Annotated in this window: 53 protein-coding genes and 1 other RNA gene (2 of these 54 running past the window's edge); 18 read left to right on the top strand and 36 right to left on the bottom strand. The window is 59.2% G+C overall.

Features of this window, described 5'->3' with window-relative positions:
- From B5E60_RS06175 to B5E60_RS06160, 4 genes are all read right to left on the bottom strand, one after another.
- On the bottom strand, positions 1 to 114 hold the start of the coding sequence (locus tag B5E60_RS06175) for a LysO family transporter (protein ID WP_087310378.1). 165 nt of this gene lie to the left of the window's left edge; the window shows 114 of its 279 coding nt (coding positions 1-114); the start codon lies at positions 112 to 114; the stop codon falls past the left edge of the window.
- Between the two features lie 478 nt (positions 115 to 592).
- Positions 593 to 1216 (bottom strand): uridine kinase, encoded by a 624-nt coding sequence (udk, locus tag B5E60_RS06170; RefSeq protein ID WP_087310376.1) that lies wholly within the window; start codon positions 1214 to 1216, stop codon positions 593 to 595.
- Between the two features lie 93 nt (positions 1217 to 1309).
- Entirely contained in the window at positions 1310 to 3265 is a 1956-nt protein-coding gene (gyrB, locus tag B5E60_RS06165) for a DNA topoisomerase (ATP-hydrolyzing) subunit B (RefSeq protein WP_087310374.1), read from the bottom strand.
- Between the two features lie 81 nt (positions 3266 to 3346).
- Positions 3347 to 4084 (bottom strand): cell division ATP-binding protein FtsE, encoded by a 738-nt coding sequence (locus B5E60_RS06160; RefSeq protein WP_087310372.1) that lies wholly within the window; start codon positions 4082 to 4084, stop codon positions 3347 to 3349.
- A 130-nt stretch (positions 4085 to 4214) separates the two neighbouring features.
- Between B5E60_RS06160 and ssrA the strand changes: the two genes are divergently transcribed.
- The 3 genes from ssrA to B5E60_RS06145 all read left to right on the top strand — a co-directional run bounded on the left by ssrA (position 4215) and on the right by B5E60_RS06145 (position 6715).
- Positions 4215 to 4617: a transfer-messenger RNA gene (ssrA, locus tag B5E60_RS06155) on the top strand.
- A gap of 388 nt (positions 4618 to 5005) precedes the next feature.
- The gene (purT, locus tag B5E60_RS06150) at positions 5006 to 6250 is read left to right on the top strand and encodes a formate-dependent phosphoribosylglycinamide formyltransferase (protein WP_262481282.1); all 1245 of its coding nucleotides are present in this window, start codon (positions 5006 to 5008) and stop codon (positions 6248 to 6250) included.
- 24 nt (positions 6251 to 6274) lie between these two features.
- The gene (locus tag B5E60_RS06145; RefSeq protein ID WP_087310368.1) at positions 6275 to 6715 is read left to right on the top strand and encodes a peptidylprolyl isomerase; all 441 of its coding nucleotides are present in this window, start codon (positions 6275 to 6277) and stop codon (positions 6713 to 6715) included.
- 73 nt (positions 6716 to 6788) lie between these two features.
- Here the strand turns inward: B5E60_RS06145 and B5E60_RS06140 are convergent, their stop codons facing one another.
- The 6 genes from B5E60_RS06140 to feoB form a co-directional block, all read right to left on the bottom strand.
- Positions 6789 to 7670, bottom strand: coding sequence for a hypothetical protein (locus tag B5E60_RS06140; protein WP_087310365.1), 882 nt, complete (start codon positions 7668 to 7670; stop codon positions 6789 to 6791).
- 113 nt (positions 7671 to 7783) lie between these two features.
- Complete coding sequence (locus B5E60_RS06135) at positions 7784 to 8971, bottom strand: pyridoxal phosphate-dependent aminotransferase (RefSeq protein WP_087310363.1); 1188 nt, start codon at positions 8969 to 8971, stop codon at positions 7784 to 7786.
- A gap of 158 nt (positions 8972 to 9129) precedes the next feature.
- Positions 9130 to 9828 carry an LrgB family protein gene (locus B5E60_RS06130; protein WP_087310361.1) on the bottom strand — a complete coding sequence of 233 codons (699 nt, stop codon included), beginning with the start codon at positions 9826 to 9828 and terminating at the stop codon, positions 9130 to 9132.
- Positions 9821 to 10192: a CidA/LrgA family protein gene (locus tag B5E60_RS06125; RefSeq protein ID WP_087310359.1), complete on the bottom strand. Its 372-nt coding sequence runs from the start codon at positions 10190 to 10192 to the stop codon at positions 9821 to 9823. Before B5E60_RS06125 ends, B5E60_RS06130 begins: the two co-directional genes overlap by 8 nt.
- A gap of 146 nt (positions 10193 to 10338) precedes the next feature.
- Complete coding sequence (locus B5E60_RS14470; RefSeq protein WP_122120888.1) at positions 10339 to 10500, bottom strand: FeoB-associated Cys-rich membrane protein; 162 nt, start codon at positions 10498 to 10500, stop codon at positions 10339 to 10341.
- A gap of 6 nt (positions 10501 to 10506) precedes the next feature.
- Positions 10507 to 13089 (bottom strand): ferrous iron transport protein B, encoded by a 2583-nt coding sequence (gene feoB / locus B5E60_RS06120; RefSeq protein ID WP_087310357.1) that lies wholly within the window; start codon positions 13087 to 13089, stop codon positions 10507 to 10509.
- Between the two features lie 333 nt (positions 13090 to 13422).
- Here feoB and B5E60_RS06115 point away from each other — a divergent pair, with 333 nt between their 5' ends.
- Positions 13423 to 13596: a histone H1 gene (locus tag B5E60_RS06115; protein ID WP_087310355.1), complete on the top strand. Its 174-nt coding sequence runs from the start codon at positions 13423 to 13425 to the stop codon at positions 13594 to 13596.
- Between the two features lie 125 nt (positions 13597 to 13721).
- Here B5E60_RS06115 and B5E60_RS06110 read toward each other — a convergent pair whose 3' ends face one another.
- The 3 genes from B5E60_RS06110 to B5E60_RS06100 are packed head-to-tail and all read right to left on the bottom strand — an operon-like array spanning position 13722 to position 17177.
- Entirely contained in the window at positions 13722 to 15434 is a 1713-nt protein-coding gene (locus B5E60_RS06110) for a phosphoethanolamine transferase (protein ID WP_087310353.1), read from the bottom strand.
- 18 nt (positions 15435 to 15452) lie between these two features.
- Positions 15453 to 16655 (bottom strand): BamA/TamA family outer membrane protein, encoded by a 1203-nt coding sequence (locus B5E60_RS06105; protein ID WP_087310351.1) that lies wholly within the window; start codon positions 16653 to 16655, stop codon positions 15453 to 15455.
- A 3-nt stretch (positions 16656 to 16658) separates the two neighbouring features.
- Positions 16659 to 17177 (bottom strand): hypothetical protein, encoded by a 519-nt coding sequence (locus tag B5E60_RS06100; protein WP_087310349.1) that lies wholly within the window; start codon positions 17175 to 17177, stop codon positions 16659 to 16661.
- A gap of 327 nt (positions 17178 to 17504) precedes the next feature.
- Between B5E60_RS06100 and B5E60_RS06095 the strand changes: the two genes are divergently transcribed.
- Positions 17505 to 17984, top strand: coding sequence for a low molecular weight protein-tyrosine-phosphatase (locus tag B5E60_RS06095; protein WP_087310409.1), 480 nt, complete (start codon positions 17505 to 17507; stop codon positions 17982 to 17984).
- Between the two features lie 64 nt (positions 17985 to 18048).
- Here B5E60_RS06095 and B5E60_RS06090 read toward each other — a convergent pair whose 3' ends face one another.
- Both B5E60_RS06090 and fabG read right to left on the bottom strand, forming a co-directional pair.
- Positions 18049 to 18927, bottom strand: coding sequence for a PorV/PorQ family protein (locus B5E60_RS06090; RefSeq protein ID WP_087310347.1), 879 nt, complete (start codon positions 18925 to 18927; stop codon positions 18049 to 18051).
- Positions 18928 to 19263: 336 nt separating this feature from the next.
- Positions 19264 to 20010 (bottom strand): 3-oxoacyl-[acyl-carrier-protein] reductase, encoded by a 747-nt coding sequence (fabG, locus tag B5E60_RS06085; RefSeq protein WP_087310345.1) that lies wholly within the window; start codon positions 20008 to 20010, stop codon positions 19264 to 19266.
- Positions 20011 to 20155: 145 nt separating this feature from the next.
- Here fabG and B5E60_RS06080 point away from each other — a divergent pair, with 145 nt between their 5' ends.
- Genes B5E60_RS06080 through B5E60_RS06070 form a run of 3 tightly spaced genes read left to right on the top strand, consistent with a single transcriptional unit; the run spans position 20156 to position 22785 of the window.
- Entirely contained in the window at positions 20156 to 20800 is a 645-nt protein-coding gene (locus tag B5E60_RS06080) for a TapB family protein (RefSeq protein WP_087310343.1), read from the top strand.
- Positions 20801 to 20816: 16 nt separating this feature from the next.
- Positions 20817 to 22097: a serine hydroxymethyltransferase gene (gene glyA / locus B5E60_RS06075; protein ID WP_087310341.1), complete on the top strand. Its 1281-nt coding sequence runs from the start codon at positions 20817 to 20819 to the stop codon at positions 22095 to 22097.
- Between the two features lies 1 nt (position 22098).
- Complete coding sequence (locus B5E60_RS06070; RefSeq protein WP_087310338.1) at positions 22099 to 22785, top strand: DUF2461 domain-containing protein; 687 nt, start codon at positions 22099 to 22101, stop codon at positions 22783 to 22785.
- A 434-nt stretch (positions 22786 to 23219) separates the two neighbouring features.
- Here B5E60_RS06070 and glmS read toward each other — a convergent pair whose 3' ends face one another.
- The 4 genes from glmS to glmM all read right to left on the bottom strand — a co-directional run bounded on the left by glmS (position 23220) and on the right by glmM (position 28297).
- On the bottom strand, positions 23220 to 25064 hold the full coding sequence (gene glmS, locus B5E60_RS06065) for a glutamine--fructose-6-phosphate transaminase (isomerizing) (protein WP_087310336.1): 1845 nt from the start codon (positions 25062 to 25064) through the stop codon (positions 23220 to 23222).
- Between the two features lie 130 nt (positions 25065 to 25194).
- Positions 25195 to 25467 carry an inositol monophosphatase family protein gene (locus B5E60_RS06060; RefSeq protein WP_087310333.1) on the bottom strand — a complete coding sequence of 91 codons (273 nt, stop codon included), beginning with the start codon at positions 25465 to 25467 and terminating at the stop codon, positions 25195 to 25197.
- Positions 25468 to 25471: 4 nt separating this feature from the next.
- Positions 25472 to 26839 (bottom strand): dipeptidase, encoded by a 1368-nt coding sequence (locus B5E60_RS06055; protein WP_087310331.1) that lies wholly within the window; start codon positions 26837 to 26839, stop codon positions 25472 to 25474.
- Between the two features lie 63 nt (positions 26840 to 26902).
- A complete protein-coding gene (glmM, locus tag B5E60_RS06050) occupies positions 26903 to 28297 on the bottom strand; it encodes a phosphoglucosamine mutase (protein ID WP_087310329.1) in 1395 nt (464 codons plus the stop codon).
- Between the two features lie 114 nt (positions 28298 to 28411).
- On the opposite strand from glmM, the gene B5E60_RS06045 reads away from it, so the two are divergent.
- The 8 genes from B5E60_RS06045 to B5E60_RS06010 all read left to right on the top strand — a co-directional run bounded on the left by B5E60_RS06045 (position 28412) and on the right by B5E60_RS06010 (position 35581).
- Complete coding sequence (locus B5E60_RS06045) at positions 28412 to 29290, top strand: nucleoside phosphorylase (protein ID WP_087310327.1); 879 nt, start codon at positions 28412 to 28414, stop codon at positions 29288 to 29290.
- 82 nt (positions 29291 to 29372) lie between these two features.
- On the top strand, positions 29373 to 30497 hold the full coding sequence (gene dnaN, locus B5E60_RS06040) for a DNA polymerase III subunit beta (RefSeq protein ID WP_087310325.1): 1125 nt from the start codon (positions 29373 to 29375) through the stop codon (positions 30495 to 30497).
- An 11-nt stretch (positions 30498 to 30508) separates the two neighbouring features.
- Entirely contained in the window at positions 30509 to 31282 is a 774-nt protein-coding gene (locus B5E60_RS06035; RefSeq protein WP_087310323.1) for a 3'-5' exonuclease, read from the top strand.
- A gap of 3 nt (positions 31283 to 31285) precedes the next feature.
- The gene (locus B5E60_RS06030) at positions 31286 to 33088 is read left to right on the top strand and encodes a LysM peptidoglycan-binding domain-containing protein (RefSeq protein WP_087310321.1); all 1803 of its coding nucleotides are present in this window, start codon (positions 31286 to 31288) and stop codon (positions 33086 to 33088) included.
- Between the two features lie 2 nt (positions 33089 to 33090).
- Positions 33091 to 33741 carry a redox-sensing transcriptional repressor Rex gene (locus B5E60_RS06025; RefSeq protein ID WP_087310319.1) on the top strand — a complete coding sequence of 217 codons (651 nt, stop codon included), beginning with the start codon at positions 33091 to 33093 and terminating at the stop codon, positions 33739 to 33741.
- 1 nt (position 33742) lies between these two features.
- Positions 33743 to 34351 (top strand): FAD synthase, encoded by a 609-nt coding sequence (locus B5E60_RS06020; RefSeq protein WP_087310317.1) that lies wholly within the window; start codon positions 33743 to 33745, stop codon positions 34349 to 34351.
- A 22-nt stretch (positions 34352 to 34373) separates the two neighbouring features.
- Complete coding sequence (locus B5E60_RS06015) at positions 34374 to 34796, top strand: acyl-CoA thioesterase (protein WP_087310315.1); 423 nt, start codon at positions 34374 to 34376, stop codon at positions 34794 to 34796.
- Positions 34797 to 34933: 137 nt separating this feature from the next.
- Positions 34934 to 35581: a CatB-related O-acetyltransferase gene (locus B5E60_RS06010; protein WP_087310313.1), complete on the top strand. Its 648-nt coding sequence runs from the start codon at positions 34934 to 34936 to the stop codon at positions 35579 to 35581.
- A 105-nt stretch (positions 35582 to 35686) separates the two neighbouring features.
- On the opposite strand, the gene htpG is transcribed toward B5E60_RS06010, so the two are convergent.
- Positions 35687 to 37747 carry a molecular chaperone HtpG gene (htpG, locus tag B5E60_RS06005; RefSeq protein ID WP_087310311.1) on the bottom strand — a complete coding sequence of 687 codons (2061 nt, stop codon included), beginning with the start codon at positions 37745 to 37747 and terminating at the stop codon, positions 35687 to 35689.
- Between the two features lie 186 nt (positions 37748 to 37933).
- Between htpG and B5E60_RS06000 the strand changes: the two genes are divergently transcribed.
- The gene (locus B5E60_RS06000) at positions 37934 to 38452 is read left to right on the top strand and encodes a nitroreductase family protein (RefSeq protein ID WP_087310309.1); all 519 of its coding nucleotides are present in this window, start codon (positions 37934 to 37936) and stop codon (positions 38450 to 38452) included.
- 96 nt (positions 38453 to 38548) lie between these two features.
- Here B5E60_RS06000 and B5E60_RS05995 read toward each other — a convergent pair whose 3' ends face one another.
- Genes B5E60_RS05995 through dnaE form a run of 3 tightly spaced genes read right to left on the bottom strand, consistent with a single transcriptional unit; the run spans position 38549 to position 43711 of the window.
- A complete protein-coding gene (locus B5E60_RS05995; protein WP_087310307.1) occupies positions 38549 to 39553 on the bottom strand; it encodes an aldose 1-epimerase in 1005 nt (334 codons plus the stop codon).
- A 4-nt stretch (positions 39554 to 39557) separates the two neighbouring features.
- Positions 39558 to 39872 (bottom strand): thioredoxin, encoded by a 315-nt coding sequence (gene trxA, locus B5E60_RS05990; protein WP_087310305.1) that lies wholly within the window; start codon positions 39870 to 39872, stop codon positions 39558 to 39560.
- A 20-nt stretch (positions 39873 to 39892) separates the two neighbouring features.
- Positions 39893 to 43711, bottom strand: coding sequence for a DNA polymerase III subunit alpha (dnaE, locus tag B5E60_RS05985; RefSeq protein ID WP_087310303.1), 3819 nt, complete (start codon positions 43709 to 43711; stop codon positions 39893 to 39895).
- 117 nt (positions 43712 to 43828) lie between these two features.
- Here dnaE and B5E60_RS05980 point away from each other — a divergent pair, with 117 nt between their 5' ends.
- Positions 43829 to 44038 (top strand): putative signal transducing protein, encoded by a 210-nt coding sequence (locus B5E60_RS05980; protein WP_087310301.1) that lies wholly within the window; start codon positions 43829 to 43831, stop codon positions 44036 to 44038.
- 180 nt (positions 44039 to 44218) lie between these two features.
- Here B5E60_RS05980 and B5E60_RS05975 read toward each other — a convergent pair whose 3' ends face one another.
- The 13 genes from B5E60_RS05975 to B5E60_RS05915 all read right to left on the bottom strand — a co-directional run.
- Entirely contained in the window at positions 44219 to 44857 is a 639-nt protein-coding gene (locus tag B5E60_RS05975) for an energy transducer TonB (protein WP_239403239.1), read from the bottom strand.
- Positions 44858 to 44992: 135 nt separating this feature from the next.
- Entirely contained in the window at positions 44993 to 45742 is a 750-nt protein-coding gene (locus tag B5E60_RS05970) for a shikimate dehydrogenase family protein (RefSeq protein WP_087310298.1), read from the bottom strand.
- A complete protein-coding gene (locus B5E60_RS05965) occupies positions 45742 to 46683 on the bottom strand; it encodes a DUF368 domain-containing protein (RefSeq protein WP_087310296.1) in 942 nt (313 codons plus the stop codon). The genes B5E60_RS05970 and B5E60_RS05965 overlap by 1 nt, the downstream gene beginning before the upstream one ends.
- 251 nt (positions 46684 to 46934) lie before the next feature.
- Positions 46935 to 47231: a DUF3276 family protein gene (locus B5E60_RS05960; protein ID WP_087310294.1), complete on the bottom strand. Its 297-nt coding sequence runs from the start codon at positions 47229 to 47231 to the stop codon at positions 46935 to 46937.
- A 94-nt stretch (positions 47232 to 47325) separates the two neighbouring features.
- On the bottom strand, positions 47326 to 48930 hold the full coding sequence (locus B5E60_RS05955) for a S41 family peptidase (protein ID WP_087310292.1): 1605 nt from the start codon (positions 48928 to 48930) through the stop codon (positions 47326 to 47328).
- A 61-nt stretch (positions 48931 to 48991) separates the two neighbouring features.
- Positions 48992 to 50338: a histidine--tRNA ligase gene (gene hisS / locus B5E60_RS05950; protein ID WP_087310290.1), complete on the bottom strand. Its 1347-nt coding sequence runs from the start codon at positions 50336 to 50338 to the stop codon at positions 48992 to 48994.
- Position 50339: 1 nt separating this feature from the next.
- Positions 50340 to 50873, bottom strand: a complete 534-nt coding sequence (locus B5E60_RS05945; protein ID WP_143260678.1) for a hypothetical protein — start codon at positions 50871 to 50873, stop codon at positions 50340 to 50342.
- Between the two features lie 4 nt (positions 50874 to 50877).
- Positions 50878 to 52551 carry an energy-dependent translational throttle protein EttA gene (ettA, locus tag B5E60_RS05940; protein ID WP_087310286.1) on the bottom strand — a complete coding sequence of 558 codons (1674 nt, stop codon included), beginning with the start codon at positions 52549 to 52551 and terminating at the stop codon, positions 50878 to 50880.
- 349 nt (positions 52552 to 52900) lie between these two features.
- Positions 52901 to 53479, bottom strand: coding sequence for a rubrerythrin (rbr, locus tag B5E60_RS05935; protein WP_087310284.1), 579 nt, complete (start codon positions 53477 to 53479; stop codon positions 52901 to 52903).
- Positions 53480 to 53587: 108 nt separating this feature from the next.
- A complete protein-coding gene (locus tag B5E60_RS05930) occupies positions 53588 to 54685 on the bottom strand; it encodes a CapA family protein (RefSeq protein ID WP_204246448.1) in 1098 nt (365 codons plus the stop codon).
- 114 nt (positions 54686 to 54799) lie between these two features.
- On the bottom strand, positions 54800 to 55123 hold the full coding sequence (locus B5E60_RS05925; protein ID WP_087310282.1) for a DUF4491 family protein: 324 nt from the start codon (positions 55121 to 55123) through the stop codon (positions 54800 to 54802).
- A gap of 22 nt (positions 55124 to 55145) precedes the next feature.
- Positions 55146 to 56357, bottom strand: a complete 1212-nt coding sequence (locus B5E60_RS05920) for a mechanosensitive ion channel family protein (protein ID WP_087310403.1) — start codon at positions 56355 to 56357, stop codon at positions 55146 to 55148.
- A 210-nt stretch (positions 56358 to 56567) separates the two neighbouring features.
- Positions 56568 to 57059 carry the end of a DcaP family trimeric outer membrane transporter gene (locus B5E60_RS05915; RefSeq protein ID WP_087310280.1) on the bottom strand. It continues 861 nt past the right edge of the window, so only the last 492 of its 1353 coding nucleotides appear in the window; its start codon lies off the right edge, out of view; the stop codon is at positions 56568 to 56570.

The raw sequence follows: 57059 nt of genomic DNA, 5'->3' as shown, positions 1-57059 counted from the left end.
CAGGGTAGCGATGGTCGCCTGTACCCCGATTTCGGTTTTATGAACGAGCGGGCGTCGGCGCAATAGATAGCCGACCCCGATTCCTGCGAAGAGGAGAAACAGAATTCGAAACATGGGTGAAATCGTCGTTTATGCCCGCAGATACGCACAACCATCACGGCGAGGCGTAGACCCGCGAGGCAAAATGATTAAATATGCAGGATGAATCGAATCCGGAGTGCAGAATGCTCCGGAACGGACGGAGCGGTTCTCCGCCGCTTACTGTCTCCGGCGCTCAGATAAAGCCGCTGAACCAATGTACATGCACGGTCTGCAAGGACCGAATGGGACCTCGCTGCGCATTTTTGAGGATATGTCTGCCGCGCATGTTCATATTCATGTATTGGTTTCGGGTGCAAAGATAGAACGGTTAAACCGTATTTCCAAATTTCTCTTTTATCCCCTCTGTTTCGTTTGGGCGCATGTATATGGAAATGCAATGTGCCGACTCTTTCGAATCGGCACATTGCGTGTTATGGCTCTCTCCTCTTTCCTCTCCTCCCTTTGCTCCTCACCCCTTCTTCCTAGCCCCCCCCCTTCGCCGGCCCCGGGGCTATTTGTTGCGCTCGATGAGCGAACGAATGCTCTGGATCAGCATGGTGACAGCCACGGAGTTGAAGCCACCCTCGGGAATGATGACGTCTGCATACTTTTTCGAGGGTTCGACGAACTCGTCGTGCATGGGCTTCACCGTGGAGGTGTATTGCGTGATGACGGACTGCATCGTACGCCCGCGTTCGCAGACGTCGCGCAGAATACGCCGGGCCAGCCGGATGTCGGCATCCGTGTCGACATAGACCTTGATGTCCATCAGATCGCGCAGTTCCTTGTTTTCGAAGATCAAGATACCGTCGACGATGATTACCTTCGAGGGTTTGACGCAGACGGTTTCGGGCATGCGGTCGTGCTCGACGAACGAGTAGACGGGATGTTCGATCGGAACGTTGTTTTTCAAGGCCTTGATGTGCTCGACCAACATCTCGGTATCGAAGGCCTGGGGATGGTCGTAATTGAGTTTCGTTCGCTCCTCGTAGGTGAGTTCGGGATGGGCCTTGTAGTAGTAGTCGTGGCAGAGCGTGGCGACATCGTCCCCGACGAACGCCTCCTGAAGCCGTTTGACGAGGGTTGATTTTCCCGAGCCGGTACCACCGGCGACACCGATAACCGTAACTTTCATACCGCGGGCGTTTTTAATCGGTTGACTGTTATTTCGTTCTATCGAAAAAGGACTGTCCGTACTCGTCGGACAGTCCTTTTCCGTGGAGTTTGCTTACGCGTCAATATTGGCGTAGTGGGCGTTCTTCTCGATGAATTCGCGGCGGGGCGGCACGTCGTCACCCATCAGCATCGAGAAGATGCGGTCGGCCTCGGCGGCATTTTCGATGTTGACCTGGCGCAGGATGCGCGTGTCGGGATTCATCGTGGTCTCCCACAGCTGGTGGGCGTTCATCTCACCGAGACCTTTGTAACGCTGTACGTGTGCTCCCTTGCCGAATTCGGCGGTGATCTCGTCGCGCTCCTTCTCGGTCCAGCAGTAACGCTCCTGCTTGCCCTTCTTGACCAGATAGAGGGGCGGGGTGGCGATGTATACGTGGCCGTTTTCGATCAGCTCCTTCATCTTGCGGAAGAAGAACGTCAGCATCAGCGTGGCGATGTGGCTTCCGTCGACATCGGCATCGGTCATGATGATGATCTTGTTGTAACGCAGCCCTTCGAGGTTGAGCGCCTTGGAGTCCTCCTCGGTTCCGATCTTGACACCCAGAGCGAGGAACATGTTCTTGATCTCCTCGTTCTCCCACATCTTGTGCTCCTGGGCCTTTTCGATGTTCAGGATCTTGCCTCGCAGCGGCATGATGGCCTGGAAGTTACGGTCACGGCCCGACTTGGCGGTACCGCCTGCGGAGTCACCCTCGACGAAGAAGATCTCGGCTTCCGAGCGGTCGCGGCTGGTACAGTCGGCCAGCTTTCCGGGCAGACCCGCTCCCGAGAGGACGGTCTTGCGCTGAACGAGTTCGCGGGCGTGACGGGCGGCGTGACGGGCCGTAGCGGCCAGAATCACCTTCTGCACGATGGCCTTGGCATCCTTGGGATTCTCTTCGAGATAATCGCCCAGAGCGGCAGCCATGGCCTGATCGACGGCGGCAGCCACCTCGTCATTGCCGAGTTTGGTTTTGGTCTGCCCTTCGAACTGAGGCTCGGCCACCTTGACCGAAACCACGGCGGTAAGACCTTCGCGGAAGTCGTCGCCGTTGATGTCGAACTTCAACTTGGAGAGCATGCCCGAATCCTCGGCGTACTTCTTGAGCGTTCGGGTCAGGGCCCGGCGGAATCCGGTCAGATGGGTACCGCCCTCGATGGTGTTGATGTTGTTGACGTACGAGTGGACGTTCTCCGAGAAGGAGTCGTTGTACTGCATGGCCACCTCGACCGGGACACCGTTCTTTTCGGTATCGAGATAGATGATCTGGTCGATGATCGGGGTTCCGCGCGTGGCGTCGAGATACTTCACGAACTCCTTGAGGCCCTCCTCCGAATAGAAGTGATCCTCACGGAGTTTCCCCTCCTCGTCGGGACGGCGGTCATAGAGGTTCAGATGGATTCCCTTGTTCAGGAACGCCAGCTCGCGGAGCCGGTTTGCGAGGATATCGTACTTGTATTCGGTGGTATGGGTGAAGATTTCGGCATCGGGCTTGAAGGTGATGGTCGTACCGCGGTCGGAGCATTCGCCGATGATCTCGACTTCGGAGGTAGGTTTCCCCTTGGAGTAGGTCTGGCGGAAGATCTTTCCTTCGCGGTGGACTTCGGCGATCAGCAGCGTGGAGAGGGCATTGACGCAGGATACGCCGACGCCGTGCAGACCTCCGGAGACCTTGTAGCTACCCTTGTCGAACTTACCGCCGGCATGCAGGACGGTCAGTACGACTTCGAGTGCGGACTTGCCCTCCTTTTCGTGGAATCCGGTGGGGATACCGCGGCCATTGTCCTTGACGGTGATGGAGTTGTCCTCGTTGATGGTGACATCGATATCGGTACAGTATCCGGCGAGGGCCTCGTCGATGGAGTTGTCCACGACCTCGTAGACGAGGTGGTGGAGACCCTTTTCGCCGATATCGCCGATATACATGGCGGGACGTTTCCGCACGGCCTCCAGACCCTCGAGGACCTGGATGTTGGATGCGGAATATTCTTCTTCCTGTTTCTTAATGATTTCTGGTTCGGTACTCATCTCAAACTTTCAAATATCGTACAAATGTACGAAAAGTTTTCGGATAATCCAATATGCCGGGGAGGCTTTCGGGCGGGAAAATCAGGCGAGTTCGGCTTCGAGATCGACCTCGCGGATCTTGCCCTGCGAGAAGAGGATGGCCCGTGCGGGATAGTTCTCGATCAGCGAGGTGTTGTGGGTGGACATCACCACGGCGCATCCGTCCTCGGCGATCCGGCGGAAGAGTTTCATGATGCCGTCGGCCGTCACGGGGTCAAGGTTTCCGGTGGGTTCGTCGGCCAGCAGCACCTGCGGGCGGTTCAGCAGGGCGCGAGCGATGACCAGGCGCTGCTGTTCGCCTCCCGAGAGTTCGAAGGGCATCTTGTAGCTTTTGGCGCCCAGCTCGACCAGCCCGAGAACCTTGTCGATGCGTTCGCGGATCTCGTGTTCGTACTTCCAGCCGGTGGCCTTCATCACGTAGTAGAGATTCATGAAGACGTTGCGGTCCGTAAGGAGCTGATAGTCCTGGAAGACGATTCCGATCTTGCGGCGCAGATAGGGGATGTCGCGGCGGCGGAGCTTCCGCAGGTCGAATCCGGCGATATGGCCTTCACCCGTAAGGAGCTGCATGTCGGCATAGAGGGTCTTCAGGAGCGAGCTTTTGCCGCTGCCGACGCGTCCGATCAGATAGACGAACTCGCCGGGACGGATAGCGAGGTTGACCTCCGAGAGGACCATTTCGCCCTGGCGGAGGAGTTTCTTTTCGGAGACGCTTCCGAAGGGGTCGTCGGCGTGGTAGATGGCCACGTCGCGGAGCTCAACGACATAGGAATTGTCCATGACAGTTTTCGGTTTACCGAGGCCAAAGATACGAAAAAATCTCCGGAACGGGGGAGCCGGAGGGTGAAAAACGGGAAAAATGTATTATCTTTGCCGCGTCTACGGTCGACAGCCGACTGCAAGCAAATTCGGGGGTGCCCGGTTTTGACAGCAGGCAGAGTTTGATTGTAAGCACGCCGAGCGCTGTGTGGCGGCTCGTAAATCCCGACGCTCGAACTACAAATGGCAATAACAGCTACGCACTCGCTGCCTAATTTTCAAGGAAAATTAGCTTAATCGCCGAGGCCAAGGCGTCTTGGCGACGAGTATCCCGGAGAGGTGTTCCGCTCTTTAATGCCTTTCCATACGGGGTATCATTCATTTAGAGATAGTGCACCGGCGGTCCCGACCGGCGTGCGAAGATCAAGGGACTGGGCCCTGTGCTGGGTTGTTGCCTGCCAGGTACGGGGAGAAGGATCAAACGGCGACTAAGCGTGTAGAAAGCTTTCGGGTTCCCTGTTTGGACGCGGGTTCGACTCCCGCCACCTCCACAAGCGAAATTGGCATCTGCTTAAATATTAAGTAGATGCCAATTTGTGTTTCAGCAGCCGTTTCACTTTTTGACAGCCGTCGACCGACACGTGAAAGCAATTCTCAACCGCGCTTCCGCACCTGTTTTTTGCATGGCAAGCTGCTGCACACGCCCCGAGGATCCTGTTGGAGCCGACGCAAAACGACTGGACTGTCAACCTGTTAAAACATAGAAAACCATGAAAGTCAAGCCAAATCGGGAAATTCCGGTTCTCTTCCTCAAGGGGAGTGAAGAACTTGAACGTGCAACGGGTGTCACCAGCAGCAGAGCGCACGCAAACGCTGGCAGCACGTGGTGATAACGATTGAACGGCGCTCGCGCCCGATACTCGAATAGCCTTTTCTCAGCGAATGCCGCCCGCAGCGTGCCGTATCAACGGAAAAAATTCTATCTTTGTAGTCGAAAAATCCAAAACCACCACACAGATGAAAAAGATACTGCTTCTGGGCTCGGGCGAACTGGGCAAGGAGTTCGTGATTGCGGCCCAGCGTCTGGGCCAGACGGTCGTTGCGTGCGACAAGTATGCCGGAGCACCGGCCATGCAGGTGGCCGATGCCTGCGAAGTCTTCGACATGCTGGATGGCGAGGCCCTTTCGGCCGCCGTTGCCAAACACCGCCCGGACATCATCGTCCCGGAGATCGAGGCGATCCGCACCGAACGCCTCTACGACTTTGAGCGCGAGGGGATCCAGGTCGTCCCGAGTGCCCGTGCCGTCAACTTCACGATGAACCGCAAGGCGATCCGCGACCTGGCTGCCAAGGAGCTGGGGCTGAAGACGGCCCGCTACTTCTACGCCATGACGCTCCAGGAGCTTCGCGAGGCGGCCGACCGGATCGGCTACCCGTGCGTGGTCAAGCCGCTGATGTCGTCGTCGGGCAAGGGCCAGTCGGTGGTCCGTTCGGCCGACGAGGTGGAGGCTGCCTGGCACTACGGTTGCGAGGGCTCGCGGGGCGACATCCGCGAACTGATCGTCGAGGAGTTCATCCGCTTCGACAGCGAGATCACGCTGCTGACCGTCACGCAGAAGAACGGCCCGACGCTCTTCTGCCCGCCGATCGGTCACGTGCAGAAGGGCGGCGACTACCGCGAGAGTTTCCAGGCGCCTGAGATTGCCCCCGAACACCTGGCCGAAGCACAGCGTATGGCTGCCGCCGTCACGGGAGCACTGACCGGCGCCGGCCTTTGGGGCGTGGAGTTCTTCCTGAGCCACGAGAATGGCGTCTACTTCTCGGAGCTCTCGCCGCGCCCGCACGATACGGGCATGGTGACGCTGGCCGGGACGCAGAATCTCAACGAGTTCGAACTCCACCTGCGGGCCGTGCTGGGGCTTCCGATCCCGGAGATCACCTTCGAACGGATGGGCGCCAGCGCCGTGATCCTCTCGCCCGTGGCCACGCAGACGCCGCACTATGAGGGCGTAGCGGAGGCACTGGCCGACAATCCGCGTACCGACATCCGTATTTTCGGCAAACCGACGGCGCGCGTCAACCGCCGCATGGGTGTCGTCGTGGGCTACGAACCGCTGGGCAGCGACCTTGACGCGCTGCGCGACCGGGTGAAGGCTGCCGCCGCCAAAGTCAAGGTAACCGAATAAAAACCGGAACAACTGAAGATACCCATGAAGACCTACGCCATTATTGAGACCGAAAAGGGAACGATGAAGGCCGAGCTCTACGCCGACGAGACGCCGGGTACGGTGGCCAACTTCGTCGACCTGGCCGAACACGGCTTCTACGACGGACTGACGTTCCACCGTGTCATTCCGGACTTCGTGATCCAGGGCGGCTGCCCGCGTGGAGACGGAACCGGAGGACCGGGCTATACGATCAAGTGCGAGACCTCGGCACCGCGCCAGCGCCACGACCGGGGCGTGCTGTCGATGGCCCACGCCGGGAAGGACACGGGCGGATCGCAGTTCTTCATCTGCATGAACCGCGAGAATACGAAACACCTCGACGGAGTTCACACCTGCTTCGGACAGGTGGTCGAGGGGCTGGAGGTGATCGACGACATCCGCCGCGGAGACCGCATCCTCTCGATCCGCATCGTCCGGGAGTAAGATCTCGATATCAACGGCAGGCCCTTGACATAAAATATCAAGGGCCTGCTTCATATATGGGTATTTCAGATACCTATTCTTCTCTGGGGACCAGCATAAAGAAGCTGCTGATCTCCTGCTGATCCAAAGCCTGACGAACGTTAAACCGCTTGACCTGAGGCTCATATCCGGACTTCACGACCTTGATTTCAATTTGCACATCGCGCGAATTTTCGTAGGTTAAGCCCAGGATATTAAACGATCGGGTCTCTTCATAAGGCGTCGTCATCAGATAGGTTTCATTGGTATTCTTTACGACAGCCGGGATACTTGAAAGCACACGATAAAACACCCGAGCGCCCTGCGGATCGGAATCGATCGCCCAGCGGATGATTGTTTTTTCGAGAGCCGTTTGCCCTGGAGTATCCCTGCTGACATGTTTCCGCGCTTCACCTTTCGGGATCGACGTATCGGAATAGAGTTTTGCGGCTTCCGCCGATTCTCTCAATGCCGCAGCCTGCATGGCCTGAATCAGCGCCTGATTGCTTCGTTTGAGCGTTTTTTTCGAAGCGCCGCAAGAGGAGAGTGTCAAAGCGGCTGAAAGAATGGCGATTGTTGAGATGAGATGTTTCAAATTCATGTTAGTCAATAAAATGTGCCTGTCCCTGGCGTAAATTCTATGGGTGTGGAAGACACATAAAAAACGTGGGACAATATTTTTGTTTTGGTCGCTAAGGTCTTCCACAACCCGTACCCCCAATAACAGAATAAAGCCCACGTGAAACACGTGAGCGTCAAACTTTATTCCTGAGGGTCTTGTAAAGTGGAAGTTTAAGCGACCGGAATAAAAATAACGCTTTTTATATGTCGTGTGCCATGATGGCACGAAAATTTCAATTACGGATTCTTCATAGGCTATGGGGTTTAAAAGGTTCAATATACGGACAAAAATAGGAAAAAACTTTGAAAAATCCATAGATTAGTCCCTTTTTCTTAGGTCTGAGCGGAAGCAAAAGGGAGAGGAGTCAAGCAAAGCCGCCACTCCTTGCTCGGGAGTGGCGGCTTTGTAACGAATGCAGACCGTTGGGGTTATTTTCCGAAAGCGGCCTTGATCTTGTCCGTTGCCTTCTTGAGCAGCTCCTCGGGGCAACAGAGCGTGATGCGGATGTAACGCAGACCTTCGGAACCGAAGATACCGCCCGGTGTGAGGAAGACATCGGTCTTCTCCATCACCTCGTCCGAGAACGAGAAGCTGTCGCCCTTGTAATCCTCGGGGAGTTCGGCCCAGACGAACAGACCGGCCTGATGCTCGCGGTAGGAGCACCCCAGCGCGTTGAGCAGTTCGTAGGCCTGACGCTCACGCCCGTAGTAAATCTCGTTGAGCTGCTTGTACCAATCCTCACCGAGGGCGAGCGCCGTGGCGGCAGCCGCCTGAATGGGGTAGAACATACCGGAGTCCATGTTGCTGCGGAAGGTCATGACATCCTTGATCCACTCGGCCTTTCCGACCAGCACGCCGACGCGCCATCCGGCCATCGAGTGCCCCTTCGACAGGGAGTTGAGCTCCAGGGCAACCTCCTTGGCACCCTCGACGGCCATGATCGAGAGCGGACCGGCCGAGTTGCGGATGAAGCTGTAGGGGTTGTCGTGGATGATCAGAATATTGTGCTTGGCGCCGAAGTCGATGATCTTGCGGAAGAGTTCCATCGAACCGACCTGTCCGGTCGGCATGTTGGGGTAGTTGACGAGCATCATCTTCACGCCGTCGAGCCCGGCCTTTTCGATAGCCTCGAAATCGGGGTAGAAGTTCGTCTCCTTGTTGAGCGAGTAGGGGACCATAACACCTCCGGCGAGCTTCACGCCGGCCGAGTAGGTCGGATAGCCGGGGTTCGGGACGAGGACCTTGTCGCCGGGATTGAGGAACGTCATGCAGATGTGCATGATACCCTCCTTCGAGCCGATCAGGGGGTAGACCTCCGACTTGAAGTCGAGATCGACATGATACCATTTCTTGTACCAGTCGGCAAAAGCCTTACGCAGAATGGGTTCACCCTGATAGGACATGTACTTGTGTACGTCGGGGCGCTGGGCCTCCCTGGCCAGGCAGTCGATGACGGACTGATGAGGCGGAAGGTCGGGGCTTCCCATGGCCAGTTTTACGATCTGGCGGCCCGTAGCCGCTTCAATCTCAGCTATTTCGCGCAGACGACGCGAGAAATAGTACTCTCCGATACCGTCCATGCGGTGTGAACGGGCGATGTTGACTGCTTTTGCCATATTGTGTTAGATTTGGGATTATGCTGTCGACAAAGATAGGCAATTCGCGGGAATATTAAAAAATTATAGGAACAAAAACGGCGAAAACGCCTTTCGCGGGCGGTGCAGGCACCTCAGCAGGCGTTTCACGCGAATCTGTTTTGCGAACTGAGGCTCTTTCAATAGAGGTAGCGCTCCATCAGCGGCACGAGCAGGGCCGTAGCCAGCCCCATCAGCGCCATGGCCAGTCCGCTCAAGGCGCCTTCGACGACCCCGATTTCGATGGCCCGTGCGGTACCGATTCCGTGTGCGGCGGCACCGAGGGCGAAACCGCGGGCTTCGGGATCCCGGACGCCGCAGTGGCGGAGAATCCACTCGCCGAAGATGCTGCCGAAGATTCCGACGCAGAAGACCACCACGGAGGTAACCGAGACGTTTCCGCCCAGCGGTCCGGCCACCGATACGGCAATGGGGACGGTGACCGATTTGGGCGCGAGCGAGTTCAGGATCTGGCGTTCGACGCCGAATGCCTCGGCGATGTAGACGACGCTCAGCCCGCCGACCACACAGCCGGCGAGTGTGGCCACGGCTACGGGCATCAGACTGCTGCGGAGCCGTTCCAGCTGTTCGTAGAGCAGGTAGCCCAGAGCGACGACCGACAGGCCGAGGGCGAAATTGAGGATGCCGGTTGCCTCCTGATACCGGGGGTAGTCGATGCCCGCGCAGCGCAGGAAGACGATCACGGAGACGAACGTCAGCAGCACGGGATGGAGCAGCGGCATGTGCGAACGCCGGTAGATGAGCGTTCCGAGGCAATAGAGGCCCACGGTGAGGGTGAGCAGGAAGAGGTCCGATCGGAGGAACTGGAAATCAAGCATGGTGGCGTTGTTGTTTGATGTGACGCAGCCGGACTCTGCGGTTCAGGCTTTGGAAGGTTTTTCCGGTGACGAAGAGCACAAGGATCGTCGAGATGATTCCCGAGACGAGGATTGCCCAGAGGTTTTCGAGAATGACGCGGTACGAATCCATGAGGCCCACGCCGTAGGGGACGAAAAAGAGGGCCATGGCTCCGAGCAGGAAGCGGGCCGCCGGGCGGATGGTTTCGGCCTTGACCCAGTGCATGCAGAGCGAGACGAAGAGGAGGATCAGTCCGATGATGTTTCCGGAGATGTATCCGCCGGTCAGGAGGCTCAGGGCATTTCCGATGAGCCAGAAGAGGAGAATGAAGAAGAGTCCGGTCATAAAATCACATTTACGTTCACACACGGTTATCGGCGGGGGCAAACCCGACAAACGGCGAAGCCGACTTCCTCGGGAGGTCGGCTTCGCTGCGGGATTCCGCCGTTTTCGGGCGGCAAATATAGCGCAAGAAGCGTGTATACGCAAATTTATTTTCGTCGGATCTCCCGGAGCGGGCATTTTGTCTGGCTGCAGGAGGCGCAGCCGCCCCTTCGACGGCCGCACAGCAGCCGCCAGAACCAGACGACCGCTGCAGCGACGGCCGCCGCCACAATTCCCCAGACGATATAGTCCTGTACACCGTTCTCCATGGTCTGTCAGCAGAAGAGCCGTGCGATGTGGTAGACGATCCAGGCCATCACCCAGGCGACGGCCGTGTTGTAGAGGATCGACGCAGTGGCCCATTTCCATCCGGCCTCGGTGCCGATGGCCACGACGGTGGCGATGCACGGCACGTAGAGCAGGATGAAAACCAGGAAGGCCAGGGCGGCCGCCGTCGAGAAGTCGCCGCTCTCAAGCAGCCGTTGCGAAAGGGAATCCAGCTGCTCTTCGTCGGACGCATCCGCCGTTTTGCCGGCATTGTCGACCGTCGATCCGGCCGTCGATTCGGCCGTTGATCCGACCGCAGCGTCTTCGACGAGGAGCTGGGTCGGGGCATCCGCACCGCCGATGATGCCGATGGTCTGCGGCGGAAGCTGCGCACCGGGCGTCTGTGCCGACGGAGCGTCGGCCTCGGTCTGCGGTTCGGCATAGAGGACGCTGAGTGTCGAGACGACGATCTCCTTGGCCGGGAGTCCCGAGAGCAGCGCCACGCTGGCCTTCCAGTTGAATCCCAGCGGGCGGAAGACCGGTTCGCATCCCTTTCCGATGCGTCCCAGATAGGAGTTTTCGTAATGGGTTTCGCTGCTGGCCCCCTTTTCCGAACGGGGGTAGTAGCTCAGGGCCCAGACGATGACCGATGCGATGAGGATCATGCCGCCCATCTTCTTGAGATACTGCGCACACTTGTCCCACATGTGCGAGAGGGTGGTCTTCCAGGTCGGGAGACGATAGGGTGGCAGCTCCATGACGAACGGCGTCTCGTCGACGGGGAAGAGGAAGCGCCGCATCAGCCGGGCGGTGATGATTGCCACGACGATGCCCAGCAGATAGAGTCCCAGCATGACGGCGCCGGCGTTGGCCGAGAAGAAGACCCCGGTCATGAGGATGTAGATTGGAATTCGCGCACTGCAGGACATGAATGGCGTTATCAGGATGGTAATCAGCCGACTGCTTTTGCTTTCGATGGTCCGGCAGGCCATGATGGCGGGGACGTTGCAGCCGAATCCCATGATCAGCGGGATGAACGATTTTCCGTGAACGCCGATGCGGTGCATGACGCGGTCCATGATGAAGGCCGCGCGGGCCAGATAACCCGAATCCTCCATGAAGGCGATGAAAAGGTAGAGGATCATGATGTTCGGGAGGAAGACGATGACCGACCCGACGCCGCCGATGATACCGTCGACGATCATGTCACGCAACGCTCCGGCGGGCATCAGTGCATTGACGCCGCGGCCGATCCAACCGACCAGCGCCTCGATCCACGACTGGGGATAGGCTCCGATGCTGAACGTGCACCAGAACATCAGCCCCATCAGGGCAAAGAAGATCGGGAATCCCCAGAGTTTGTGGGTGACGAAGGTGTCGATCAGCGCCGTTGCGGTCACCTCTTCGCGTTTGCCGGGGGTGTAGGTCTCCTTCAGGGCGCCCTGGATGAAGCCGTATTTCTGGTTGGCGAAGGCCGTTTCGACATCTTCGCCCAGCGCTTCGGAAATCCGCTTGGCCTCGCGGTCACGGATTTCGACCCAAACCGGGTAGCGTTCGCAACTGCGCAGCGACTCCTCGGCCTGCTTGTCGCTTTCGAGCATCTTCATGGCCCAGTATCGGGGCGGAAAGGCCTTGGGCAGTTCGTCGCGGTGGAGGCTCATGTCGCTGTTGAGCTTGCGCAGACTCTCGTCGATGACCGGCCCCATGTTGATATGAATGTGGCGCACGCGCTCGTCCCGGTTTTCGTAAACATTGATTACCGTATCGAGCAGATCGTTGATACCCTTGTTGTTGCGGGCCTCTACCGGAACCATCGGTACACCCAGCATGCGACCCAGACTGTCGTAATCGAGCGTCGAACCGCTGGCTTTGAGCTCATCGTACATGTTCAGTGCCACGACCATCCGCGGGTTGATGTCGATCAGTTCGGTGGTGAGGTAGAGGTTGCGCTCGATGTTCGAGGCAACGACCGAGTTGATCACCACGTCGGGGGTCTGCGTGGCGAGGTGGTGACGGACGAACCGCTCTTCGGGGGTGTAGGCCGACAGGGCGTAGGTGCCGGGCAGATCGGTGATCTCGAAGCGGTAACCCTTGTATTCGCAGTGTCCGCTCTTGGCACCGACCGTCACGCCGCTGTAGTTTCCGACGTGTTCGTGACCGCCCGAGATGGCGTTGAAGAGCGAGGTTTTGCCGCTGTTGGGGTTTCCGACCAGTGCCACGGTAATCGTGCGGCTCTGGCGGTCCAGCACCTCTTCGCGCGAAGCGCACTCGTCGTCATCGCTGTCCGTTGCGGGATCGTTCGGATTGCCGTCTGCGGTCGCCTGGCGGATCCGCTCGGCCCGGCGGGCGAGGTATTCGTCGGCTTCACTGTCCGAGAGGACTTCGACCATTTCGGCTTCGCTGCGCCGCAGCGAGATATCGTAACCCATGATCCGGTATTCGATGGGATCCTTGAGCGGGGCATTGAGAATCACCTCGACCCGCTCGCCGCGGACGAATCCCATCTCCATGATGCGGCGCCGGAAACCGCCGTGGCCCATGACCTTGACGATCGTGGCGGATTCACCGCTTTTCAATTCGGAAAGACGCATTTTTCACGTAGAGTTTTTCGGCTGCAAAAATACGATATTATTCCGAGACGGTCAATCCCCGATCATAGGTATCTTTTGTCCTGGGGGGCAGGTTTTGCGGAGCGTCCGTTTCCGGAGATTCGGACAAGATCCGTTTTTCCGGGCGGATTGGGCTAATATTCGGCCGTTTTTGCGCTGTCGGGGAGTCAAAACGGGGGCAGGCCCCTGTCAAAAGGCTGTTTTTCCTTGAAAAAAACGCGTTTTTCGGGCTTCAGAGGCTGGGGTTTAGAATATTTTTATATCTTTGCGATGATAACAACCCAAAAACTCTAAAACAATTAAAATTCTAAAACCATGAAAGAGTTAGTAGAAAAGATCAATGCCGAGTTCGAAGTATTTGCTGCCAATGCAGCCGCTCAGGTTGAGAAGAACAACAAGGCTGCCGGTACGCGTGCCCGCAAGTCGGCTCTTGAGCTTTCGAAGCTGATGAAGGAGTTCCGCAAGGTATCCGTAGAGGCTTCGAAATAATTCGCATTTCGGATTGTGAAAAAGGTCGCGGCTCGAAGTCGCGGCCTTTTTTGTTTGAACATTCCGGCGCTTTTGGCACCTCCGGACACGCTTCGGGAGTTTCCTTTGAGTCAGTTGCCCCGCCGTCACATTTTGATGCCGTAACGACGGAAGACCTCGAAATCGAGCTCCTTGAGGCCCGTTTTGGGATAGGGAACCGCTTCGTTGTGGTCGTTCAGATAGAAGCGTGGCGCTGTCCGGTCGTAATCCGGACTGACAAGCGAAACCTGTGTCGAGAGGTAACGGCCCTCGATCGAAGCCATGTCGGCCATCGTGTGGAAGAGGGCATGGGTATTGGCCGGTGCGGTTTCGTTGGCTCGGGCCGCCTCGACCTTTTCGGGGAACGTGCGGCAATACTCCTCCGAGAACCAGGCCAGCGACGCCACACAGAGTTGATAGGCCGTGGTGGTGGGCGAGGCGTGGAGGAAGCGTTCGCGCGAATCGTCGATCAGATCCTCGCCGTGGTCCGCACAATAGAGCAGGGCCGAGGAGGTATTTTCGAGCGATTCGAGGAATCCGATTGTCTCGGCGAGGAAATAGTCCGTATAGAGGATCGAGTTGTCGTAGGCATTGACCAGCGTCTGACGGTGCTTCAGAGCAATGGCGACGTCATCGTCGGGCAGGAAGCGGGCGAATTCGCGCGGATAGCGCTGATGATAGCTGAAGTGCGAGCCGTAGCAATGGAGGATGAAGAGGATCTTCCGTTCATCGGTCCGTTCGAGCACCCGCCTCATCTCGTCGAGCAGCTGCATGTCGTGGCGCGGCGAGCGGATGTAGATCAGATGGTTGGCATCGTGGGCCAGATTGTCGATCATGGCACCCTGAGGCGACTGGTTGGAGATGAACCAGGTGTCGAATCCGATCTCGTTGAAGAGGGCGGGAAGCCCCTTGCGACGATAGAGCTCCTCGTGTTCGTCGGTGGCCACCGACGAGAGGATCAGTGGGACGCTTTTGTGGGTAGTGTTGCTCTGGGTGAGCATGTCGCGGAAGACCACCACGTCGTTGCGCTTCGACAGGCGCGGATTGGTCTCACGTTCATATCCATACAACTGCCAGTTCATGGCGCGGGCCGCCTCCCCGATGATGTAGACGTAGACCTCGCGGCCGGGAGCCTGGGCCGTACGCCGGGCCTCGAAGGAGAAACCCTCGGAACTTTTTTCGAAGTTGTGCGACTTGCGGAACTCCGAGCCGCTCAAGCCGAGGTTGTAGATGACATTCAGCGGGAAGATTTCGTCGCGCAGGACGTGCTTCGATTCGCTGACGTGGTAGGCGGGCCAGAGCGCCAGCAGACCCAGCGAGAAGAGGGCGGCGCCGGTCAACCCGATGCTCATACGGGAGGTATGGGAGATGTAGCGCTTGTGGGCGATTTCGCGTGCTGCCAGCCAGAGCAGCGGAATGTAGATCACGCAGACCAGCACGACCGACGGATAGATGTTGCTCAGCAACTCGTTGGCCTCGCCGGGATTGGTCGTCAGAACGTTGGTGAACATGTCCGTGGCGATGATCGAGTTGCCGAACAGGTAGAGCAGCACGATCTGGAAGGCGCAGAAGAAGATGAACGGGAATCCGAGCCAGATCATCACTCCCGAGCGGCGGAGCGCCACGCTCCACATCATGTAGAATCCGAGCGGCAGGAGTATCAGTGCTTCATCACTCCAGATGGAGTATTCTTCCGTATTGATCAACACGCAGTTGGGAATGATCAACGCCACGAAGAAGTAGACCGTCAGCAGCGTGGTGAAACGGCTGCGGGTCTTGACGATCCGATGCACCTCTTTCCGATTCTTCTCAACACTCATAGTCCGTTCGTCTTACACTTAAAAAGCTTCGTTGATGCTCAGCAGGAAACTGTTCGTCTCCTTGCCGAATCCGTAGTCGAGTCGCACGTTGACCCGTTTTTTGAGTTCCCAGCGCAGGCCGAGACCGTAGTTGGGTAGCGTCTGGTTCCACTGGAAATCGCGGAACGTATGGAAGACGTTGCCGGCTCCGCCCCAGACGACGCCTCCGATGCGTCGCCAGATCCGCTGCCGGAGTTCCACCTGAAAGGTGATCATGTTGTTGTCCGTGAAGCGGCCGAGGTAGTATCCGCGCATGCGCTGGTTGTCACCCAGTCGGGCGAGCATGGGCCAGGGGGTGCCGTCGGAGTTGAATTCGGCAAAGAGATCAACGGCCAGGATGCAGTCTTTCCACACGCGCTGATAGGCATCGGCCGTGAAGGTTGTCTGCCAGAGTGCCCGGCCGCAATTGCCCAGCGCCTTGGGGAAACAGGTCTCCCGGAAGCTGACATAGACCCCTTTGAAGGGGTTGGGAATGAAATCGCGGCTGTCGTATTCAACTAGGGCTCCGATTCCCGTAGCGACATATTGCGAATTTTCGCCGTCGAGGTATTCGGGTTTCGAGAAACGGATGCCTCGCGTGTAGTCGAAGTTGACCAGTCCGCCGACGAAGGTGTTCGGCAACACCTTGTGCAGATAGCGGGCGTCGATCATGATCCGTTTTTCGGAGTAGGTGCTCACCTCGTTGTGGAGCGCGTTATCGTATCCGATACCCCAGAAATCGCGGGGCGCTGAAGCGAAAGTAACGTTGTAGCTCAGGCGCTGTTTATTCTTGGAAAAGATGTTGTTACCGAACATACCGACGGAGTAGAACCCCGTGATCGAGACATTCGCGAAGACGGAAACGTTCGACGGTGAAGTGATCGAATCGGTACGGTCCAGCCGATAGAGGCCCGCGGCGAGGGCTGCGATTCCGAGACTGGTTGTTTTCGAATAGCTCGGGCCTCCGGCAAAGGTGAAGTCGATTTTTTTCTCGAAGGTCCGGTCGGTGGTCGATTCGCCGAAATAGTCCACGATCCGTTTCAGGAAGGACTTTTTTCGGGGTGTGTCCTGCGGCAGCGGGGTGTAGGTATAGCGAATGGTGTCTCCCTGTGCGAGGCTCCATTCGGATTCCTGTGCGACCCCGGGGCTGAGGGCTCCCGTGAAGACGGTCAGGAGTGCCAGCAAGGCGGATCGGCGCAGCATGCGTTAACGATACTTCTCGATGGTTTGGTAAAAGGCCTCTTTATCGGCTTCGGAGAGGACGCCCTTGCGCATGAATACCAGCTCACCCTCCTTGGAGACGATCAGCAGTACGAACTGGTTGTTGCAGTCGCCCAGGCCCCAGGCCTTGCTCAGGATGCGGCCTTCGTCGGCCAGGACCGTGGCGCCGTTCTTTTCGGTGCGTTTTTTGGCCATGCTGCGGGCCATGCCGTTGGGGATCATGGGGGCATCCATGAGGTTCATGATACCGAATCCGTAGAGGTTGTCACCCGAGGCGCGGTGGTTGCGTTCGAGTTCGTAGGTAAAGTCTTCGTTCTGCTTGTGCCGGTCGGGATCGACGTAGAATATCATGAGGTTTTTCTCTCCGAAGTGGGGCAATTTGGCGGGTTTGCCGTTCAGGTCGAGGATCTCGACATTCTGCACCTTGCGGGGCAGCTGCTGAGCGGAAACCGTCGAGAGGGTCAGCACTGCGGCTGCCAGCATCACCATTCCTTTCATCTTCATAGGTTCTGGATATTTTCGGTTTCGTTGCAATAAATCGGGGGCAAAGTTACGACAAAATCCTTGAACATCGAGGGGTGCAACGCTTCTATTATTGTTCTAATGGTCATTTTTTTCAGTCGGATCGGTTACCGAAGGGGCCCGGACGAAGGGTCTGCAGCCGGCCGGGAGCAGCAGGAGGAAGATCCCGGACCGGCATAACGGACCATCTTCTGGTCAAAAGCACCTTTCCAAACCGGACGCCAACTGCAAAATGCGTTCCGGGAATTTTGTCCGAAAATTCCGGTGGCGGATTTGGAGACCATCGGCCGAAACTTTATCTTTGCGGCGATGAAAACACGTGTACTTTTTGTCTGTTTGGGCAACATTTGCCGCTCTCCGGCCGCCGAGGGCATTCTGCGGGACCGGATCGAACGGGCGGGGCTTGCGGATGCAATCGAAGTGGATTCGGCCGGCACGTACGGCGGTCATCGGGGTGACCTGCCCGATCCTCGGATGCGCAGTGCCGCAGCCCGCCGGGGGTATGCATTGACCCACCGGGCCCGTCAGATTCGGGAGGAGGATTTCGACCGTTTCGACCGGATCATCGTCATGGACGACATGAATTACGAAACGCTTCACCGGATGGCTCCGTCGCGGGCCGCGGCGCAGAAGATCTACCGCATGACCGATTTCTGCCGTCATCATCCCGACTGGAGCTACGTTCCCGACCCCTATTACGAAGGTCACGACGGGTTCGAGCTGGTGCTGAACCTGTTGGAGGACGGTTGCGAGGGTTTGCTGGAGGATATTCGGCGTCGGAAGGATTGAGCATTCATCCTGGCACAGAATCCGCTCCTCCCTGCATCACCGGCCCGGCGGCACCGTCTCAGAATCAGAAGTCGAAGCCGAAACTCAGACTGTAGGTGTTGCGCAACAGAGTCTCCTTCTTGGCGAAAAGGTAGGCGAAGTCGAGACACAGATGCAGGATGCGCACCCCGACGCCGGCCGACCAGTAGCTGGGGTAGTAATAGCGCTGTTCGCCGTAGTGATAGCCGCCCCGGAACTGGACGAGCTGCATGAGGTTGTACTCCACGCCGAGTGACATCTGGTAGCCCCGGACATCCTTCGGGTAGAAATAGTAGCCCAGATCGGCGCCGACCGTGATTTCGTGGGCATCGCTGAGGAACGTATCGAGGGCTGCGCCGGCCGTGAGATCGACGGGCAGCGAGTGGTCGGTATCGGAGAGATACGCACCGAGATTGGCCAGTTTGGCGCCGGCCCGCAGCGTGGAGTAGCTGCCGATTTCCAGCGGCAGTTGATAGGCGACGCTCACGTCGGCGGCCAGGGCATCGGCCGAAGCGTCGGGACGTCGCAGATGCAGATAGCGTCCCACGATACCGACGGCCCACCGTTCGTTGATCCGCCGCGTGTATCCCAGATCGACGGCCATGTCGTTGTTGCCGTTTTCGCGCAGATATTGCCGCCAGCCGGCCTGCACGGTATTGGAGACGTTGATGCGGCAGCTTCCCGAGACGGCATAGTAGTCGAATTGCCCCTGCCCGTAATAGGAAGAGGATACCTGCGAAGAGGTCATCGAGAAGGCGACCAGCGCCGGGTTGTTGTAGATGGCATGCGAACTGGAGAGCGTGGTCATCATCACGCCGCCCATGCCGATAGCCTTGGCATCGGGACTCGGAAGGGTGGCCTCCTGGGCCGAAACGGCGCCATGCAGAGCCGCAACGGCCGCCAAAAGGATCACGAATCGTTTCATACTGCAACTGAGTGGTCTGGCGGAAACCCGGCACGACGCTCGGCCGGCTTCCGCATTGGACAAATATAGTGAAAGGCGAGCGCAACGCCAAAAAACAGCTTGCTGATTTTTTGCATTGCCGAGGCGCATCCTATATTCTCCAAATATAGCGAAAAATTTGTCAGCGCCAACCCTTTGGAGTAAAATTGGCAACCTGTGGGACAAAAACGCAACCATTTGTCCGATCTTCGGATCCGGACACAAAAAACGGAGCGCCTCCAGGGAAACGCTCCGAAAAAAGTCCGTAAGAAAGGGTTAGCCCCCCAAAAAAGGGGTTAGCCCCCCTCCACCGGTGGTTTAGCAGTTCATGGCACCGCAGCAGTGGATCACCTGGCCGCTGACATACGACGAGAGATCCGACGCGAGGAACAGGGCCACCTTGGCGACCTCCTCGGGCGTACCGCCGCGACGCAGCGGAATCTGCTTGTACCACTCCTCCTTGACCGAGTCGGGGAGCTTGTCGGTCATGTCGGTCATGATGAAACCCGGGGCGATGCAGTTGGCACGGATGCCGCGCGAACCCATCTCCTTGGCGATCGACTTGGCCAGACCGATCATACCGGCCTTCGAGGCGGAGTAGTTGCACTGCCCGGCATTGCCGCTCACGCCGACGACGGACGACATGTTGATGATCGAGCCGCTCTTCTGACGGGCCATGATCGGCATCACGGCGTGGATGAAGTTGAATGCCGACTTGAGGTTGACCGTCAGCACGGCATCCCACTGCGCCTCGGACATGCGCATCATCAGCCCGTCCTTCGTGATTCCGGCGTTGTTGACCAGGATATCGATGCGGCCGAAGTCCTCCAGGATCTGCTTGATGACCTGATGGGTCTCTTCGAAGTTGGCGGCGTTCGAGGCATAGCCTTTGGCCTTGACGCCGAGGGCGGCGATTTCGGCCTCGGTAGCCTTTCCGTTCTCGTCGATCACCAGATCGGTGAAGGCGACGTCGGCACCTTCCGAAGCGAATTTCAGAGCGATGGCCTTGCCGATACCGCGTGCGGCACCGGTGATGACGGCCACTTTTCCTTCGAGCAATTTCATAATCGTATTATTTTAAAGGTAATATCAACCAATTTTGCAGCGCAAAGATAGGAAAAATATCCGAAACCCGTTCTTAATGACACGTTCGGGAGATGAATTTCGTCAAAATTGCTTATCTTTACTGTCCGAAAAGCATGCCTGCCCGATGAAGCGCTTCATACTGCCGTTGATGATCCTCACAGCCGCCGTTGCGTCGGCCGCTGAACCGTGGATCTGCACCACGGCCGGCCGGCGCCTGATCTACGAAGAGTCGATCGGCGGTGTACAGACAGGCACGCTCGACAAACTTGTCGCGTCGGACGACAACGGCGAAATTACCCTGACCTACACCAAAGAGAATAATCCGATCGTCGAACGCTGGCGGATCTATCCCGATTCGACGGTTCTGCAGATCGAAGTCCCGGCAGAGATGCAGGCCCTGCTCGATACGCTGCAGGTGCGGGATGTGGATTTTCGAACCCGGAATCTGGTCTTGCCCGCCGAGATGAATCCGGGCGATCTCTTCCCGGGCTTCGGATTCTCGGTCTCGGGAACGCGCGGGGACGAACGCACGACCCTCTCCGTGCGTTCGGACAGCGTGCGCGTTGCCTCCTGCGGACCGATCCGCACGCCGGCCGGAAAGTTCGACGCCGTGCGCCTCGAGTTCCGCACCCTCACGACTCTGGGTGACCAGGAGGTTGCGGGCCGCATGATTCAGTGGATGGCCCCGGGCATCGGCCTCGTGCGGCAGGAGATTCCCGTTTGCGAAGGGGTGGCCAGCGTCGTGGAACTGAAAAAAATCACTCAATAACCCTTGATAAAAGAACATGAAAAGAGATTCCCGGATTTTCGATCTGATTTCCGAAGAGCGGAGCCGTCAGATGCACGGCATCGAGCTGATCGCCTCGGAGAACTTCGTCAGCGATGAGGTGATGGAGGCCATGGGCTCGGTGCTCACGAACAAGTATGCCGAAGGTTACCCCGGAGCACGTTACTACGGAGGTTGCGAGGTGGTTGACAAGGTGGAGTCGCTGGCCATCGAGCGTCTTTGCGAACTCTACGGTGCGGAGTGGGCCAACGTTCAGCCGCACTCGGGCGCCCAGGCCAACATGGCGGTCTTCTTCGCCTGCATGCAGCCGGGCGACACCTTTATGGGACTGGACCTCGCACACGGTGGCCACCTTTCGCACGGTTCGCCGGTCAACATGTCGGGCAAGTACTTCAAGGCCGTCGGCTACCGGCTGGACGAGGCTACGGGCCGCATCGACTACGATGCCATGGAGCAGCTGGCCATGGAGTGCCGTCCGAAACTGATCGTGGGCGGCGCTTCGGCCTATTCGCGCGAGTGGGACTACAAGCGCATGCGTGAGATCGCCGACAAGGTGGGCGCGCTGCTGATGGTCGACATGGCCCACACGGCGGGACTGATCGCCGCCGGGCTGTTGGACAACCCGGTGAAATACGCCCATATCGTCACCTCGACGACCCACAAGACGCTGCGCGGTCCGCGCGGAGGTATCATCCTCATGGGCAAGGATTTCGAGAATCCGTGGGGGCTCACCACGCCGAAGGGCGCCGTGAAGATGATGTCGCAGATTCTCAATGCATCGGTCTTCCCCGGCATCCAGGGCGGGCCGCTGGAGCACGTCATTGCAGCCAAGGCCGTGGCCTTCGGTGAAGCGTTGCAGCCCGAGTACAAGGAGTACCAGCTCCAGGTCAAGAAGAATGCCGCCGCCATGGCCGAAGCCTTCATGAAGCGTGGATACAAGATCGTCTCGGGCGGTACGGACAACCACCTGATGCTGGTCGACCTGCGCACGAAGTTCCCCGATCTGACGGGCAAGCTGGCCGAGAAGTGCCTCGTTGCGGCCGACATCACGACCAACAAGAACATGGTTCCGTTCGATTCGCGCTCGCCGTTCCAGACCTCGGGACTGCGCTTCGGTACGCCGGCCATCACCACGCGCGGCCTGAAGGAGGATCAGATGGACTACATCGTCGGGCTGATCGACCGGGTGCTGAACGATCCGGAGAACGAGGCCAACATCGCCGCCGTCCGCAAGGAGGTCAACGCGCTGATGGCCAACTATCCACTCTTTGCCTGGTAGCATGCTGACGGAGGAGATACTGGATTTCCTGCGGCGGCTGTATGAGAACAACGACCGCGAGTGGTTCGATGCCCACCGGGCGGAGTGGACGCACGTCAAGGGGTTGTGGGCCGACTTCACGGCGGAGCTCATCGAGGGCATCGCGTCGTTCGACGACTCGGTGCGCGGTCTGCGGCCGCAGGACTGCACCTACCGCATCGCCCGCGATACGCGTTTCTCGCCCGACAAGCGTCCCTACAAGACCTGGATCGGCGCCTTTGTCGCTCCGAAGGGCAAGAAGTCTGGCTATGCGGGTTACTACTTCCAGCTCGAACCGGTGACGGACGAGGGGAAGGGTTGCAACCACCTGCTGGGGTCGGGTGCGGTCTGCCTTGAACCGGCTGTGCTGCGGTCGATCCGCGAAGAGGTATTGGACCATGGGGCCGAGATGCAGCAGTCGATCCACGCGGCCCGTGGGTTTCGGCTCGATCCGACGAACCGCCTTAAGCGGGTCCCGACGGGCTTTCCGTCCGATTCGGAACATGCGGATCTGCTCAAACAGAAGGACTTTTGCCTGGTGAAGCAGGTTGACGAAGAGTTTGTGCATGCGGAGGATCTGGCGGCGCGTGTCGTCGCGGAGTTCCGCCGCACGCAGCCCTTTATCGCGCAGTTGAACCGGGCCATCCAGTACGCCTACGAAGAGATGTGACCGGCGGATTCCCCGGAGGGGGGGGGCAGCCGGACGGAGCTGGAGCCTTCTGACAAGGGCCCGGACCCGGCAATAGGAGAACGGAACCGGCGAATAGGGGACCGGAGCCGGCGAATAGGAGAACGGAGCCGGCGCCTTCTGACAAGGGCCCGGCCCCGGCAATAGGAGAACGGAACCGGCGAATAGGGAACCGGAGCCGACGCTCTCTGACAAGAACCCGGAATTCGGCAATCCGGCAATGAAAAAAGGTGGAAGTTTTCGCTTCCACCTTTTTTGTAATCCGTCTATGAGTTGACTGGTTGTTCCAAGTCTTGCAGTTTTCGGATCCGCCGTTTTGCTGAACTGTTGCGGAGAACATTCCCCGATGATCCGGCCTTTCGTGTTACCGTTTCCTCTTGGGAGCTTCGATGTTTGGTTTGTTCCCGCGCCAACGCCTACTCGACGGTCACCGATTTGGCCAGGTTGCGGGGTTGGTCGACATTGCGACCCTTGTAGACGGCGATGTAGTAGGCCAGCAGCTGCAGCGGTACCGAGACGACCACCGGCATGAGACACTCGGTGATGACCGGCACCTCGATGACGTAGTCGGCCGAACGACTCACCTGCCGATCTCCGCGGGCACAGACGGCGATGATCTTGCCGCCGCGAGCTTTGATCTCCTCGATGTTCGAAGCGGTCTTCTCGTAGGTGTGGTCGGGCGTTGCAATGGCCACGGTCGGCATCTCGGCGTCGATCAGCGCGATGGGGCCGTGCTTCATCTCGGCGGCGGGGTAGCCCTCGGCGTGGATGTAGGAGATCTCCTTGAGTTTCAGTGCCCCTTCGAGGGCCGTGGGGTAGTTGTATCCGCGCCCCAGGTAGATGAAGTTGCGGGCATAGGTAAAGATTTTCGAGAGGTCGGCGATCTGCGGCGCCACCTTGAGCACCTCCTCGAGCGTCTCGGGCAGGTGAAGCAGTGCCGAAGCCACCTCGTGGTAATACGCCTCCGAGACGCTTCCCTTCTCGCGGCCGATGGCCAGCGCAAGCATGGCCATGACGGTCACCTGCCCGGTGAAGGCCTTCGTCGAGGCGACGCCTATCTCGGGCCCGACGTGGATGTAGGCCCCCGAGTCGGTGGCGCGGGCGATCGACGAACCGACGACGTTGCAGATGCCAAAGACGAAGGCGCCGGCCTTGCGGGCCAGCTCGACGGCGGCCAGCGTGTCGGCCGTTTCGCCCGATTGCGATACGGCGATGACGATATCGTCCTGCCGGATGATCGGGTTGCGGTAGCGGAACTCCGAGGCGTACTCCACCTCGACCGGAATGCGGCAGATCGACTCGATCAGGTGCTCGCCGATGAGCGAGGCGTGCCACGAGGTGCCGCAGGCTACGAAGATGATCCGCTGCGCCTGGAGAAAGCGGTCGCGGTGGTCGATCACCCCGGAGAGCTTCACCTCGCAGGTTTCGGGGCTGATCCGCCCGCGGATGCAGTCGACGAGCGTGTGCGGCTGTTCGTAGATCTCCTTGAGCATGAAGTGGGGATAGCCGCCCTTCTCGAGCTGTGAGATCGAGAGCTGCAGTTTGCGGATGTCGATCCGGGCGTCGTGGTTGTCCAGCGTGACAACCTTCAACGGGGCGTTGCGGTTGATGACGGCGATCTCGCCGTCGTTCACGTAGACGAAATCCTCGGTATACTCGATGATCGAGGCGGCATCCGACGAGAGGAAATACTCGCCACTCCCGATTCCGATGACCATCGGGCTGCTCTGCCGCGCGGCGATGATCTCGTCGGGATTCCCCTTCTCGATCACGGCGATGGCGTAGGCGCCGACAACCTGCCGCAGGGCCTGTTGCACGGCCTCTAGCAACGTGCAATGGTTCGTCGTGCGGACATACTCGATCAGGTTGACCAGCACCTCGGAGTCGGTGCTGCTGCGGAACGTATAGCCGTTCTCGACGAGCGCCTCCTTCAACACGCGGTAGTTCTCGATGATGCCGTTGTGGATCAGCGCGATCTCACCCGATTCGGAGCAGTGGGGATGGGCGTTGACGTCGTTCGGCACACCGTGGGTGGCCCAGCGGGTGTGGGCAATACCGATCGAACCCGAGAGATCCTTGCCCTGCAGGAAATGCTCCAGATCGGAGACCTTTCCCCGGCATTTGTAGACGTTCAGTTGTCCCTGCTCATCGACCAGCGCCACGCCCGCGCTGTCGTAACCCCGGTATTCGAGGCGATGCAAACCTTTGAGGAGAATCGGGCAGGCCTCGCGCCGTCCGACATAACCGACAATTCCGCACATGTTTCCCAGTTTTTAAAGCCACAAGATAAGAAAATTTTTTAATAACAGATATGCAAAGGGGGGGGGAAATGTTTTTTCCCCCCCCCTGTTTGTGACCGAATCGGCGATCCTCACGTCGACGACTGCAGGTCTATCGGACAAATTTCCGCATGGTCTCGACCATGTGTGAATTGCCGGCCACGATCGATACGCCACAGTTGTCGCGCAGCGATTCGACCACGCCTCCGGCCTCCGCGATGAGCGCTTCGCAGGCCTTGTCGACGCGCGTCACCACGTCGTGGAGGTTCGACTTGGCCTCTTTTCCCCTCCCCCCCCCGAGATCGCCGCCCCGGAAACTCTCCATCTGGATGGTTCCGGCCTGCCGGGCCAGCCCGACGGCAAACTCCAGATACTCCCCGTACATCGTTCTAACGGCTTTCGGCGAAATACTTGTAGAAGAGCGGAATGGTCTCCACGCCGCGCTCGAACTGCTCGAGGCCGTAGCTCTCGTTGGGCGAGTGGATGGCATCCTCGGCCAGTCCGAAGCCGATGAGCAGCGACTTGATGCCGAGAATCGACTCGAACCCGCTGATGACCGGGATCGACCCTCCGGAATAGAAGGGCAGCGGCTTCTTGCCGAAGGTCTCCGTGACGGCACGCTCGGCAGCCTTGTAGGCTGGCATGTCGGTCGGGGCGACGTAGGGCATGCCGCCGTGGAGCGACCGGACGACGACCTTCACGCTCTTGGGGGCAATCCGCCGGAAGTGGCGTTCGAAAAGTTTCGAGATCTTGCGGTAGTCCTGATTCGGAACCAGCCGCATCGAGATCTTGGCCGAAGCCTTCGACGGGATGACGGTCTTGGTTCCCTCGCCCGTGTAGCCGCCCCAGATGCCGTTGACATCGAGCGACGGACGCACACCCGTGCGTTCGAGCGTCGTGTAACCGGCCTCGCCCTCGACATCGCCGATCTCGAGCGACTTCTTGTAGGCCGCCAGGCTGAACGGCGCGCGGTTGAAGGCGCGGCGCTCCGCGGGGGTCAGCTCGCGCACGTCGTCGTAGAAGCCCGGGATCGTCACCCGTCCCTGTTCGTCGATCAGACTGGCTACCAGCCGCGTCAGCACGTTGGCCGGATTGGCCACCGCACCGCCGAACAGTCCCGAGTGCAGATCCTTGTTCGGACCCGTGACCTCGACCTCCATGTAGGCCAGGCCGCGCAGTCCGCAGGTGATCGACGGAGTCTGCATCGAGAGCATCGAGGTGTCCGAGACGAGGATGATGTCGGCCTTGAGCAGCCGCTTGTTCTGCCGGCAGAAGTCGTAGAGGCTGGACGAACCGATCTCCTCCTCGCCCTCGAGCATGAACTTCACGTTGCAGGGCAGCGTGCCGGTGGCGCACATCGCCTCGAAGGCCTTGGCGTGCATCCACAACTGGCCCTTGTCGTCGTCGGCGCCGCGACCCCAGATGCGGCCGTCGCGGATGACCGGCTCGAAGGGGTCGGTGTGCCACTCCTCGCGCGGATCGACCGGCATGACGTCGTAATGGCCATAGACCAGCACGGTCCTGGCCTTCGGGTCGATGATCTTCTCGGCATAGACGACCGGATTGCCCGCCGTGGGCATCACCTCGGCACGGTCGGCTCCGGCCTTGACCAGCGCCGCGGCCAGGAACTCGGCGCAGCGCTGCATGTCGGGCTTGTGCTCCGACTGGGCGCTGATCGACGGGATGCGCAGCAGGTCGAACAACTCATTGATGAAGCGATCTCTGTTGGCTTCGATATACTCCTTTACTTGATCCATCTTCCAGACTTGTTTGCGGCAGACCCGGCCATCCTTCCCGGACGTGACGGAGCTGCCATCTCCTTACTGTAAATTGCAGATCTGCTTGATTTCGGCGATGAAACGCTGAGCCAGCTCGTCGGCCTCCTTCATCGACCGCGCCTCGGTATAGACACGGATGATGGGCTCGGTGTTCGACTTGCGCAGGTGGACCCAGTTGTCCGGGAAGTCGATCTTCACGCCGTCGATATCGTTCACTTTCTCACTGGCATAACGGGCCTTTATCTCACGCAGCACTTTATCCACGTCGATGGCCGGCGTCAGCTCGATCTTGTTCTTCGAGGCGTAGTAGGAGGGGTAGGTGGCGCGCAGCTGGGTCATGGTCATTCCGCGCTTGGCGAGCCACGTGAGGAAGAGGGCCGTACCGACCAGAGCGTCACGCCCGTAGTGGAGCTCGGGATAGATCACTCCGCCGTTGCCCTCGCCGCCGATGACGGCACCGACCTCCTTCATCTTCGTCGTGACGTTGACCTCGCCGACGGCCGAAGCGTAGTACTTGCCGCCGTGACGCTCCGTCACGTCGCGCAGCGCCCGCGACGAGGAGAGATTCGAAACCGTCACGCCGCCCGGATGCTCCGTGAGAATGTAGTCGGCCACGGCCACCAGCGTATACTCCTCGACAAACATCGAACCGTCCTCCGAAACGAAGGCCAGCCGGTCGACGTCGGGGTCGACCACCACGCCCAAATCGGCCTTCTCACGGACGATGACCTTCGAAATTTCGGTCAGGTTCTCGGGCAGCGGTTCAGGGTTGTGGGCAAATTCGCCCGTGGGCTCGCAGTTGAGCTCGACCACCTCGCAGCCCAATTCGCGCAGCAGCTTCGGCATGACGATGCCGCCCACGGAGTTCACGGCGTCGATGACCACCTTGAAGCGGCGTTTGCGCACGGCCTCGACATCGACCAGCGGCAGGGCCAGCACCTGGCGGATGTGCTCGTCGTTGAAGTCCTCGCGTGCGAGGAGGTGTCCGATCCGGTCGATCGGCGGGAACTCGAACGACTCGTCCTCGGCCAGTTCGAGCACCTCCTGCCCCTCGGCCGCCGAGAGGAATTCGCCGTGGGCGTTGAGCAGCTTGAGGGCGTTCCACTGGCGGGGGTTGTGCGAGGCGGTGAGGATGATGCCTCCGTCGGCCTTGCGCGTGATGACGGCCATTTCGGTGCCGGGCGTGGTGCAGAGCCCCACGTTGATGACGTCGGCGCCGCAGGCCAGCAGCGTTCCTTCGACCAGATCCATCACCAGTTCGCCCGACAGACGGGCGTCGCGGCCGATGACGATGGTGAGCCGTTTGCCGGGATTGCGGCGGGAGATCAGACGGGTGTAGGCCGTCGTGAACTTCACGATATCGAGCGGTGTGAGATTCTCGCCCGTAGGGCCTCCGATGGTTCCGCGGATGCCCGAAATGGATTTGATGAGCGTCATGTTTCTATGATTTTTACAGGTATTTTACAAGAAGAAAATTCGCGGTGAAGTTTTGATATTCGAGGTAAATATATTACTTTTATGCCAATTATGAAAATTTAAAACCAACAAAATATGAGGACTATCCCCGCTTCCGAATTGATTATCAACGACGACGGTTCGATTTTTCATCTCCACCTGCGTCCCGAGCAGCTGGCCCCGACGGTCATTCTGGTCGGTGATCCGGGTCGGGTGGCCCTCGTGGCCGAGCATTTCGACACGAAGGAGTGCGAAGTCTCCAACCGCGAATTCCGTACCGTGACGGGTTCCTACCGGGGAAAACGCATGACCGTCCTTTCGACGGGCATCGGCATCGGCAACATCGACATCTGTGTCACGGAGCTCGATGCTCTGGCCAACATCGACTTCGCCACGCGGCAGGAGAAGCCCGAAAAACAGCAGCTGACCCTCGTGCGGCTCGGGACCTCGGGCGCCATCCAACCCGATATCCGCGTCGGGGAGTTCGTCTTCTCACGCACGTCATGCGGCTTCGACGGCCTGCTGAGCTACTACAAGGGACGCGATGCGGTCTGCGATCTGGAGCTGGAGGAGGCTTTCGTCCGCCACACGGGCTGGTACGAAAAGATGCCGCGTCCCTACTTCGTCAACGCCGACAAGACCCTTTTCGAGCATTTCCGCGATACGACGCGTGAGGGGATCACCATCGCCGCCCCGGGCTTCTACGCCCCGCAGGGCCGCTGGGTACGTCTCGAACCCCACGATATCCACCTGAACGAGAAGATCGAATCGTTCGACTTCCGGGGCCGCCGCATCACCAATTTCGAGATGGAGGGGTCGGCGCTGGCCGGACTCTCGGCCCTGATGGGTCACCGCGCCGCCACGATCTGCACGATCATCGCACAGCGCATCGCCCTCGAAGCCGACACCGACTACAAACCCTTCGTCAAACGGATGATCGCCATGGCGCTCGACAAACTGGCGGCGCTGGACTGACCCGGACGAACCGACGCCCGACGCCCCCCCCCGATAAAAATATAACGACAACACGAATCTCTTTAATAACAGAAATACAACTATGAAATTTTCCGTATCAAGTTCGGCGCTGCTCTCTCTTCTGGCAACGACCGGCAAAGTGATCAGCAACAAGAATACGCTTCCCATTCTGGACTACTTCCTCATGGAGCTCAACGGTACGACACTGACGGTGACCACGTCGGATCTCGAGACGACGCTCGTCGGCCAGATCGAGGTCGACAGCGTCGAAAGCGAAGGCACGATCGCCGCTCCGGCCAAACTGATGCTCGACTCGCTGAAGGAGTTCCCCGAACTGCCGCTGACGATCGAGGTCAACGACAAGAACTGGGAGATCAAGATCAACTGGAAGAGCGGATCACTCTCGATTCCGGGCGCCAGCGCCGTGAGCTACCCGTCCGTTCCGCAGCTGAGCGCCGAGCGCAAGGAGCTCCGCATGGATGTCGACATGCTGGTCAACGGCATCAACAAGACGATCTTTGCCACGGCCGACGATGAGCTTCGCCCCGTGATGAACGGTATCTACATCAACCTGGCCCCCGGCACGCTGACCTTCGTCGGAACGGATGCCCACAAACTGGTCAAGTATGAATCGGAGACCGAGAACGAAGTGACAGCCTCGTTCATCCTGCCCAAAAAACCGGCCAACCTGCTCAAGTCGGTGTTGCTGAAGGAGGACGACGCCATTGATATGGCCTTCGATTCGAAGAACGCCATGTTCACGCTCAAGAGCCACACGCTGGTATGCCGCCTGATCGAGGGCAACTACCCGAACTACAACGCCGTGATCCCGGCCAACAACCCCAACAAGGTGCTGGTCGACCGCATCGAGCTGGTCAACGGTATCAAACGCGTTGCGGTATGCTCGAATCCCACGACCAACCTCATCCGCATGGATATCGCCGACAACAGGATCAACCTCACGGCGCAGGATATCGACTTTTCGGTATCGGCCAACGAGACGATTTCGTGCAGCTACGACGGACAGCCCATTTCGATCGGCTTCAAGTCGACGTTCCTGGTCGAGATCCTCTCGAACATGGACACGCCGACGGTGGTGCTCGAATTGGCCGACTCGACGCGTGCCGGCGTCTTCAAACCGGTCTATGACGACAAGCAGACCAGCTCGACGCTGATGCTGCTCATGCCGATGATGATCAACGCATAAGGCCCTCCGAAATGAAGTTGAACCTCAAGCGTCCGATCATTTTCTTCGATCTGGAGACCACCGGGGTCGATACGGCCCGGGATCGGATCGTGGAGATCTCGATGATCAAGGTGATGCCCGACGGCGAGGAGATCACGAAGACCCGGCGGCTGAACCCCGGGATGCACATCCCCGAAGAGGCGACGGCCGTCCACGGCATCACGGACGACGACGTGAAGGATTGTCCGACCTTTGCCCAGGTGGCCAAGTCGCTCGAACAGTTCATCCGCGGCTGTGATTTCGGCGGTTTCAATTCGAACCGGTTCGATCTTCCGGTGCTGGTCGAGGAGTTCCTGCGGGCCGGGGTGGATGTGGATTTCAAACGCCGCAAGTTCATCGACGTGCAGAACATCTTCCACAAGAAGGAGCAGCGTACGCTGGTTGCAGCCTACAAGTTCTACTGCGACCGCAATCTGGACGATGCCCACTCGGCCGAGGCCGACACGAAGGCTACCTACGAGGTGCTCAAGGCGCAGCTGGACCGCTATCCGGATCTGGAGAACGACGTCGACAAACTGGCCGAATTCTCCAGCCGGGGCGAATCGGCCGACTATGCCGGGCGGATTCTCTACAACGAGAAAGGCGAGGAGATCTTCGGATTCGGCAAGTACAAGGGACGCTCCGTGGCGGAGGTTTTCCGCATGGAGCCGAGCTACTATGCCTGGATGATGAACGGCGATTTCCCGCTCTATACGAAAAAGGTGATCACCGAGATCCGCATGCGGGACAAACTGCAGAACAGATAGACGATGAAACGACTCTGTGCCACCCTGCTGATGATTGCGTGGGGGCTTTCGGCCCTGGCGGGCGGGAAGTCCACGACGATCGTCTACATCAACGGGGCTAAATACTACATCCATACGGTGCAGGCCGGGGAGACGCTCTACGGACTCTCGAAGACCTACGGCGTGGGCGAACAGGTGATCGTGGAGAACAACCCCTCGATAGTCCGCGGGCTGAAGACCAATCAGAACATCAAGATTCCCTACGTGGCCGAGGCGCCGGAGATCATGTCGGAGCGCAAACTGCGCAAGACGTTCAATTTCCACCAGGTCGCGCCGGGCGAGACGCTCTTCGCCCTGTCGCGTCAGTACGAGATTCCGGTCAAGACGCTGATGGCCGACAATCCGAACCTCGATCCGCTGCACATGCGCCCCGGCGAACGGGTGCTGATCCGCCGCAAACAGATCGGCTCGGAAACGGCGGCCGGAACCCAGCAGCAGTGGGAGGCCTACCAAAAGTCGTTGAACAGCGTGGCCGAAACGGGTACGTCGTATCATATCGTCCATGCCGGCGAGACCTTCTATTCGTTGTCGCGCCGGTTCGGGATCACGGAAGAGCAGTTGAGTGCGCTCAACGGCGGACTGAAGCCGGCCGATCTGAAGGCCGGAGCGATGATCGTTGTCCCGGGAGAGGATCAAAAAGAGCCCGCGGCAACCGAGGATACGCTGCACCGTGATTCGCTGCCGCCCTTCGGCGACGTGGAACCGATCGAGTTCCGGGCGTTGCGGCGCAGCGAAGCGCTCAATGTGGCGGTGCTTCTGCCGCTGGCCGTCAACGGCGAACCCAACGGTAACTACCTGGAATTTTACCAGGGTTTCCTGCTGGGTCTGGACAGCGTGAAGCAGAAGTCGGGCATCTCGGTCAATGTTGATCTCTACAACACGGCCCGTGACAGCGCCCGTATCGTTTCGATTCTCGAAGACAAGGCATTCCGGCGCACCCATCTGATTGTGGGGCCCGTCTACGAAGAGGGACTCTATCCGGTGGTCCGTTATGCCGAGAAGCACCAGATTCCGGTCGTTTCGCCGCTGGCCAACATCGAACGGATGAACAGCGACGTGCTTTTCCAGCTGGCACCCGATCCGGACCGCAAGTACGAGAAGGTGCGCGATCTGGTGGCCGCCGACAAACGGGTGACGTTGATCTATACGCAGACCGTCGACCGGGAGTTCGAGCGCGAGATCCTTGCGCTGCTGGGCAACCGGCCTTACGAGCGCTATAATTATCGGTATCAGCAGGGGGCCCAAGGCTCGAGCGATCTGACTCCGCTGCTGGAGAACGATGCGGACAACGTCTTCGTGATTCTTTCGGACAACGAGGTGGATGTAGACCGCATTCTTGCCGGGCTGGCCTCGGCCGACACGAGCATCACCTCGCGCGGACGCACGGCTCCGAAGTTCACCGTCCTGGGCAATGCCCGCTGGAACCGTTACAACAACCTCGACCGGGCAATCTTCTTCAAGGATCGCGTGGTCTTCATCTCAACCTACCATGCCAAACGCGACTCGGAGGTGGTCAAGGCTTTCGACGACGCCTATCTGCGATCGTTCGGCATGCTGCCGACGCTGTTCTCCTATCGCGGTTACGACACGGCGATGATCTTCGCGCCGGCCATGTACGGCGATATCGAGTATGACCTGGAGGATCACCGCTACACGCCGCTGCAGACCACGTATCTGTTCACCCGGCCGGTCGGTCGCGCCAACCACGTCAATTACAACTGGACGCGGGTGAACTACCACAATGATTTCACGATAACCATCGAATAGTCATGGCAACACTGACGAATACGATTCCCGAGAAGACCATCGAGCGGTTGAGCGAGTACCGGCGGACACTGCTTTCGTGCCACCGACAGGGAATCACGCACGTCTTTTCGCATGTTCTGGCGGGCATCCACGGCATTACGGCCGTACAGGTGCGCCGCGATCTGATGCTGATCGGATTCTCGAGCGATACGAAAAAGGGGTATGACGTACAGGTGCTGATCGAATACATCAGCAACATCCTCGACAGCCCCACACCGATGAATATCGCCGTGTTGGGTATGGGCCACCTGGGTCAGGCCATCACGAAGTACTTCAACGGCAAGGGGTTGAAGCTGAAGATCACGACGGCGTTCGATGTCGATCCCGAGAAGGTGGGCAAGATCATCGACGGCATTCCGTGTTACCACATGGATACGTTCGAGAAGGAGGTCGAGGACAAGGACATCTCGATCGTGATCGTATCGTCACCCACGAAGGTGGCCCCGACGCTCGTTCTGCCGATCATCAACGCCGGCATCAAGGGCGTACTGAACTTCACCTCCACACCGTTGAACTTCCCGCAGGGAATTGTGGTCGAGAATTACGACATCACGACGCTGCTCGAAAAGGTCGCCTACTTCGTCAAGGAGAACGACGCCAACGCCAATTCGTAGAATGCGCGTATTTTACGGATTTGAACATCTTCCGCATTTCGACCATCCGGCGGTCACCGTCGGGTCGTATGACGGTGTGCATCTCGGCCACCGGGCGTTGATCGAGCGACTTGTCGGCGAGGCCCGTGCTGCCGGAGGTGAGAGCATCGTGATGACCTTCGAACCGCATCCGCGCATCGCGCTGGGGCGGGCCGAAGGGCTCCGGCTGCTGACGACCCTCGATGAAAAGATTGCCCTGCTGGAGGGGTTGGGGGTTGACAACCTGATCGTCATACCGTTCGACCGGACGTTCAGCGCCCTCACGGGCCGGGAGTTCGTCGACCGATACCTGATCGGCCGCCTCGGCGCCGAAACGCTTGTGGCGGGCTTCAACCACCGCTTCGGCCACGACGCCCTGGCGTGTGACGATCCGCAGGTGTGCGAACGCCTGCGGGTGATTCGCGTGGGGCCGTGTACGGTCGACGGCGTACGGGTCAGTTCGACCGCTATCCGGCAACGGTTCGAATCGGGAGATCTTGCCGGTGCCGAGCATCTGCTGGGACATCCGCTTTCGAAGAGCCTCCGGCAGGATCGGCCTGTTGCGGAGAACGATTCTCCTGAAAACAAGTGACAAACCAAAAATTCCGATAATCATGCTGAGCCACGATTGCAAAATCAGGGTCTGGTACAAGCATACCGACCAGATGGCCATCTGCCACCATTCGAACTACATCTGCTACTACGAGGCGGCGCGGAGCGAACTGCTGCGCCATCTGGGCATGTCGTTTGCCGAGGTTGAGCGCCGCGGCATCATGATGCCGATCCTCGAAGTGCAGTCCAAGTACCGCAAGCCGGCCTATTTCGACGAACTGCTGACGGTGCGGATCATCCTTCGGGAGATCCCCTCGACACGCATCAACTTCTTCTACGAGATCTACAACGAGAAGGGCGAACTGATCAACACGGGCATGACGCAGTTGGGCTTTATCCACAGCGATACGCGTCGTCCGTGCCGCTGCCCGGAGTGGTTTCTCGATCTGCTCCGCCCGCACTGGACGGAGGAGCCGGCCGAGTAAGGATCAGGAAAATGATGTTTTCACGATGAAGCGCTGTATCTGAATCCGATTTTCCGGTGCGTCGGGACTGGTCAACGGTTCCGACCGGATAGCTGTATCTGATTCTGAACGGATAAACGCTTTAAAAGACTGAAAACATGATGAACAAAATCTATCCACGGACAGGCGACCGGCAGACGGTCTATCTGAATGCCGTCGTCGACGATCCGCAAATTGAGATCGGCGACTATACGATCTATAACGATTTCAGATCCGACCCGCGCCTTTTCGCCACCAACAATATTCTCTACCATTATCCCGTCCACCACGAGCGGCTCATCATCGGGCGTTTCTGTTCGATTGCCTGCGGAGCAAAGTTCCTTTTCAACTGTGCCAACCACACGCTGCGGTCGCTTTCCACCTACACCTTCCCGCTCTTCTACGAGGAGTGGCAGGGCGACCGGACGCAGGTTGCCGAAGCCTGGGACTGCAAGGGAGATATTGTCGTAGGCAACGACGTGTGGATCGGTTACGAGGCTGCCATATTGGCCGGCGTTCGGATCGGTGACGGTGCCGTGATCGGAACGCGAGCCGTTATCACCCACGACGTGGCTCCATATACGATTGTCGGGGGCGTCCCTGCTCGACCCATTCGCAGACGCTTCGCCTCCGAGGTGATTGAACTTCTGCTGCGTATCCGTTGGTGGGAATGGTCGGACGAACGCATCCGCCGTGCTATCCCGGCGATCCAGTCGGGTGACTGGGTACAATTGGAACAGTTAGCCTGCGGGAAAGCAGACAACTGACCCGCGTCACCTTCCTACACAAAAAAACGGGCCGGACTTCCACGATGGAAAGTCCGGCCCGTTGCCATTTTCCGGAATGGCCCCCGGTCAGGAGGCCTCATCCGATTACTTTTCGATCAACGAAATCGACCGCTGGATGAAATCGGTCAGGTTCTTGCCCTTCAGCATGCCGTTGGTCAACAGGGCCAGGTCGATGATCTGCTTGACGAGCTTGTTGCCGGCACCGATCTCGCGCAGCCGCTGGTTGCGCTCGTCACGCAGCGTGACAACCTTCTTCGACAGCTCCTCGCGCATGGATTTCTCCTCGGGCGTCAGATCGGCCTCCTTCTTGTCCTTGGTGACCTCCTCGAAACGCTTCTCCTCGGCTATGGCAGCGTCGATCTTCTTGGTCGTGGTCTTCAGCTTGTCGCCGTAGGCCTTCTCGACATCCTCGAGAATCCGGATCACGATGGGGTGGTTGCCGTTCACCGCGATGGTGAAGTTGTCGGGCATCTGGCCGTAGAACTGACTCATGCCGCCACCGCCCATGCGGGCCATCTCCTTCATACGGCGCATGAACTCGTTCTGTGTGATGACGACCGGCGCCTCGTCGGGCTCCATCGCCTCGAACGAGATGTTGTAGTGAATCTTCTCATCCTTGGGCATCTGGCTCTCGAAGACCGGCGTCAGCAACTCCTGCTGAGCCTCCGTCAGCGACATCTTGATGCTGTCCTCCTTCTGGATCAGCTTGTCGATCACGTCGCTGTCGACCCGAACGAAACGGCTCTCCTTGTTCTTCGACTCATACCAGTTGATGTAGTGGCTGTCCAGCTGGCCGTCCATGATCAGCACGTCGTAGCCCTTGGCCTTGGCGGCCTCGAGCGAGGTGTACTTCTCCTCGGGATCGTCCACGTACAGGAAGACGACCGTCTTGTTCTTGTCGGTCTGATTCTCCTTGACCTTCTCGAGATACTCCTTCGGCGTGAAGTACTTGCCTTCGACGTTCTTCCAGAGCATGAAGTTCTCGGCCTTTTCGGCAAACTTCTCGTCAGTCAGAATGCCGTACTGGATGAAGATCTTCAGATCGTCCCACTTCGACTCGTAATCGGGGCGCATCGTGTTGAAGAGCTCCTGCAGACGGTCGGCCACCTTGCGGGTGATGTAGCTCGAGATCTTCTTCACGTTCGAATCGCTCTGCAGATAGCTGCGCGAAACGTTCAGCGGAATGTCCGGCGAGTCGATCACGCCGTGCAGCAGCGTCAGATACTCCGGCACGATTCCCTCGACCTGATCCGTCACGTAGACCTGGTTGCAGTACAGCTGGATCTTGTTACGCTGGATGTCGAAGTTGTTGTGGATTTTCGGGAAGTAGAGAATACCGGTCAGGTGGAACGGGTAGTCAATGTTCAGATGGATCGAGAAGAGGGGCTCGTCACTCAGCGGGTACAACTCGCGGTAAAACTCCTTGTACTGCTCCTCGGTGATCTCCGCCGGCTTGCGGGTCCAGAGCGGGTCGACGTCATTGATGATGTTGTCCTTGTCCGTATCGACATACTTGCCGTCCTTCCACTCCTTGACCTTGCCGAAGGCAATGGGCACGGGCAGGAAGCGGCAGTATTTCTTCAGCAGTTCCGAGACCTTCGACTCCTCGGCATACTCCTTCGTATCCTCGGAGAGATGCAGCACGATGGTCGTGCCGCGGTCACGCGCCTCGTCGGTCTCCTCCATCTCGAACTCGGGGGTTCCGCTGCAGCTCCAGTGCACGGCCTTGGCCCCCTCCTGCCACGAGCGGGTGAAGATCTCGACCTTGTCAGCCACCATGAAGGCCGAGTAGAAGCCCAGTCCGAAGTGACCGATAATGGCCTGGTCCTTGTATTTGGCCATAAACTCCTCGGCACCCGAGAAGGCAATCTGGTTGATATACTTGTCCAACTCCTCGGCCGTCATGCCGATACCGCGGTCGGTAACCGTAAGGGTCCGGGCCTTCGGGTCCACCGAGACGTGGATCGTCAGATCGCCCAGATCGCCCTTCATCTCGCCTTTGGCCGAGAGGGTCTTCAGTTTCTGGGTGGCATCCACGGCGTTGGAAATCAGCTCACGCAGAAAGATCTCGTGATCCGAATAGAGGAATTTCTTGATGACGGGGAAGATGTTTTCCGTCGTAACTCCGATTTTTCCGTTTTTCATAGTACAGGTATTGTTTTTTCGTTTTTTTCTGCTCCGGAGATCCACAAAGGGTGTGCCACTCGTGCGGGACTGCCACTTTGTCAGTCGCAACTGACAACTTCCGTCACAGCCGACCGGACCGGACGCGCAGTTGTTGCGCGTCCGCGTGATTTTTCGTACCTTTGTTCGAACAAAAAACCGAACACGATGGATTTTCTCACATTGGCCAAGAGACGGTATGCCTGCCGTCAATATCAGGACCGGAAGGTCGAGCCGGAAAAATTGCAGGAGATTCTCGAGGCGGGGCGCGTCGCACCGACGGGTGCCAATCGCCAGCCGCAGCGCCTCGTTGTCATCCAGTCGAAGGAGGGGATGGAGCGCCTGGCCCGCTGCACGCGGGACTTCGGGGCTCCGCTGGCCATCCTCGTCTGTGCGGCGACCGACGAGGCGTGGACCCGCAAGTACGACGGCAAGATGATCGCCGACATCGATGCCTCGATCGTCACGGACCACATGATGCTTTGCGCCGCCTCGCTCGGACTCGACTCGCTCTGGATCTGCATGTTCAAGCCCGAAGCCGTGCGCGAGGAGTTCCACCTGCCGGATAACGTCGTTCCGGTGAATATCCTGCTCATCGGCTACGGAGCCGGCGAACCCGCCTCGCCCGACCGTCACGACAAACTCCGCAAACCACTCTCCGAGACCGTATTCATGGAGTCTTTCTAAAGCGACGCGGGAGGTTGAAAAACAACCTCCCGCCTTGCTTTATATAACGCACCTTATTCTGCTGTCAGGCAGAATATTTCGCATCTGGAAACGCAATTATTCGCCCGCCTGCCGCACGTAAAGCCGGTATTTGGCGCTCCACGACTCGCCCGGAGCCACCGCACAGAAACCTTCGGCCTCGGGATCGGCCGCATTCGGGGCGTTGGTCGTCCACGACTGCGGTTCGGGACAGCAGTAGGGCACCTGCCCGCCGTTGTTCCAGATCGTCCAGTAGGTCGTCCGGTCGTCCACCTCGTAGAAGACCCGAACTCCCGTGCGGAGATTCTCGACCAGGGCTCCGCGGTAGGGTTTGCCATCGACCTCGATCTCGCGCAGCGTGAAGCCCGCCTCGATCGGCTCGCAGCCCGTCACGCGCAGACCGCCCTCACGCAACCGTACGAACTGGGCGTTGAGAGGCAGTTTACGGCCCGTCGGAAGATTCCGCGCATCGAGCTCTGCCTGTTCGCCGACGGCCACCCGCATCACGTAGTCGCCATTCTCGCCCCCGGCAAACGGAATACGCAGAGGCGTGTGGAATCCCACACCCAGAGGCATCCGCTCGCGGCTGCGGTTCGTGAAGACCACCTCCTGCTCCAACCCGCGGGCCGAGAGGTGGAAAATGATCTTGCACTTGAACTCGTGCGGAAAATCGCGGAAAATCACGTCGCAACCCGCATTCGAGTAGTAGCGGCATTCAACCATCACCTCATCGTCGGTCTCCACGGCCTTCGAGACCTGGAACGGCTGGCTCTTGAGAAATCCGTGGTGAAAGTTGTGCTCCTTTTCGTTGGTGATCGGGAGCCGGTAAGTGCGGCCGTCGAAGGTAAACCGTCCGTCGGCGATGCGGTTGGGCGGGAAGAGGATCGGCAGACCGTAGACCTGCGGACGACGCCGGAAGGTCTCGATCTCCTCCGCCGTCGGAGTATGCACCACCTCGACGCCCCGGCGCATATCGGCCAGCCGGATGAGGTTGGCACCCATCTCGGGGATCAGCAGCGCCACATAGTCGCCCTTGGAGAACTCCACAGCCCGCAGGCCGCAGTAATCCACGCAATGAATCATCGGCTTAGAGCAACTTTTCGATCTTGGCCTTGAGGGCATCCTTCGAGCAGGCGCCGACCTGTTTGTCCACGACCTGGCCCCCCTTGAGGAAGATGATCGTCGGGATGTTCCGCACGCCGTACTTCATCGTAATATCGTCGTTCTGCTCGACATCGCATTTGCCGATAACGACCTTGCCCTCGTATTCGCCGGCCAGTTCGTCGACGATGGGAGCGATCATGCGGCACGGACCGCACCACTCGGCCCAGAAGTCGATTACGACGGGTTTGTCACCGCCTACGAGTGTTTCAAAATTCTCCTTGTTGATTGCAAGTGCCATTTTTTTGTGTTTTTAAGTTGTTATGCAATGGAATAATGTATCTGATTTTCATCCAGATAGTCGGTCAGTTCGGCCGTGAGGCTCACCTTGTGGCTCTTCGAGAAGAGACTCAGCGAGACCTGTGCATTCCGGTCGTAGACGTTCACCTTCAGACGTGTCTGGCCCTTTGCCTCGAGGATGCGGGCCGACAGATCGCGGATCAGCGTTTCGGTGACCTCCTCGATCGGCAGCTGGATCGACATCTCCTTGATCATCGTATCGCGCACCTCCGAGAGTTGAACCATCGAGATGATCTTGAACTCCAGCTCCTTGTCGTTGTAGGGGCGGGGCTGCACCTTGCCGCGGATGAAGAGGAAATAATCCGGGAAGAGATACTTGCGGAAGTTCTCGTAGTCCTTGCCGAAGAGAGCGAATTCGTGTGAACCGTTGTAGTCCTCCAGCTTGAAGCGGCCCCAGGGCTTTCCGGTCTTGGTCATCAGGTTCTGCACGCTGACCACCATGCCGGCCACGGCAATCTCCTGCCCCTTGAGCGCATCGAGATTCTCGAGCTCCGTAAGCTGGGTCTTGCACATGTGGTCGATAATGATCTTGTAGTCGTCGAGCGGATGGGCCGAGAGGTAGAGTCCGACCATTTCGCGCTCCTTGGTCAGTTTTTCGAGCTGGCTCCAGTCGGCGCAGCTCGGGGTTACCGGGCGCTGGATATCCACATGACCGCCACCGCCGAAGAGGCTTTGTTGAGCATTGTTCTGCTCGTTCTGGAACCGCTGGCCGTAACGCATGAGCAGTTCGATGAAGGTGGCGCCGTTCGAATCGCGGGCATCCACGCCGAAGAACTTGCCGCGGGCGAAGTCCGTGATCGAATCGAAGGCGCCGGCATAGGCCAGATTCTCGAGACATTTGCGGTTGACGAGCGAATAGTTGACCCGCTCGACGAAGTCGTAGATATCCTTGAACGGGCCGCGGGCCTTGCGTTCGACGATGATGCTCTCCACGGCGGCCGAGCCGACCCCCTTCACGGCGGCCAGACCGAAGCGCACGTCGCCGGCCAGATTGGCCGAGAAGGCCTGCACCGACTCGTTGATATCCGGACCGAGCACACTGATTCCCATCCGCTTGCACTCGTTCATGTAGAGCGTCAACTGCTCGATGTTCGTCAGGTTTCGGCTCAGGACCGCAGCCATGTACTCCGACGGATAGTTGGCCTTGAGATAGGCCGTCTGGAAGGCCACCCACGAGTAGCACGTGGCGTGCGACTTGTTGAAGGCATAGGAGGCGAACTTCTCCCAGTCGGCCCAGATCTTTTCGAGCACCTTCTCGTCGTGGCCGTTCTTCTTGCCGCCCTCGATGAATTTGGGCTTCAGGTGGTCCAGCTTGTCCTTGAGCTTCTTACCCATGGCCTTGCGCAGCGTGTCGGATTCGCCGCGGGTAAAGTTGGCCAGCAGACGCGACAGCAGCATGACCTGCTCCTGGTAGACCGTGATGCCGTACGTATCCTTCAGGTATTTCTCCATGATCGGGATATCGTAGACGATCGGGCTCCGGCCGTGTTTGCGGGCGATGAAGTCCGGGATATAGTCCATCGGGCCGGGACGGTAGAGGGCGTTCATGGCGATCAGATCCTCGAAGGTCGAGGGCTGCAGTTCGCGCAGGTACTTCTGCATGCCGGCCGACTCGAACTGGAACGTACCAACGGTACGGCCTTCGCAGTAGAGCTTGTAGGTAGCCGGATCGTTGATGATCGAGAAGTCGTCGATGTCGATTTTCTTGCCTTTGGTCTGGAAGACGTTCTCCACGGCGTCCTTGATGATCGAGAGGGTCTTCAGACCGAGGAAGTCCATCTTGATCAGACCCGTATCCTCGATCACCGAACCTTCGTACTGCGTGACGAGCATCTTTTCGCCGGTCTCCTTGTCGTCGGCCGTCGAGACGGGCACCCAGTCGGTGATGTCGTCGCGGCAGATGATCGTACCACAGGCGTGCACGCCCGTATTGCGGACGTTCCCCTCGAGCATCTTGGCATAGCGGATCGTATCGCGCAGCACGGGGTTGTCCGACTGTTCGGCGGCCTTCAGCTCCGGGACGAGTTCGATGGCCTGGGCCAGGCTCTTGACGGGTTTGCCTTCGGGTGTTTTGTCGGGGACGAGTTTGCAGAGACGGTCCGACTCCGAGAGGACGAGTTTCTGCACGCGGGCCACATCCTTGATCGAGAGTTTGGTGGCCATCGTGCCGTAGGTGATGATGTGGGCGACCTTCTCCTTGCCGTATTTCTGGGTTACCCAGTTCAACACGCGGCCGCGGCCGTCGTCATCGAAGTCGACGTCGATATCGGGCAGCGAGATACGGTCCGGGTTCAGGAAACGCTCGAACAGCAGGTCGTAGGCAATGGGGTCGATCTGCGTGATGCCCAGACAGTAGGCCACGGCCGAACCGGCGGCCGAGCCACGCCCCGGTCCCACCGAGACGTCGAGCTCCTCGCGGGCGGCGCGGATGAAGTCCTGCACGATGAGGAAGTAGCCCGGGAAACCCATCGTCTTCATGACGTGCAGTTCGAAACGCAGCCGCTCCTCCTGCTCCTCGGTCAGATGTTCGCCGTAGCGGCGGTGGGCACCCTCCATGGTGAGTTTCGTCAGGTAGTCGGCCTCGAACTTGATGCGGTACAGCTTGTCGTAACCGCCCAGCTTCTCGATCTTCTTGCGACCCTCCTCCTCCGACATGACGACATTGCCGTTCTCGTCGCGCGTGAATTCGTCGTAGAGGTCCTGCTCCGTAAAGCGTTTGCGATACTCCTCCTCGGTGCCGAATTCGGCCGGGATCTGGAAGTTGGGCATGATCGGCGCATGGTCAATCGAGTAGGTTTCGACCTGGTTGCAGATGTCGACCGTCGTGGCCATCGCCTCGGGATCCGACTCGCCGAAGATCGAGGCCATCTCGGCCGTCGTCTTCAACCACTCCTGCTTGGAGTAGAGCATGCGCTTCGGGTCGTCGAGGTCCTTGCCCGTCGAAAGGCAGATCAGCCGGTCGTGAGCCTCGGCGTTGTCCTCGTCGACGAAGTGCACATCGTTCGTGCAGATCATCCGCACGTTGTATTTGGCGGCCAGCTCGCGCAGGTGTTTGTTGACATTCAACTGCATGGGGTAGGCCTCGTGATTGGCCCGCTCGACGGTAGCCTTGTGCAGCTGCAGCTCGAGGTAGTAGTCCTCGCCGAAGAGGTTCTTGTACCAGCGGATCGCCTCTTCGGCCTTCTCCATGTCGTTGGCCGTGATGGCGCGCGGCACCTCGCCGGCCAGACACGCCGTACAGCAGATCAGCCCCTCGTGGTACTTCTCGATCTCGGTGCGGTCCGTACGGGGGCGCATGTAGAAGCCCTCGGTCCAGGCCTTCGAGACGATCTTGATCAGGTTGTGATACCCCTTGAGGTTTTTGGCCAGCAGGATGAGGTGATAACCGCTCTGGTCGGGCTTTCCCTCCTTGTCGTGGAGCGAGCGGCGGGCGACGTAGACCTCGCAGCCGATGATGGGCTTGAAGGCCATCTTGCGGTGCAGCTCCTCGAGCTGTTTTTCGCACTTGGCGATCTCGGCCTGGGGATCATCGACCGTCTCCGATCCGTCGCGCAGGGCGGCGATACGGGCTTCGCATTCCGCGGCCTTGTCCTTGAATTTGCCCTTGACCTTCTTGACGTAGTTGTAGAACTCCTTGATGCCGAACATGTTGCCGTGATCGGTCACGGCAATGCCGGGCTGACCGTCGGCGATGGCCTTGTCGACCAACTTGGGGATGCTGGCCTGGCCGTCGAGGATCGAGTATTGCGTATGTACGTGAAGATGTACGAATTGGGACATTTTCCGGAAATTTTAGCGTTGTAAAGATAACGATATTTACAGAGAATTCCCGGGGCTGTTCTTGTATTTTATCAACAAATTGCTTAACTTTAACTACCGAACCAAAAAAGAAAGATTATGCAAGACGACTCGTTGGTTGTATTGGCGGAATACAACACCGTTACCGAAGCCGAAATTGCCAAGTCGATGCTCGACAGCGCGGGGATCTGGTCGACGATCCGCAACGAATACATGTCGGCCATCTATCCCATCGGCACCATGCCTGCGCAGGTCGTCGTCCGCAAGGAGGATCTGGAGAGCGCCCAAATGTTGCTGCAGCACAGATAGTGCGAACTGCGAAGTGATGAAAAAAGGCTTCACCTGCATAGGTGAAGCCTTTTTCATGCCGTGCAATGCCCCGGGACGGTTCTGCCGGACGTACCGGCCGTTCCATTCTCTCGGGACGATTGCTTTGCTTCTCTTCAACCGGCCGTTCCGTTTCTCTCCGGATGCCTTTCCGCCGTCGGCTCAGTTCGAGGAGTCGTTGATGAAATTGCCTCGGAACGTGTAGGCCGTGCGCTGGGGCACGCCGTCGACCTTGCGGGGCGTCCATTTGCCTTCACTGCTCCGGATGGCCCGAATAACCCGTTTCGTCAGCCGCTCGTCGGGCGAGCGGAGCACCTTGTCGATTGTCACCCGGCCGTCCGCCTCGACATAAAACCGGATATGAACCCGACCTCCGGTTGTCGGGAACCGATAGGAGTGATACCCCGTGCGGTCGGCCACCCAGCGAAAGAAGTTCTCGCCGGGAACTTCGCCCATGAAGAGCAGCGGATCGGGATTCATCTGCTCTTCGATACGTTGCAGCGGCAGATGGAACCAAAGCCGCTGCACATAGTTCACGGCAAGACCGTCGGCGCGGCGTGCAGGGCTCCACGTCCCGGTCATCCGTCCGACGGCCCGCTCCACGACCTGCCGCGTACGGGGTGTGACGGGTTCCAGATCCACCCGGTCGCGCCCTTCGCATGTGTTGTCCAGGAAGCGGAGTTCCACGACGCGGCCGAGGGTGTCGATCCGCAGGGCGACCGCCACCTCGGCCGAGAGCGAATCCGCGGGGATGCGCTCCTCGACGGCCACATCCCCGGCCATGGCAGCCAATCGGGCCATATAGACCTTGACGACCGCGCCGTCAAAACGCGGAGGTGTTACATGCTGTGCGAAAACTCTCGTCCCTCCAAGAGTGAGGCAGCATAGCACCACAATATGTAATGCTTTAATTTTCATTATTTTAATATATTCCAATTAAAGTAATTCCTCGCCGTTCCAGATCCGCCACGAAGCCTCGGCCTGTTCGACAAACATCGTGCGTCCGTTCAGCACGTGCGCGCCGCGCTGCCGTCCGTAGTCGAGAAACTGTGTCACCTCGGGATTGTAGACCAGATCCAGCAGGTAGTGTTCCGGCGTAATGTAGGCGTAGGGGATGCGCGGCGCCTCGTCGACGTTGGGGTAGGTCCCTACGGGCGATGCATTGACAATCAGCCGGCTGCGCCCGACCACCTCACACGGCAGGTTATCGTAGGTGTAGTTCCCCTTGGCCGCATCGCGCGAAACCAGCGCAAAGGGGATTCCCCGCTCGGCCAACGCATATTGCACGGCCTGCGACGCTCCGCCCGTGCCGAGAATCAGCGCCTCCTCGGGTTCGGCCAGCCCCAGCAACTCGCTCAGCGCTTCGCGCAGCCCGATGATATCCGTATTGAACCCCTCGAGGCCCTTATCCGGCGTGCGGCGGATGCAGTTCACCGCCCCGATGGCCCGTGCCTCGGGCGATACGGCGTTCAGATAGCGGATCACCTCGCGTTTGTAGGGAATCGTGACGTTGAGTCCGCAAAGGTCCGGATGCTGCTCCAGCAGACCGGGCAGCGCCTCGATCGAAGGCAGTTCATACAGAGCATACGCATGATCCGAGAGCCCCTCGCGGGCAAATTTTTCGGTAAAGTAGGCCGCCGAAGCCGAATGACCCAGCGGGCGGCCGATCAGTCCGAAACGTCTCATTATTTCTCGTTTTTCTTGGCAACGATGCGGGCCAGTACCTCGATGCCGTAGATCACGAGGAATCCCACGATGCAGAGGATGATGGCTTCGGAGAGCAGGGCAGGCTTGTCGTACAGGGTCTCGAAGGTTGCGGGCGAGATGTTGCTCTCGATGAGCGGCTGCACCTGGCCATGGCTGTCGACGTAGGTTTCAACGACCTGCTTCCAGGGCCAGACCTTGTTGAGCGATCCGACCATGAAACCCATCAGCAGGGCGACCGTCAGATCGTGCCAGTTCCTGAGCAGCCACGAGAGCAGGTGCGAGAAGGCCAGAATGCCGGCCAGGGCCCCGACCACAAAGATCACGATGATCGGAATATCCAGATTGGCGACCGCCTCCATGATGAACTGGTATTTGCCCAGCAGCAGCAGGACGAAGGCGCCGGAAATTCCCGGGAGGATCATGGCGCAGATGGCAATGGCGCCCGAGAGCATCACGAACCACCAGTCGTCGGGGGTCTGCGTCGGCGAGGCGACGGTGATCCACCACGCCACGGCGGCCCCGACCAGGAACGAAAGAACGGTCCGCCAGCTCCAGCGGCCGATCTGCCGGGCCACGAGCAGGGCCGAGGCGATGATCAGTCCGAAGAAGAACGACCAGATGGCGATCGGGTGGTATTCGAGCAGATAGATCATCAGCCGGGCCAGCGAGAAGATGGCCACGGCGATACCCAGCAGCACGGACAGCAGGAAGCCGCCGTTGATGTGGCGCCAGAATTCGCCGAAACGTCCCCGGAACAGCAGCTTCACGGCCGTAAGATTGATGCTGCGGATCGAATTGAGGAGCTCTTCGTAGATGCCCGAGATGAAGGCGATCGTACCGCCCGAGACGCCGGGCACCACGTCGGCCATTCCCATGGCACACCCCTTGAGGGCAAGAATGAGGTTACGAGAAAATTTCATATACGAGAAAATTTCATAATGGCAGTTTAACCGTTTATCATCCGCACCTGCGGAAGCGGACCACGCGGCTGTGCCATGCCGTCCACCCTCCGGCGGGCGAACGTCGCCCGGGGCCGGATTCATCGGGAGGCAAAGATACGAAAAATATGGACAAAACAAAAGGAAGGGGTCATACGCGCCCGGCGCTTCGGCAAAAAAAAGGCTCTTCGGCCAATGGGCCGAAGAGTCTCTGTTCCGTGGGGCCACGGGACTCATTTCGCCGGTTCGGGAATCCCTTTGCTACGGCGAATGAAGTCGACGACCTCACCGAGACCTTCCGAAAATTTGGTAAAATCCTCCTTGTAGAGGAAGATCTTGTGACGGTCGTAGGAGGACGAACCGTCGGGTGCCGTAATCTTACGGCTTTCGGTAATGGTCAGGAACCAATCGTCGCCGCGTGTAGCCCTGACATCGAAGAAATAGGTGCGACGGCCGGCCTTAACGGCCTTGGAGAGAATCTGATCTCCATAATCCTCGTTTTCGCGTCGCGGTTGGGTTGGGGTTAACATGGGACTTTGTTTTTAGTTAGCTCCGACGGTCTTGCTCGTCGGATTCGTATATACGAATATACGAAAAAGTTTACAAAGCACCAAACTTCCGCCTCTATTTTTTGGGATCGAGCAAGGGTTTGCCCCGTTGATCCCACGCCTGGAGAAGGGCTACGGCCTGCCGATAGGCGGGGCTCAGACGGGGATTGATCACGCGGAAATAGGCCTCCATGCCGAAAAGTCGCTGAGCGGCAAGCGCTTTCAACTGCACTCCCATCAACCGGCTGGAGATTTCGAATCCCTTCTTATCGAAATTTACGCCTCGTTTGGCGCCCAAATCAGCAAGTTTTCCGAGAAGCTCACCGGAGGGTTCAAACCCGGCATCCAGACTTTCGAACGTCGGGAAAGCACGCGAGAGCGAATCGCGCGAACGGTCGAGCCAGTCGTTAACGAATTCGGCCACAACACCCCGGCGAATCAATTCGGCATAATAGTCCGAATAGCCGGTCGTATCGGCCTCGACGAGGATGTCGGGACGGATTCCGCCACCGCCGTAAACGATGCGGCCGGTGCGGAGCGTACGGAATTCCGGAGCCCGGGCGTCGAGCGAATCCCGCACCGCGTCGTCGTAACGGCGCAGATGGTCGAGGTAATATTCGCGGCGTTTTCCGTTTTCGTAGGGGCGCTGGATGACGCGACCCGAGGGGGTATGGTAACGGGCCACGGTGATGCGCACGGCCGAGCCGTCCGAGAGTCCGATCTGCCGCTGCACGAGCCCCTTTCCGAAGCTCGGGCGACCGATGATGACGCCGCGGTCCCAGTCCTGAATGGCTCCGGAGACGATCTCCGAGGCCGAGGCCGACGATTCGTCGATCAGCACCACCAGACCGCCCGTCAGGTCTTCGCCGTTTGCCTGTGCCCGGAACGACGAAGCGGGAATGGCCCGTCCCTCGGTGGAGACGATCGTGGCGCCGCGCGGCAGGAAGAATCCGGCCATTTCGATGGCCTGTTCGAGCAGACCGCCCCCGTTTCCGCGCAGATCGAGGATCATCTTCTGCGGACGGCCCATCTTCCGGTACCCCTCGCGGAATTCATCCATGGTGGTATGCCCGAAACGGTTGACCTTGATGTATCCGATGTCGTCGCCGACGCGGTAGGCGGCATCGACGGTATTGAGCGGAATCCTGTCGCGTACGATTACGAAGTGGAGCCGCCCGGGCGTACCGTGACGGACGACATCGATTTCGACCTTCGTACCGGTCTTGCCGCGCAGGTGTTTGGGGACCTCCGTGCGGGTCATGCCCACGGCCTGCAGCGTGTCGATACGCACGATGCGGTCGTTGGCGCGCACGCCGACCCGCTCGGCCGGACCTCCGGCGATCGTATTCACGACGATGATCGTGTCACGCAGGACATTGAACTCCACACCGATGCCGCTGAATTCGCCTTCGAAACTCTCCGTGACACCGCGCATCTCCTCCGCATCGAGATAGGCCGAGTGGGGATCCAGCTCCTCGAGCATGCCCCGAATGGCCCCCTCGACCACGGGCTTCATCTCCACGTCATCGACATAGAGCCCCATGAGGTAGCGGTAGACCTGTGCCAGTTTCTGAAACTGCTGCAGATTTTCCTGCCGCAGCTCCTGCTCCGAGAGTGTCTCCTGGGCCGACAGCGTCGACACACCGCAAAGACACAGCAGAATGATCCAAATTTTTCGCATGATTCCGTACTTACTTATCTAAAAGGAAGGGGCCCCGCATGCGGAGCCCCGAATCAGCCTGTCAGGACAATGCTTGCGCGAGTTCCGCGAAGGGCACCTGCCGCTGCTCGCCCGAACGCATATCCTTGACCGTAGCGGCTCCGGCCTCGATCTCCTGTGATCCGACGATCACCACATAGGGGATTGCGCGGCGGTTGGCATACTCCATCTGTTTCTTCATCTTTCCGGCTTCGGGATAGATTTCGGCCGAGATCCCCTCACCGCGCAGCGTGCGCAGCAGCGGCAGCACGGCGGCCTGTTCCGCCGTTCCGAGGTTCGTGAAAAGCACCCGGGTGGTGCAGTTCACCTCTTCGGGGAAGAGTCCGAGCCCGGTCATCACGTCGTAGATGCGGTCGGCGCCGAACGAGATGCCCACGCCCGAGAGATTGGGCAGACCGAAAATACCGGTCAGATCGTCGTAGCGGCCGCCTCCGCAGATCGAACCGATGGCAAAATCCAGCGCCTTGACCTCGAAGATGGCTCCCGTATAGTAGTTCAAACCGCGTGCCAGCGAGAGGTCGAGCTCCACCCGGAGGTCGATCCCCAGCCGCTCGACATGTCCGAAGATGGTCTCCATCTCCTCGATGCCCTTCAGACCGGTCTCCGACGCAGCCAGCACCTCACGCAGCTGACTGAGCTTCTGGTGATTGTCACCGCTCAGTTCGAGAATCGGCTGAAGTCGGTCGACCGCCGTCTGCTCCAGACCGCGTTCGAAGAGTTCGGCCTTGACGTTCTCCAGCCCGATCTTTTCGAGCTTGTCAATGGCTACCGTGATATCCATCATCTTGTCGGCATGGCCGATGGCCTCGGCAATGCCGTAGAGGATCTTGCGGTTGTTCATCTTCAGCGCCACGCGGATGCCCAGCGCCTTGAAGACCCGCTCGACGATCTCCACCAGTTCGACCTCGCACAACAGCGAACGCGTGCCGATCACATCGACGTCGCACTGGTAGAACTCGCGATAGCGGCCCTTCTGGGGACGATCGGCCCGCCATACGGGCTGAATCTGGTAACGCTTGAAGGGGAAGGTCAACTCGCCCTGATGCTGCACGACGTAGCGGGCAAAGGGGACCGTCAGGTCGTAGCGCAATCCCTTCTCGCAGATCTTCGAGGCCTGACGCACCTCGTCGTCCGTCAGCCCCGCGGCGTAGTCGCCCGAATTGAGGATCTTGAAGAGGAGCTTGTCGCCTTCGTCGCCGTATTTGCCCAGCAGCGTCGAGAGGTTCTCCATGGCCGGGGTCTCCAGCGGAGCGAATCCGTAGGTACGGAAGACCCGCTTCACGGTGTCGAAGATATACTGGCGGCGCATCATCTCCGCCGGGGAGAAGTCGCGCGTACCCTTGGGTATGGAAGGTTTCTGTTGTGACATACTATATGAATTTTTGTTTCATTTTCAGGTATTTTTCCCAATCGGTGTTATCCCGGGCATCCATGTATTTGGGAAACTTCCCGAGCAGGCGCTTCAATGCCACCTCATCGCGTCGGAAAAACAGGACGACCATTTCGCGGATCGCCTCCATTTGTTCCACCTCATACATGCTCACGTAGCGCCGTGCCCGCGTTCCCTCCTCTCCGGGATAGACATATCCGACGAAATAGCCCAACCGGTCCTTGTCGTCAACGGCAGGCGAAATGAAAAACGAACGGTCGGACTTCAAATCCGTCACCGACAGGGTCGGGGAGTTTTTTCTGATCTTCAGCGCCTCGTCCGCCTGATCGTGCCAGGGGAACCGTTCCATTTCGGCGAGGAATCCGTCGACATCGCACTTTCCGACCGGTTCCACCTGGTTCGGATCTTCGTGGGCAAGGAGTTGGTCCCAGACAAACACATCGACCGGACGATTGGCCGGCATCCCGCATGAGAAAAGCCCCAGGCAGAGCAGGAAAAAGGCTGCGATGCGCATTTTATCAGGCCAGGAGTTTCTTGTACTTCACGCGGTGGGGCTCCGTATCGCCGCCCTGGGCCCGTTTCCAGGCCTCGTATTCGGAGTAGGTGCCCTGGTAGAAGACCACCTTCGAGTCGCCCTCGAACGAGAGGATGTGCGTGGCGATGCGGTCCAGGAACCAGCGGTCGTGCGAGATGACGACCGCACACCCGGCGAAGTTTTCGAGACCCTCCTCCAGCGCCCGCAGCGTATTGACGTCGATGTCGTTCGTCGGCTCGTCGAGCAGCAGGACATTGCCCTCCTCCTTGAGCGCCAGGGCCAGGTGAAGACGGTTGCGCTCGCCGCCCGAGAGCATGCCGCACTTCTTCTCCTGATCGGCGCCCGAGAAGTTGAACCGCGCGACATAGGCGCGGGCGTTGACCTGCCGGTTGCCCAGCGTGATGAGGTCCGCACCGCCCGAGATCACCTCGAAGACCGTCTTCTCCGGGTCGATCGACTTGTGCTGCTGGTCGACGTAGGCCAGTTTGACCGTGGGGCCCACGCGGAACGAACCGCTTGTCGGCTGTTCGAGCCCCATGATCATGCGGAAGAGCGTGGTCTTGCCCGTTCCGTTGGGACCGATGACGCCGACGATGCCGGCGGGCGGCAGCGAGAACTCCAGATGCTCGTACAACACGCGGTCGCCGAAGGCCTTCGAGACGTCGTGCGCCTCGATCACCACGTCGCCCAGACGCGGGCCGTTCGGGATGAAGATCTCGAGCTTCTCCTCCTTCTGCTTCGTATCCTCGTTCATCAGCTTGTCGTAGGCCGACAGACGCGCCTTCGACTTGGCGTGGCGGCCCGACGGAGACATGCGCACCCACTCCAGCTCGCGTTCGAGCGTCTTGCGGCGCTTCGACTCCTGCTTCTCCTCCATGGCCATGCGCTTGGTCTTCTGCTCGAGCCATCCCGAGTAGTTGCCTTTCCAGGGAATGCCCTCGCCGCGGTCCAGTTCGAGGATCCAGCCGGCGACGTTGTCCAGGAAGTAACGGTCGTGCGTCACGGCGATCACCGTACCCTTGTACTGGCGCAGGTGTTGCTCCAGCCAGTCGATCGACTCGGCATCGAGGTGGTTCGTGGGCTCGTCCAGAAGCAGCACGTCGGGCTGCTGCAGCAGCAGGCGGCACAGCGCCACGCGGCGGCGCTCACCACCCGAGAGCACCTTCACCGACTGATCCGGATCGGGACAGCGCAGCGCATCCATCGCACGCTCCAGCACGCTGTCCAGCTCCCAGCCGTTGACATGGTCGATCTGCTCGTAGAGTTCGCCCTGACGTTCGATCAGACGGGCCATCGTATCGTCGTCCATCGGCTCGCAGAGCTTCATGTTGATCTCCTCGTACTCCTTCAGCAGGGCGACCGTCGAGGCGCATCCCTCTTCGACCACCTCGCGGACGGTTTTCGAGTCGTCGAGTTTGGGCTCCTGCTCGAGGTAGCCCACCGTGTATCCGGGCGAGAAGACCACTTCGCCCTCGTAGTTCTTGTCGATGCCGGCGATGATCTTCATGAGCGTGGACTTGCCCGCGCCGTTCAGACCGATGATGCCGATCTTGGCCCCGTAGAAGAACGAGAGGTAGATGTTGTTCAGGACTCGTTTCTGATTGGGGAAGGTCTTGCTCACGCCGACCATCGAGAAGATGATTTTTTCGTCTGCCATAGGGTTTTTCGGAAATTTTTCGGTTTTCCGTCAAAGATACGGAGAAATTCCGGATTTTCCCCTTCTGAAGGCTGAATATTTGTGCATGTATCCCGATTCACCCGACGGTGTCGCCTCAAGAAGGGATGCAACCGAGGCTTCACCGTCGCCGGGCCCGCCGACGCCGCCTTCCGGAGCTCCGCATGCAGCCCTTGATCCGCCCATGCGGCCACAACGCTCCCCTCCGGGGCGACGGTCACCACACGGAGCCTCCAGCCGCCGACACCGTACGCCCCAACAAAAAGTCCCGCTCCTCGGCGAGGAACGGGACCCGATGCCGGAACCGGTGCGGAACCGGCCGTGCGATGAATCAATAGTTCTCCTTCTTGGGTTCGAAGTACGACTGCGGGTGCTTGCACGCCGGGCAGAGTTTCGGAGCCTCCTCGGCCTCGATGATGAAACCGCAGTTGCGGCACTGCCACCAGATCTTGCCGTCGCGCTTGAAGAAGTTGCCGTCCGTGAGGCGGCTCAGCAGCTTCAGATAACGGCGCTCGTGCTCGGCCTCGACGATCGAAATCATGCGGAACGCTGCGGCAATCTCGGGGAAACCCTCCTCGTCGGCCACCTGGGCAAATTCGCGGTAGAGCACGTCCCACTCTTCATTCTCACCCTTCGCGGCAGCCAACAGGTTCTCGGCCGTGGTGCCGATCGGACCGGTGGGGTAGCTGGCCGTGATGGTCACTTCACCGCCCTCGAGGAACTTGAAGAAACGCTCGGCGTGCTCCTTCTCCTGCTCGGCCGTCTCGGCGAAGACGCCGGCAATCTGTTCGTAGCCCTCCTTTTTGGCCTTGCTCGAGAAGAAGACGTAACGGCTGCGGGCCTGGCTCTCGCCGGCAAATGCCTTCAACAGATTCTGTTCGGTTCGCGTACCTTTGATGCTCTTTTCCATAACTATAATGTTTAAGTGTGTGAATGTTCGTCTGTTTGGTTCCTTGTGCAAAGATAAGCGATTTTCCGACACTTCGCCAAAAAAATCCGATCGGTAGTTTTTATGCCTCTATTTGCTTCTCTTATACCCGCTTCCGGATGCGGTCAGAGCCTCGACGTCGGCCCGGAACAGTCCGTAGGCCGCCGGCAGCGACATCGTGTCGGCCGCTTCGGGCGGCAGGATGCGGTAGCGGGGCAGGGCCACCCAGACGGGCGTCGTCTCCAGACGGCACGTCATCCGGCCGTCGGGATGGCGCACGGCCTCGACTTCGGCCACCAGACCGCCGTCGGTGTAGCGGCGGCGCTGGTTCGAGACCAGATTTCCCAGCGAGTAGAGCACCACGTGCGAGGAGTCCGCCTCCCAGGGCTGCACCACGTGGGGATGGCTTCCGACCACCACGGCGACCCCCTGGCGGCGCAGGAAGGCGGCCAACTGCCGCTGCGAGGCGTTTGCCCGCCGTTCGTATTCCACACCCCAGTGGAGGCAGGCGACGATCAGATCGACACCCCGACGCCGTGCCGCCGCCAGATCCCGCGCCATCTGCAGCGTGTCGATCCGGTTGACGATCATCCCCTGCGGAACGGGCATGCCGTTGGTGCCGTACGTGTAGTTGACCAGCGCAATCCGTATGCCGTGGCGCATGAGGTAAAGCGGGTTGTTCTGCCGATAATCAACACTGTCCACAAAGACTCCCGTATGTCGGATTCCACAACGGTCCAACTCCTCGATGCCGGTTCGGATTCCGTCGGCTCCGCCGTCGCAGCAGTGGTTGTTGGCCATCACGGCCACATCGACCCCCGCCTCGCGCAGGGCTTCGGCCAGCGCTACGGGCGAACGGAAGAGCGGATAGCCCGTATAGCGGGCCGTGCGGGTAAGCGTCGTTTCGAGATTGACAACCGCCAGGTCGGCCGTCTGCATCCGGGGAGCCAGAGCTGCAAAAACGGGGCCATAGTCGAAACCCGTGCCGCGGCGGGCCGCCTCGACCTGCGGCAGATGCTGCATGACATCACCGCCGAACCACAAGCGCACCCGCTGGGGCGGCGGCACGCGTCCCGGTCCGGACCATCCGTCCGGTTGTGCGGCGTGTTCGACGGGACGTCCCGCAGGGGTGCAGCATATTGCCAGAATCAGCAGGAAAGCGAGCGGTCGGATTCGGCGCAGGGTCATCTTCAGTACTGGGATTTCGGGGTTCGGGTTGCGGGATTCGGGTTGCGGGATTCGGGTTGCGGGATTCGGGTTGCGGCAGGATCGAACCGGCAGGGTAGTTCCTGGCCGGGGCGGTTATTGGCGGGATGATTCCGGAGCGTTTCGCCGGGGATTCTTCGGAAACCACCCCTTGGCGACGCGCTGCCGCTGTTCGAAGAGTTCGCCGATCGACCAGAGCGACGAGGCGCCCCAGACGGCCAGCAGCGTCGACCACAGAATGTGCCTTACGGCAATCGAGCCGGCGATGGCCGCCAGCCCCATGACGAGGAAGATCCACCAGATCTTCACCCCGAAGTAGTATTCGCCCTTGATGACCAGCGGATGAAACAGCCCGATGATCAGGAACGTGGCAATGCCGATCACCAGTCCCGTCAGATTGTATTGCGTAAGAAAGTCCATAATTTCTGACTGACAGTTATTTTCAGTGGTTTATCTCCATCTTTTCGCGAAGTGCGCGCAGGTCCTCGCCCGAGGGGCGTTGATAGAGTCGCAGCCCGAACTCCGGAAGCACGGCCAGCAGATGGTCGAAAATCTCCGCCTGCAGCGCCTCGTAGGTGGTCCACTCCGTCGTACGCGTGAAGCAGTAGACCTCGAGCGGAAGTCCCTCGGACGTAGGCTGCAACATTCGGACCATCTGCATCAGATCGGGGTGGATGCCCGGATTGCGCTTCATGCAGCAACGGATATAATCCCGGAAAACCGACAGATTGACAACCGGTTGCCCGTCCGTTGCGGATTCGGTCTCCAGAAGCCCTTTCCGCCGCAATGACTCCAATTCGTCGGCCGTGCAGAAGCGTACCGTCGAGGCATCGATGAACAGCGAACGCTTGATGCGCCGTCCTCCGGCCTCACGCATGCCGCGCCAGTTCTGAAACGAATCACTCACCAGCGCATAGGGCGGGATCGTCGTGATCGTCTTGTCGAAGTTCTGGATCTTGACCGTCGTGAGGGTCACCTCCGTAACGAAGCCGTCGGCGCCGTACTTCTGCATCGTGATCCAGTCGCCCGGACGCAGCATGTCGTTGGCCGACAGCTGCACGCCCGCCACCAGTCCCAGGATGCTGTCGCGGAAGATCAGCATCAGGACGGCGGCCGACGCCCCGAGTCCGGCCAGGATCGTCGTGGCGTCGCGGCCGATCAGAATGCTCACGATGAGAATCGCCCCGACACAGAAGGCCAGCAGCTTGATCATCTGATAGATTCCCTTCAGCGGGCGGTTGCGCAGCGCCTCGTGCTGGGTCGAGATCTCGTGCAGCGTGTCCAGAAAAGCGCTCAGCAGCATCAGCACCGCCACGATCAGATAGATCAGGCACACCTTGCGCATGAGCTCCAATGCCACGGGCATATCGTAGAGCACCGCTCCGAGCAGCATGTACCAGATGATCGGCGGGATCAGCCGGGCCATCGACCGCATCATCCGGTCGTTGAACAGATAGTTGTCCCACGTGGCTTTGGTGCGTTGGCTGAGGCGCTGCAGCGCCGGGCTGATCAGGCATCGAAAGAGTTTGGCCGCCAGCCACGAAAGAAGCACCACTCCGGCCAGCAGCAGCGTGCGGGTGGTCCATTCGATCTGTACCGGGCTCCAGCCCAGGCCGGAGAGCCAGTCGGCAATCGGCGTATTGAGTTCTTCCATCGTTCGGGTCGGGTTGGGCCGCGTCGGGTTCCCGGGCAGGGGCCTTCGGCGGAGGTTCGTCTGCAAAGATACGAAAAGGCCGGCGCCGAGACAAATGAAAACCCGTTTTTCGGGGTCGAACCCGTCGGGAAAACGCTCCGTCGGGTGCTGACGACAAAAAAACGGCCCCGCACAAGTGGGGGCCGTCTCCAAGAGAATCCGTTCGGGAGTTTAGAAATTATACTGCAGCATCACCTGAGCCCGGTTGGCATGACCTTCGTTGTCGTTCATGTCCGTGCGCGTACCGTAGAGATACTCGGCGGCAATGCGGCAACGCGAATTGAGCGCATAGAAGATGTTGCCGAACATGTATTGTCCCTGTTTGTATTCATCGGCGGCATAGTAACCGTTCTTCTTCTCGACGTTCACCACCGAACTGCCGCACGAAAGGAAGAGACGCGGCGTGAGGTTGAACTGGGCCGAAAGCTGCCAGCCCCACATCGGCATGGTCTGAATCTGTTCGGCATTTTCGGGATTGGGCGTAAAGTCGAGTCCCGAGCCGGTGAGATCCTGGATATAGGGGGTGATACCCTCGCCGTAGACGCCGTTCATGAAGAGGCGCAGCCATCGGCAGGTCTTGATCGTACCGCTGAACTGAACGCCCCAGCCCAGCAGCGAGGTGTTGTTGCCCGTGCGCAGGTTGTACAGATACATGTTGCGCAG

Source organism: Alistipes sp. An116, assembly GCF_002161005.1.
Classification (GTDB): domain Bacteria; phylum Bacteroidota; class Bacteroidia; order Bacteroidales; family Rikenellaceae; genus Alistipes; species Alistipes megaguti.
This window is presented reverse-complemented; position numbering and strand designations above follow the sequence as displayed.

Bases quoted from the DNA above. Each gene is read 5' to 3' on its own strand.
- B5E60_RS06145 (WP_087310368.1), top strand. From the start codon at position 6,275: ATGAAGACCTACGCCATTATTGAGACCGAAAAGGGAACGATGAAGGCC.
- hisS (WP_087310290.1), bottom strand. From the start codon at position 50,338: ATGTCACAACAGAAACCTTCCATACCCAAGGGTACGCGCGACTTCTCC.
- ettA (WP_087310286.1), bottom strand. From the start codon at position 52,551: ATGGCAGACGAAAAAATCATCTTCTCGATGGTCGGCGTGAGCAAGACC.
- B5E60_RS06035 (WP_087310323.1), top strand. From the start codon at position 30,509: ATGAAGTTGAACCTCAAGCGTCCGATCATTTTCTTCGATCTGGAGACC.
- B5E60_RS14470 (WP_122120888.1), bottom strand. From the start codon at position 10,500: ATGGAGAACGGTGTACAGGACTATATCGTCTGGGGAATTGTGGCGGCG.
- B5E60_RS05960 (WP_087310294.1), bottom strand. From the start codon at position 47,231: ATGTTAACCCCAACCCAACCGCGACGCGAAAACGAGGATTATGGAGAT.
- glmM (WP_087310329.1), bottom strand. From the start codon at position 28,297: ATGACGCTCATCAAATCCATTTCGGGCATCCGCGGAACCATCGGAGGC.
- B5E60_RS06160 (WP_087310372.1), bottom strand. From the start codon at position 4,084: ATGGACAATTCCTATGTCGTTGAGCTCCGCGACGTGGCCATCTACCAC.
- gyrB (WP_087310374.1), bottom strand. From the start codon at position 3,265: ATGAGTACCGAACCAGAAATCATTAAGAAACAGGAAGAAGAATATTCC.
- purT (WP_262481282.1), top strand. From the start codon at position 5,006: ATGCCGCCCGCAGCGTGCCGTATCAACGGAAAAAATTCTATCTTTGTA.
- B5E60_RS05970 (WP_087310298.1), bottom strand. From the start codon at position 45,742: ATGAGACGTTTCGGACTGATCGGCCGCCCGCTGGGTCATTCGGCTTCG.
- B5E60_RS06125 (WP_087310359.1), bottom strand. From the start codon at position 10,192: ATGACCGGACTCTTCTTCATTCTCCTCTTCTGGCTCATCGGAAATGCC.
- B5E60_RS05925 (WP_087310282.1), bottom strand. From the start codon at position 55,123: ATGGACTTTCTTACGCAATACAATCTGACGGGACTGGTGATCGGCATT.
- dnaE (WP_087310303.1), bottom strand. From the start codon at position 43,711: ATGTCCCAATTCGTACATCTTCACGTACATACGCAATACTCGATCCTC.
- B5E60_RS06135 (WP_087310363.1), bottom strand. From the start codon at position 8,971: ATGGCAAAAGCAGTCAACATCGCCCGTTCACACCGCATGGACGGTATC.
- B5E60_RS06110 (WP_087310353.1), bottom strand. From the start codon at position 15,434: ATGAGTGTTGAGAAGAATCGGAAAGAGGTGCATCGGATCGTCAAGACC.
- B5E60_RS06025 (WP_087310319.1), top strand. From the start codon at position 33,091: ATGGCAACACTGACGAATACGATTCCCGAGAAGACCATCGAGCGGTTG.
- B5E60_RS06070 (WP_087310338.1), top strand. From the start codon at position 22,099: ATGCTGACGGAGGAGATACTGGATTTCCTGCGGCGGCTGTATGAGAAC.
- htpG (WP_087310311.1), bottom strand. From the start codon at position 37,747: ATGAAAAACGGAAAAATCGGAGTTACGACGGAAAACATCTTCCCCGTC.
- dnaN (WP_087310325.1), top strand. From the start codon at position 29,373: ATGAAATTTTCCGTATCAAGTTCGGCGCTGCTCTCTCTTCTGGCAACG.
- B5E60_RS06055 (WP_087310331.1), bottom strand. From the start codon at position 26,839: ATGGATCAAGTAAAGGAGTATATCGAAGCCAACAGAGATCGCTTCATC.
- B5E60_RS06015 (WP_087310315.1), top strand. From the start codon at position 34,374: ATGCTGAGCCACGATTGCAAAATCAGGGTCTGGTACAAGCATACCGAC.
- udk (WP_087310376.1), bottom strand. From the start codon at position 1,216: ATGAAAGTTACGGTTATCGGTGTCGCCGGTGGTACCGGCTCGGGAAAA.
- B5E60_RS06140 (WP_087310365.1), bottom strand. From the start codon at position 7,670: ATGGATTTTTCAAAGTTTTTTCCTATTTTTGTCCGTATATTGAACCTT.
- B5E60_RS06020 (WP_087310317.1), top strand. From the start codon at position 33,743: ATGCGCGTATTTTACGGATTTGAACATCTTCCGCATTTCGACCATCCG.
- B5E60_RS06115 (WP_087310355.1), top strand. From the start codon at position 13,423: ATGAAAGAGTTAGTAGAAAAGATCAATGCCGAGTTCGAAGTATTTGCT.
- B5E60_RS05995 (WP_087310307.1), bottom strand. From the start codon at position 39,553: ATGATTCATTGCGTGGATTACTGCGGCCTGCGGGCTGTGGAGTTCTCC.
- B5E60_RS06000 (WP_087310309.1), top strand. From the start codon at position 37,934: ATGGATTTTCTCACATTGGCCAAGAGACGGTATGCCTGCCGTCAATAT.
- B5E60_RS06105 (WP_087310351.1), bottom strand. From the start codon at position 16,655: ATGCTGCGCCGATCCGCCTTGCTGGCACTCCTGACCGTCTTCACGGGA.
- B5E60_RS06045 (WP_087310327.1), top strand. From the start codon at position 28,412: ATGAGGACTATCCCCGCTTCCGAATTGATTATCAACGACGACGGTTCG.
- B5E60_RS06130 (WP_087310361.1), bottom strand. From the start codon at position 9,828: ATGCTTGATTTCCAGTTCCTCCGATCGGACCTCTTCCTGCTCACCCTC.
- feoB (WP_087310357.1), bottom strand. From the start codon at position 13,089: ATGCGTCTTTCCGAATTGAAAAGCGGTGAATCCGCCACGATCGTCAAG.
- B5E60_RS06095 (WP_087310409.1), top strand. From the start codon at position 17,505: ATGAAAACACGTGTACTTTTTGTCTGTTTGGGCAACATTTGCCGCTCT.
- B5E60_RS06100 (WP_087310349.1), bottom strand. From the start codon at position 17,177: ATGAAGATGAAAGGAATGGTGATGCTGGCAGCCGCAGTGCTGACCCTC.
- B5E60_RS05945 (WP_143260678.1), bottom strand. From the start codon at position 50,873: ATGCGCATCGCAGCCTTTTTCCTGCTCTGCCTGGGGCTTTTCTCATGC.
- B5E60_RS06060 (WP_087310333.1), bottom strand. From the start codon at position 25,467: ATGTACGGGGAGTATCTGGAGTTTGCCGTCGGGCTGGCCCGGCAGGCC.
- B5E60_RS05955 (WP_087310292.1), bottom strand. From the start codon at position 48,930: ATGCGAAAAATTTGGATCATTCTGCTGTGTCTTTGCGGTGTGTCGACG.
- rbr (WP_087310284.1), bottom strand. From the start codon at position 53,479: ATGGAAAAGAGCATCAAAGGTACGCGAACCGAACAGAATCTGTTGAAG.
- glmS (WP_087310336.1), bottom strand. From the start codon at position 25,064: ATGTGCGGAATTGTCGGTTATGTCGGACGGCGCGAGGCCTGCCCGATT.
- B5E60_RS06080 (WP_087310343.1), top strand. From the start codon at position 20,156: ATGAAGCGCTTCATACTGCCGTTGATGATCCTCACAGCCGCCGTTGCG.
- B5E60_RS05975 (WP_239403239.1), bottom strand. From the start codon at position 44,857: ATGGCCCGATTGGCTGCCATGGCCGGGGATGTGGCCGTCGAGGAGCGC.
- B5E60_RS05980 (WP_087310301.1), top strand. From the start codon at position 43,829: ATGCAAGACGACTCGTTGGTTGTATTGGCGGAATACAACACCGTTACC.
- B5E60_RS06010 (WP_087310313.1), top strand. From the start codon at position 34,934: ATGATGAACAAAATCTATCCACGGACAGGCGACCGGCAGACGGTCTAT.
- B5E60_RS05930 (WP_204246448.1), bottom strand. From the start codon at position 54,685: ATGACCCTGCGCCGAATCCGACCGCTCGCTTTCCTGCTGATTCTGGCA.
- B5E60_RS06030 (WP_087310321.1), top strand. From the start codon at position 31,286: ATGAAACGACTCTGTGCCACCCTGCTGATGATTGCGTGGGGGCTTTCG.
- B5E60_RS05965 (WP_087310296.1), bottom strand. From the start codon at position 46,683: ATGAAATTTTCTCGTAACCTCATTCTTGCCCTCAAGGGGTGTGCCATG.
- glyA (WP_087310341.1), top strand. From the start codon at position 20,817: ATGAAAAGAGATTCCCGGATTTTCGATCTGATTTCCGAAGAGCGGAGC.
- trxA (WP_087310305.1), bottom strand. From the start codon at position 39,872: ATGGCACTTGCAATCAACAAGGAGAATTTTGAAACACTCGTAGGCGGT.
- B5E60_RS06090 (WP_087310347.1), bottom strand. From the start codon at position 18,927: ATGAAACGATTCGTGATCCTTTTGGCGGCCGTTGCGGCTCTGCATGGC.
- fabG (WP_087310345.1), bottom strand. From the start codon at position 20,010: ATGAAATTGCTCGAAGGAAAAGTGGCCGTCATCACCGGTGCCGCACGC.
- B5E60_RS05920 (WP_087310403.1), bottom strand. From the start codon at position 56,357: ATGGAAGAACTCAATACGCCGATTGCCGACTGGCTCTCCGGCCTGGGC.